At 68.8% G+C, this 56,995-nt stretch carries 46 protein-coding genes and 2 pseudogenes; 22 read left to right on the top strand and 26 right to left on the bottom strand.

What is annotated here, in order from left to right; all coding sequences use genetic code 11:
- Nucleotides 1-69: 69 nt before the first annotated feature.
- Nucleotides 70-729 (top strand): ParA family protein, encoded by a 660-nt coding sequence (locus U4Z31_RS27315; RefSeq protein WP_044849222.1) that lies wholly within the window; start codon nucleotides 70-72, stop codon nucleotides 727-729.
- A gap of 208 nt (nucleotides 730-937) precedes the next feature.
- Here U4Z31_RS27315 and panD read toward each other — a convergent pair whose 3' ends face one another.
- The 4 genes from panD to U4Z31_RS27295 form a co-directional block, all read right to left on the bottom strand.
- Entirely contained in the window at nucleotides 938-1,324 is a 387-nt protein-coding gene (gene panD / locus U4Z31_RS27310; RefSeq protein WP_006484038.1) for an aspartate 1-decarboxylase, read from the bottom strand.
- 41 nt (nucleotides 1,325-1,365) lie between these two features.
- Nucleotides 1,366-2,205: a pantoate--beta-alanine ligase gene (gene panC / locus U4Z31_RS27305; RefSeq protein WP_044849221.1), complete on the bottom strand. Its 840-nt coding sequence runs from the start codon at nucleotides 2,203-2,205 to the stop codon at nucleotides 1,366-1,368.
- 257 nt (nucleotides 2,206-2,462) lie between these two features.
- Entirely contained in the window at nucleotides 2,463-3,335 is an 873-nt protein-coding gene (locus U4Z31_RS27300) for a segregation and condensation protein A (RefSeq protein WP_044849220.1), read from the bottom strand.
- A 4-nt stretch (nucleotides 3,336-3,339) separates the two neighbouring features.
- Nucleotides 3,340-3,528, bottom strand: a complete 189-nt coding sequence (locus U4Z31_RS27295) for a DUF3460 family protein (protein ID WP_044849219.1) — start codon at nucleotides 3,526-3,528, stop codon at nucleotides 3,340-3,342.
- 254 nt (nucleotides 3,529-3,782) lie between these two features.
- On the opposite strand from U4Z31_RS27295, the gene U4Z31_RS27290 reads away from it, so the two are divergent.
- Together U4Z31_RS27290 and U4Z31_RS27285 are read left to right on the top strand one after the other, a co-directional pair.
- A complete protein-coding gene (locus tag U4Z31_RS27290; protein ID WP_321811957.1) occupies nucleotides 3,783-5,609 on the top strand; it encodes an autotransporter assembly complex family protein in 1,827 nt (608 codons plus the stop codon).
- 25 nt (nucleotides 5,610-5,634) lie between these two features.
- Nucleotides 5,635-9,720 (top strand): translocation/assembly module TamB domain-containing protein, encoded by a 4,086-nt coding sequence (locus U4Z31_RS27285; RefSeq protein WP_321811944.1) that lies wholly within the window; start codon nucleotides 5,635-5,637, stop codon nucleotides 9,718-9,720.
- Nucleotides 9,721-9,914: 194 nt separating this feature from the next.
- On the opposite strand, the gene metG is transcribed toward U4Z31_RS27285, so the two are convergent.
- Nucleotides 9,915-12,068 carry a methionine--tRNA ligase gene (gene metG / locus U4Z31_RS27280; protein ID WP_321811943.1) on the bottom strand — a complete coding sequence of 718 codons (2,154 nt, stop codon included), beginning with the start codon at nucleotides 12,066-12,068 and terminating at the stop codon, nucleotides 9,915-9,917.
- 376 nt (nucleotides 12,069-12,444) lie between these two features.
- On the bottom strand, nucleotides 12,445-13,086 hold the full coding sequence (locus U4Z31_RS27275) for an OmpA family protein (protein ID WP_044847722.1): 642 nt from the start codon (nucleotides 13,084-13,086) through the stop codon (nucleotides 12,445-12,447).
- Between the two features lie 352 nt (nucleotides 13,087-13,438).
- Here U4Z31_RS27275 and apbC point away from each other — a divergent pair, with 352 nt between their 5' ends.
- The 5 genes from apbC to U4Z31_RS27250 all read left to right on the top strand — a co-directional run bounded on the left by apbC (nucleotide 13,439) and on the right by U4Z31_RS27250 (nucleotide 19,166).
- On the top strand, nucleotides 13,439-14,530 hold the full coding sequence (gene apbC / locus U4Z31_RS27270; protein WP_044847723.1) for an iron-sulfur cluster carrier protein ApbC: 1,092 nt from the start codon (nucleotides 13,439-13,441) through the stop codon (nucleotides 14,528-14,530).
- A 133-nt stretch (nucleotides 14,531-14,663) separates the two neighbouring features.
- Nucleotides 14,664-15,200, top strand: a complete 537-nt coding sequence (gene sodC / locus U4Z31_RS27265; RefSeq protein ID WP_044847724.1) for a superoxide dismutase [Cu-Zn] — start codon at nucleotides 14,664-14,666, stop codon at nucleotides 15,198-15,200.
- A 193-nt stretch (nucleotides 15,201-15,393) separates the two neighbouring features.
- A complete protein-coding gene (gene dcd, locus U4Z31_RS27260) occupies nucleotides 15,394-15,963 on the top strand; it encodes a dCTP deaminase (RefSeq protein ID WP_006398615.1) in 570 nt (189 codons plus the stop codon).
- An 81-nt stretch (nucleotides 15,964-16,044) separates the two neighbouring features.
- The gene (locus tag U4Z31_RS27255) at nucleotides 16,045-18,324 is read left to right on the top strand and encodes an arginine/lysine/ornithine decarboxylase (protein ID WP_044847725.1); all 2,280 of its coding nucleotides are present in this window, start codon (nucleotides 16,045-16,047) and stop codon (nucleotides 18,322-18,324) included.
- Entirely contained in the window at nucleotides 18,324-19,166 is an 843-nt protein-coding gene (locus U4Z31_RS27250; RefSeq protein ID WP_321811942.1) for a lysozyme inhibitor LprI family protein, read from the top strand. Before U4Z31_RS27255 ends, U4Z31_RS27250 begins: the two co-directional genes overlap by 1 nt.
- Before the next feature lie 87 nt (nucleotides 19,167-19,253).
- Here U4Z31_RS27250 and U4Z31_RS27245 read toward each other — a convergent pair whose 3' ends face one another.
- The 5 genes from U4Z31_RS27245 to U4Z31_RS27225 all read right to left on the bottom strand — a co-directional run bounded on the left by U4Z31_RS27245 (nucleotide 19,254) and on the right by U4Z31_RS27225 (nucleotide 25,255).
- Nucleotides 19,254-19,937 (bottom strand): HAD family phosphatase, encoded by a 684-nt coding sequence (locus U4Z31_RS27245; RefSeq protein WP_321811941.1) that lies wholly within the window; start codon nucleotides 19,935-19,937, stop codon nucleotides 19,254-19,256.
- A gap of 110 nt (nucleotides 19,938-20,047) precedes the next feature.
- Nucleotides 20,048-21,457 (bottom strand): argininosuccinate lyase, encoded by a 1,410-nt coding sequence (argH, locus tag U4Z31_RS27240; RefSeq protein WP_044847728.1) that lies wholly within the window; start codon nucleotides 21,455-21,457, stop codon nucleotides 20,048-20,050.
- Between the two features lie 111 nt (nucleotides 21,458-21,568).
- Complete coding sequence (locus tag U4Z31_RS27235) at nucleotides 21,569-23,956, bottom strand: fimbria/pilus outer membrane usher protein (protein ID WP_321811940.1); 2,388 nt, start codon at nucleotides 23,954-23,956, stop codon at nucleotides 21,569-21,571.
- A gap of 24 nt (nucleotides 23,957-23,980) precedes the next feature.
- Nucleotides 23,981-24,712: a molecular chaperone gene (locus U4Z31_RS27230; RefSeq protein ID WP_321811939.1), complete on the bottom strand. Its 732-nt coding sequence runs from the start codon at nucleotides 24,710-24,712 to the stop codon at nucleotides 23,981-23,983.
- A gap of 6 nt (nucleotides 24,713-24,718) precedes the next feature.
- On the bottom strand, nucleotides 24,719-25,255 hold the full coding sequence (locus U4Z31_RS27225; RefSeq protein ID WP_124488449.1) for a spore coat U domain-containing protein: 537 nt from the start codon (nucleotides 25,253-25,255) through the stop codon (nucleotides 24,719-24,721).
- 299 nt (nucleotides 25,256-25,554) lie between these two features.
- Here U4Z31_RS27225 and U4Z31_RS27220 point away from each other — a divergent pair, with 299 nt between their 5' ends.
- Nucleotides 25,555-26,553 (top strand): spore coat U domain-containing protein, encoded by a 999-nt coding sequence (locus U4Z31_RS27220; protein ID WP_321811938.1) that lies wholly within the window; start codon nucleotides 25,555-25,557, stop codon nucleotides 26,551-26,553.
- A gap of 6 nt (nucleotides 26,554-26,559) precedes the next feature.
- On the opposite strand, the gene U4Z31_RS27215 is transcribed toward U4Z31_RS27220, so the two are convergent.
- A complete protein-coding gene (locus U4Z31_RS27215) occupies nucleotides 26,560-27,369 on the bottom strand; it encodes a helix-turn-helix transcriptional regulator (RefSeq protein WP_321811937.1) in 810 nt (269 codons plus the stop codon).
- Nucleotides 27,370-27,531: 162 nt separating this feature from the next.
- Here U4Z31_RS27215 and U4Z31_RS27210 point away from each other — a divergent pair, with 162 nt between their 5' ends.
- Nucleotides 27,532-28,284 (top strand): class I SAM-dependent methyltransferase, encoded by a 753-nt coding sequence (locus tag U4Z31_RS27210; protein WP_044847730.1) that lies wholly within the window; start codon nucleotides 27,532-27,534, stop codon nucleotides 28,282-28,284.
- Nucleotides 28,285-28,431: 147 nt separating this feature from the next.
- On the opposite strand, the gene ppc is transcribed toward U4Z31_RS27210, so the two are convergent.
- The gene (gene ppc, locus U4Z31_RS27205; RefSeq protein WP_321811936.1) at nucleotides 28,432-31,437 is read right to left on the bottom strand and encodes a phosphoenolpyruvate carboxylase; all 3,006 of its coding nucleotides are present in this window, start codon (nucleotides 31,435-31,437) and stop codon (nucleotides 28,432-28,434) included.
- A gap of 217 nt (nucleotides 31,438-31,654) precedes the next feature.
- On the opposite strand from ppc, the gene hemC reads away from it, so the two are divergent.
- The 3 genes from hemC to U4Z31_RS27190 are packed head-to-tail and all read left to right on the top strand — an operon-like array spanning nucleotide 31,655 to nucleotide 35,801.
- Complete coding sequence (hemC, locus tag U4Z31_RS27200; protein WP_044847732.1) at nucleotides 31,655-32,641, top strand: hydroxymethylbilane synthase; 987 nt, start codon at nucleotides 31,655-31,657, stop codon at nucleotides 32,639-32,641.
- Nucleotides 32,641-34,611, top strand: a complete 1,971-nt coding sequence (gene hemDX / locus U4Z31_RS27195) for a fused uroporphyrinogen-III synthase HemD/membrane protein HemX (RefSeq protein ID WP_321811935.1) — start codon at nucleotides 32,641-32,643, stop codon at nucleotides 34,609-34,611. The genes hemC and hemDX overlap by 1 nt, the downstream gene beginning before the upstream one ends.
- A gap of 2 nt (nucleotides 34,612-34,613) precedes the next feature.
- Complete coding sequence (locus tag U4Z31_RS27190) at nucleotides 34,614-35,801, top strand: heme biosynthesis protein HemY (RefSeq protein WP_257772942.1); 1,188 nt, start codon at nucleotides 34,614-34,616, stop codon at nucleotides 35,799-35,801.
- Nucleotides 35,802-35,972: 171 nt separating this feature from the next.
- On the opposite strand, the gene U4Z31_RS27185 is transcribed toward U4Z31_RS27190, so the two are convergent.
- From U4Z31_RS27185 to U4Z31_RS27175, 3 genes are all read right to left on the bottom strand, one after another.
- Nucleotides 35,973-37,277 (bottom strand): MFS transporter, encoded by a 1,305-nt coding sequence (locus U4Z31_RS27185; protein ID WP_321811934.1) that lies wholly within the window; start codon nucleotides 37,275-37,277, stop codon nucleotides 35,973-35,975.
- A gap of 134 nt (nucleotides 37,278-37,411) precedes the next feature.
- Nucleotides 37,412-38,170, bottom strand: coding sequence for an SDR family oxidoreductase (locus U4Z31_RS27180; RefSeq protein ID WP_044847736.1), 759 nt, complete (start codon nucleotides 38,168-38,170; stop codon nucleotides 37,412-37,414).
- A 76-nt stretch (nucleotides 38,171-38,246) separates the two neighbouring features.
- On the bottom strand, nucleotides 38,247-39,686 hold the full coding sequence (locus tag U4Z31_RS27175; RefSeq protein ID WP_044847737.1) for an aldehyde dehydrogenase family protein: 1,440 nt from the start codon (nucleotides 39,684-39,686) through the stop codon (nucleotides 38,247-38,249).
- Between the two features lie 322 nt (nucleotides 39,687-40,008).
- Here U4Z31_RS27175 and ppa point away from each other — a divergent pair, with 322 nt between their 5' ends.
- Together ppa and U4Z31_RS27165 are read left to right on the top strand one after the other, a co-directional pair.
- The gene (gene ppa / locus U4Z31_RS27170; protein ID WP_011885693.1) at nucleotides 40,009-40,536 is read left to right on the top strand and encodes an inorganic diphosphatase; all 528 of its coding nucleotides are present in this window, start codon (nucleotides 40,009-40,011) and stop codon (nucleotides 40,534-40,536) included.
- Nucleotides 40,537-40,584: 48 nt separating this feature from the next.
- Nucleotides 40,585-41,409: a hypothetical protein gene (locus tag U4Z31_RS27165; protein ID WP_321811933.1), complete on the top strand. Its 825-nt coding sequence runs from the start codon at nucleotides 40,585-40,587 to the stop codon at nucleotides 41,407-41,409.
- On the opposite strand, the pseudogene U4Z31_RS27160 reads toward U4Z31_RS27165, so the two are convergent.
- Together U4Z31_RS27160 and U4Z31_RS27155 are read right to left on the bottom strand one after the other, a co-directional pair.
- A pseudogene (locus U4Z31_RS27160) lies at nucleotides 41,358-41,519 on the bottom strand (GIY-YIG nuclease family protein); the annotation flags it as partial. The gene U4Z31_RS27165 and the pseudogene U4Z31_RS27160 overlap by 52 nt on opposite strands.
- Nucleotides 41,520-41,599: 80 nt before the next feature.
- Nucleotides 41,600-42,778, bottom strand: a complete 1,179-nt coding sequence (locus U4Z31_RS27155) for a GNAT family N-acetyltransferase (protein ID WP_321811932.1) — start codon at nucleotides 42,776-42,778, stop codon at nucleotides 41,600-41,602.
- Nucleotides 42,779-42,887: 109 nt separating this feature from the next.
- Between U4Z31_RS27155 and U4Z31_RS27150 the strand changes: the two genes are divergently transcribed.
- Entirely contained in the window at nucleotides 42,888-44,639 is a 1,752-nt protein-coding gene (locus U4Z31_RS27150) for an NAD+ synthase (RefSeq protein ID WP_321811931.1), read from the top strand.
- A gap of 103 nt (nucleotides 44,640-44,742) precedes the next feature.
- Nucleotides 44,743-45,081: a P-II family nitrogen regulator gene (locus U4Z31_RS27145; RefSeq protein ID WP_006398637.1), complete on the top strand. Its 339-nt coding sequence runs from the start codon at nucleotides 44,743-44,745 to the stop codon at nucleotides 45,079-45,081.
- Between the two features lie 168 nt (nucleotides 45,082-45,249).
- Here U4Z31_RS27145 and U4Z31_RS27140 read toward each other — a convergent pair whose 3' ends face one another.
- A complete protein-coding gene (locus U4Z31_RS27140) occupies nucleotides 45,250-46,329 on the bottom strand; it encodes a porin (RefSeq protein ID WP_044847749.1) in 1,080 nt (359 codons plus the stop codon).
- 569 nt (nucleotides 46,330-46,898) lie between these two features.
- Nucleotides 46,899-47,870 carry a LysR family transcriptional regulator gene (locus U4Z31_RS27135; protein WP_321811930.1) on the bottom strand — a complete coding sequence of 324 codons (972 nt, stop codon included), beginning with the start codon at nucleotides 47,868-47,870 and terminating at the stop codon, nucleotides 46,899-46,901.
- 98 nt (nucleotides 47,871-47,968) lie between these two features.
- On the opposite strand from U4Z31_RS27135, the gene U4Z31_RS27130 reads away from it, so the two are divergent.
- Complete coding sequence (locus tag U4Z31_RS27130) at nucleotides 47,969-48,466, top strand: GNAT family N-acetyltransferase (RefSeq protein WP_321811929.1); 498 nt, start codon at nucleotides 47,969-47,971, stop codon at nucleotides 48,464-48,466.
- A 58-nt stretch (nucleotides 48,467-48,524) separates the two neighbouring features.
- Here U4Z31_RS27130 and U4Z31_RS27125 read toward each other — a convergent pair whose 3' ends face one another.
- The 4 genes from U4Z31_RS27125 to U4Z31_RS27110 all read right to left on the bottom strand — a co-directional run bounded on the left by U4Z31_RS27125 (nucleotide 48,525) and on the right by U4Z31_RS27110 (nucleotide 51,728).
- Nucleotides 48,525-49,304 carry an ABC transporter ATP-binding protein gene (locus tag U4Z31_RS27125; RefSeq protein ID WP_044847741.1) on the bottom strand — a complete coding sequence of 260 codons (780 nt, stop codon included), beginning with the start codon at nucleotides 49,302-49,304 and terminating at the stop codon, nucleotides 48,525-48,527.
- Nucleotides 49,305-49,322: 18 nt separating this feature from the next.
- Complete coding sequence (locus U4Z31_RS27120) at nucleotides 49,323-50,036, bottom strand: ABC transporter permease (RefSeq protein ID WP_321811928.1); 714 nt, start codon at nucleotides 50,034-50,036, stop codon at nucleotides 49,323-49,325.
- The gene (locus tag U4Z31_RS27115) at nucleotides 50,033-50,722 is read right to left on the bottom strand and encodes an ABC transporter permease (protein WP_044847743.1); all 690 of its coding nucleotides are present in this window, start codon (nucleotides 50,720-50,722) and stop codon (nucleotides 50,033-50,035) included. The genes U4Z31_RS27120 and U4Z31_RS27115 overlap by 4 nt, the downstream gene beginning before the upstream one ends.
- A gap of 229 nt (nucleotides 50,723-50,951) precedes the next feature.
- Nucleotides 50,952-51,728: an ABC transporter substrate-binding protein gene (locus U4Z31_RS27110; protein ID WP_044847744.1), complete on the bottom strand. Its 777-nt coding sequence runs from the start codon at nucleotides 51,726-51,728 to the stop codon at nucleotides 50,952-50,954.
- Between the two features lie 368 nt (nucleotides 51,729-52,096).
- On the opposite strand from U4Z31_RS27110, the gene U4Z31_RS27105 reads away from it, so the two are divergent.
- Nucleotides 52,097-52,795: a pirin family protein gene (locus U4Z31_RS27105; protein ID WP_321811956.1), complete on the top strand. Its 699-nt coding sequence runs from the start codon at nucleotides 52,097-52,099 to the stop codon at nucleotides 52,793-52,795.
- A 70-nt stretch (nucleotides 52,796-52,865) separates the two neighbouring features.
- On the opposite strand, the gene U4Z31_RS27100 is transcribed toward U4Z31_RS27105, so the two are convergent.
- A complete protein-coding gene (locus tag U4Z31_RS27100; RefSeq protein WP_044847746.1) occupies nucleotides 52,866-53,417 on the bottom strand; it encodes a Spy/CpxP family protein refolding chaperone in 552 nt (183 codons plus the stop codon).
- Between the two features lie 226 nt (nucleotides 53,418-53,643).
- Between U4Z31_RS27100 and U4Z31_RS27095 the strand changes: the two genes are divergently transcribed.
- Complete coding sequence (locus U4Z31_RS27095) at nucleotides 53,644-54,369, top strand: response regulator (protein ID WP_006755678.1); 726 nt, start codon at nucleotides 53,644-53,646, stop codon at nucleotides 54,367-54,369.
- On the top strand, nucleotides 54,353-55,669 hold the full coding sequence (locus U4Z31_RS27090) for an ATP-binding protein (protein WP_124488435.1): 1,317 nt from the start codon (nucleotides 54,353-54,355) through the stop codon (nucleotides 55,667-55,669). The genes U4Z31_RS27095 and U4Z31_RS27090 overlap by 17 nt, the downstream gene beginning before the upstream one ends.
- A 40-nt stretch (nucleotides 55,670-55,709) precedes the next feature.
- On the opposite strand, the gene U4Z31_RS27085 is transcribed toward U4Z31_RS27090, so the two are convergent.
- Nucleotides 55,710-55,976 carry a hypothetical protein gene (locus U4Z31_RS27085; RefSeq protein WP_027786765.1) on the bottom strand — a complete coding sequence of 89 codons (267 nt, stop codon included), beginning with the start codon at nucleotides 55,974-55,976 and terminating at the stop codon, nucleotides 55,710-55,712.
- Nucleotides 55,977-56,486: 510 nt separating this feature from the next.
- On the opposite strand from U4Z31_RS27085, the pseudogene U4Z31_RS27080 reads away from it, so the two are divergent.
- A pseudogene (locus tag U4Z31_RS27080) lies at nucleotides 56,487-56,995 on the top strand (sulfonate ABC transporter permease); the annotation flags it as partial.

Genomic DNA, 56,995 nt, shown 5'->3' with positions numbered 1-56,995 from the left:
TCCCTGTATCCGCAATCGAGCGGCGCCTGCCAGGGCGGCAGGCGCCGCACGGCTTTTTCGGGGGAATTCATGACGGTCATCGTGGTGGCGAATCCGAAGGGCGGCGTGGGGAAGAGCACGCTGTCCACCAATCTTGCCGGCTATTTCGCGGCGCAGGGCGCATGGGTCGCGCTCGCCGATCTGGACCGGCAGCAGTCCGCGCATGCGTGGCTCGACCTGCGGCCGGCCGGCCTGCCGCCGATCGAGGCGTGGGAGCTCGACCCGGATGCGCCGTCGAAGCCGCCGCGCGGCCTCGAATATGCGGTGATCGACACGCCGGCCGGGCTGCACGGCAACCGGCTCAACGTCGCGCTGCAGCTCGCCGACAAGGTGATCGTGCCGCTGCAGCCGTCGATGTTCGATATTCTCGCGACCCAGCAGTTTCTGGAGCGCCTCGCCGGCGAGAAGGCCGTGCGCAAGGGCAGCGTCGAGGTCGGGATCGTCGGGATGCGGGTCGACGCGCGCACGCGCTCGTCCGACCAGCTGCACCGTTTCGTCGAAGGGCTCGGGCTGCCGGTGCTCGGCTACGTGCGCGACACGCAGAACTACGTGCAGATCGCCGCGCACGGCCTGACGCTGTGGGACGTCGCGAAGAGCCGCGTCGAGAAGGACCTCGAGCAGTGGCGGCCGATCGTCGAATGGGCCGAGCGCCGTGCACCGAAAGCGGAGAAGGTCGCGAAGGCGTCCTGAGCGCGCGAGGCGGATGCGCGAGGCGAACCCGCGCGGCGCAGCCGGTCGAATTCGGTCGGTTCCCGCTCCAATGAAGAAGGGCCTGATGCGGCAGCGTGCCGGATCAGGCCCTTCGTACGTATGCGGCTGCGCGGCTTCGGCCGCCCCCGGCGCGCGGAGCGCCGCGGCAGCGATCCGGCGCGCCGCGACACGCCGGCCGCCGCGTGAATCAGGTCCAGTTCTGCGTCGGCACGTGGTCGCGGTGGCCCTTGATCTTGTTGCCTTCGTCGATGAACACGAGCTTCGGCTTCCAGCCGGCCTGCAGCTCGGCTTCGTCGACCATCGCGAACGCCGCGATGATCACGAGGTCGCCGAGCTGCGCGCGGCGCGCGGCCGAGCCGTTCAGCGAAATCATCCCGCTGCCGCGCTCGCCCTTGATCGCGTAGGTCGAGAAGCGCTCGCCGTTGTTGATGTTCCAGATGTCGATCCGTTCGTTTTCGATCAGGCCCGCCGCTTCGAGCAGGTCTTCGTCGATCGCGCACGAGCCTTCGTAATGCAGCTCGCAGTGCGTGACGGCCGCGCGGTGGATCTTCGATTTGAGCATGTGGCGCTGCATGGTATCTCCGTGAGGCGTGTGAGGCGAGGGCGGGCGGCCCGTCAGATTTCCAGGTTGTCGATCAGGCGCGTCGCGCCGAGCTTCGCGGCCGCGAGCACGACGAGCGGCTCGCCGGCTTCGAGCTCGGCGGCGCTCGGCGCGATCAGGTTCGCGCGGCGGCGGATCGCGATGTAGTCCGGCGCCCAGCCGCGCTCGGCCAGGTGCGTGCGCGCGTGCTGCTCGAGCGTGCCGAGGTCGCGCTCGCCGCCGAGCACGCTGTCGCGCACGCGTTGCAGCGTCTTCGCGAGCTCGGGCGCTTCCTTGCGCTCGTCGGTCGTCAGGTAGCGGTTGCGCGACGACAGCGCGAGGCCGTCCTCGTCGCGCACGGTCTCGGCCGCGATGATCTCGACCGGCAGCGCGAGCTGCTGGCACATGCGGCGCACGATCATCAGCTGCTGGTAATCCTTCTTGCCGAACACGGCGACGCGCGGCTGCACGCAGGACATCAGCTTGGTGACGACCGTGCACACGCCGGCGAAGAAGCCGGGGCGGAACTCGCCCTCGAGAATCCCGCCGAGGTCGTCGGGCGGCAGCACGCGGTACTCCTGCGGCTCCGGATACATGTCGCGTTCGGTCGGCGCGAACAGCACGTAGACGTTTTCCTTCTGCAGCTTCTCGATATCGTCCTGCAGCGTGCGCGGATATTTGTCGAAATCCTCGTTCGGGCCGAACTGCAGCCGGTTGACGAAGATGCTCGCCACGACCGGGTCGCCGTGCTGGCGCGCGAGGCGCATCAGCGACAGGTGACCTTCGTGCAGGTTGCCCATCGTCGGCACGAACGCCGTGCGGTTCTGTCCGCGCAGCTGGTCGCGCAGTTCCTGGATCGAGCTGATGACTTTCATGATCGGGTAGCGGGTTCCTCGCGCAGGCGCGCGTTGGCGCCGCAACAGCGGCGTCGGGGTCGAAGCGGAGAACGCCGGCGCGCGGGCGGCGCATCGGGCGTCGGCGGATTGTAGAGGATTTGGCCGCCGGACGCATCGAAAAAAGTACGATCGTTCACTTTTTACGCGGGCGCGCCGCAGGCAGCCCGCGCGGGCGGGCCCGGCGGCGGGATGCGGCGTGTTTCGGTGTGCGGGGTGAGGCGGGGGCGGCGGGCGCCTTACGCGGGCAGGTAGGCGAGGCGCACGTAGATCGGCGCGAACGGTTCGGGCTGCGTGATCTCGACGAGCGATTCGCGCGCGAGCTCGAGCATCGCGATGAAGTTCACGACCACGACCGGCACGCCGCGCGACGTGTCGAACAGGTCGGCGAACTCCATGAAGCGTGCGTTCTGCAGCTTGCGCAGGATCAGGCTCATGTGCTCGCGCACCGACAGCTCCTCGCGGGAGATCTTGTGGTGCTGGACGAGCTTCGCGCGCTTGAGCACGTCGGCCCACGCGGCGCGCAGGTCGTCCGAGTTCACGTCGGGAAAGCGCGGCGTGATGCTCTGCTCGATGTAGACCTCGGCGCGCAGGAAGTCGCGGCCGAGCTGCGGCAACTGGTCGAGACGTTGCGCGGCGAGCTTCATCTGCTCGTATTCGAGCAGGCGGCGCACGAGTTCCGCGCGCGGATCCTCGGCTTCCTCGCCGGTGTCGGCCTTCTTGACCGGCAACAGCATCCGCGACTTGATCTCGATCAGCATCGCGGCCATCAGCAGGTATTCGGCGGCCAGCTCGAGGTTCGACGTGCGGATCTGGTCGACGTAACCCAGATATTGCGCGGTGACCTGCGCCATCGGGATGTCGAGCACGTTGAAGTTCTGCTTGCGGATCAGGTACAGCAGCAGGTCGAGCGGGCCTTCGAACGTCTCGAGGAACACCTCGAGCGCATCGGGCGGGATGTAGAGGTCCTGCGGCAGCTTGAAGAGCGGCTCGCCGTACAGGCGTGCGAACGCCGCGACACCGTCGACCGTGTCGGGCGTCGAATCGGCGCCCGCGGGCGCGGCGATCGCGTCGTCCTGCCGGGCGGCGCTGGCCTCGTCGGCGGCGCTCACGTCGTCAGAAGTTCTGGTAGTAGACGTAGGACGTTTGCTTCACGCGCGATTCCTGCTGCTCGGCACGCTCGTCGAGGTCGATCGGCTGCTTGTCCCACAGCAGGGAGCGGCCCTTGCGCTGCTCTTCTTCGAGCGTCGGCTTCTGTTGCTTGAGCTGGTTCAGGAATTGCGTGACGTCGGACTGGTACGGCATGGCTTGGCTTTCCGTTTCGGGCGGCGCACGATGCGCCGGATTCGCGATGGCGGGATTTTACCGCATCGCGGGGAACAGCCGGCGGCAATCGCGCGTCGAATCCGCTGGCCGGTGCCCGCGGCGCGACCGGCCGGGCCCGTGCGCGCGTCGTTGCGCGCAAGCGTCAAAGCGGGGCCCGCGCGGGCAGGGCCGCCGCCCTGTGGTCAAATACAGGGTTTTCCACGGAATCACGACAACCGAGGGTGAGGTCATATTTGGCGGGTCACGCGAACCAGCAAGCACATACGACGCATGAGGCGAGCCCGCGCGCGGCCCGACACCCCGGTCGTCGCGCGCGGCGCGGCGCCGGTGCGGCGGCCCGGGCAGCCCTCGTCGGCTGTCTCGCCGCGTTCGTCGTGCTGCCGGCCTACGCGAAGTACGACGTCGACATCGACGCGCCGCGCTCGATCCGCAAGCTCCTCAAGACCCATCTCGACATCGCGCGCTTCGCGAAGCGCGACGACATCAGCGACGACCAGTTCGACTTCCTCGTGACCGCGACACCGCAGCAGGTGCGCGACCTGACCGCGACGGCCGGCTATTTTTCGCCGGTCGTGCGCACCGACGTGCGCACGCGCGACGGCAAGCGTGACGTGCGCGTCGCCGTCGATCCGGGGCCGCAGACCGTCGTGTCGACGGTCGACCTGACGTTCAAGGGCCCGGTCGGCACCGAGGATCCGAAGCAGGAGGCCGCGACCCGCTTCGCGTTCTCGCTGAAGCCGGGCGACCCGTTCACGCAATCGGACTGGGACGTCGCGAAGGGCGCGGCGCTCAGGCAATTGCAGGCGCGCCGCTACCTGGGCGCGAAGATCGCGTCGTCGGAGGCGCGCATCGACCCGCGCACGCAGCGCGCGACGCTGGCCGTCACGTTCGACAGCGGCCCGACATTCACGATCGGCAAGGTCGATGTCGACGGCGTGCGCCGCTACCCGGAGAAGATCGTCACGAACGTCAATCCGCTGTCGGAAGGCGAGATCTACGACGTGCAGCGGATCACCGAGCTGCAGCGGCAACTGCAGAACACGCCGTACTACGCGAGCGTCGCGATCGACGTCGGCGACGATACGTCGAAGCCCGAGCGTACGCCCGTGCACGTGAAGGTCAGCGAGTTCCCGTACAACAACATTCGCGGCGGCGTCGGCTACGCGACCGATACGGGCCCGCACGTGCAGGGCTCCTACACGTATCTCGACACGTTCGGCGCCGCGTGGCCGTTCACCGTGTCGGGCCGGCTCGACCAGATCCAGCAGTACGGCCAGGTCCAGCTGTCGATGCCGCCCGGCGCGAAAGGGTGGACCAACAGCGTGCTCGCGTCGTACACGAACACCAACGTGTCGGACACGCGCATCTACAGCGCGCGGGTCGGCGTGCAGCGTACGCGCACCGGCCAGTTCATCGACTATGCGTACTCGCTGATGTTCTACCAGGACCGGCTCGACCAGAACGGCGCCGGCCCGACCACGAGCCGCGCGCTGGTGCCGCAGTGGGCATGGACGCGCCGCAACGTCGACGATCCGCTGTTCCCGCGCTCGGGCAACCTGATCCACGCGGAGGCCGGCTTCGCGATCAAGGGCGTGTTGACCGACCAGACCTTCATCCGCGGTTACGCGCGCGGCCAGCAGTACGTGCCGGTCGGCAAGCGCGACCTGTTCGTGTTCCGCGCGGAGCTCGGCGGCGTGTTCACGAGCGGCAGCTCGACCGGCGTGCCGGCGTCGCTGCTGTTCCGCGCGGGCGGCTCGAACTCGGTGCGCGGCTACGGTTACCAGAGCATCGGCAACAGCGTCGCCGGCTCCGTGCTGCCGACCAAGTACCTGATGACGGGCACCGCCGAATACCAGCACTGGTTCAACCGCGACTGGGGCGCCGCGACCTTCTTCGACATCGGCACCGCGACCGATGCGTGGGGCGAGCGCGTGTTCTACCCGGGCGTCGGCATCGGCGCGCGCTGGCGCAGCCCCGTCGGCCCGATCAACGTCGACGTCGCGTACGGACTGCGTAACCACAGCGTGCGCCCGTACCTGACGCTCGGCATCGCCTTCTGACCTTGTTGCACGAGCCACGAACCGCATGACGAAGGACCCGAACGACACGCCGCCGCCGAACGATCCGGACTCGCCCGAGCGCGCGCCCGGTGCGCCGCCGCGCGGGCCGCGGCGCGGGCGTGCGGGCCGGATCGTCGCGTGGACGCTCGTGACGGCCATGCTGCTCGTCGTGCTGGCGGCCGGGCTCGTGCTGGCCGCGGCGACGACCGAGCGCGGCACGCGGCTCGCGTGGCAGACGGCCGTGCGCGTACTCGGCGGCCGGCTGGCGGGCACGCTGGACGGCGGCGCGCTCGCGACCGGCGTGCGGCTGCGCGGCTTCGCATGGACGAGCCCCGGCGGCACGAGCACCGAAGTGCGGATCGACCGGCTCGACGGCCGCTGGGTGCTGACCCGCGCGCCGTGGCGGCTGTCGGTCGCTTACCTGCGCGCGGGCACGGTCGACGTGCGGATCGTGCCGGGGCCGTCGAAGCCGGCCGCGACGCCGCAGGACCTGAGCCTGCCGCTGCAGTTGCGGATCGACGACCTGCGTGTCGACCGCCTGGCGATCCACGAAGGCGCCTCGACGACGCAGCTCGACCATCTCGCGCTGAACGGCCGCAGCGACGGCCGTCACCATGAACTCGCACTCGACAGCGTCGACACGCCGTACGGCGCGCTGACCGCGCGCGCGAAGCTCGACGGCGTGAAGCCGTTCGCCCTGACGGGCAACGCGACCTACGTGGGCAAGGTGGCCAACGAAGCGGTCAACGCGAGTGCGAACGTATCGGGTTCGCTCGACGCGCTCGTCGCCGACGTGACCGCGAGCGGGATGAAGCTGAACGGGCGCGCGCACGTCGAGGCCGCGCCGTTCGGCGCGGTGCCGCTCACGCGCGCGTCGCTCGTGTTCGATCACGTGAACCCGCAGGCGCTCGCGCCGGGCGCGCCGGCCGCCGATCTCGCGGTGCGCGCGGAGCTGGCGCCCGTGACCGCGCCGGCCGGCGCTGCCCCGGCGAAGGGGTTCGCGGTGACCGGCCCCGTGTCGATCGCCAACGCGAAGCCCGGCACGCTCGGCGAGCACCTGCTGCCGGTCGTCGACGCGCATGCGATCGTCAATCTCGACGCGCACGCGCAGCGAATCGACGGCCTCGCGCTGAAACTGATCCGCGACGGCAGCGTGACCGGCAACGGCACGCTGACGGGCGGCAAGGGCCGCTTCGACCTGAAGGTTGCGAATCTCGACCTGAACGCCTTCGTTGCCGAATTGCGGCCGATGCGCCTGGGCGGGCCGCTCGGCGTGACGCTCGCCGGCGACGTGACGACCGTCGATTTCGACCTGAACGATCCGAAGCTCGCGCTCGGCGCGCGTGCGAAGGTCGCGCTGACGCCGCAGCAGACGGTGCTGACCGATGCACGCGTGACGGCGGGCAAGGGCCGTATCGACCTGACCGGCGTGTTCCGTCACGACGCGCATTCGAGCTACGACGCGAAGGCGACGCTGACCGCATTCGATCCGCTGCTGCTCGCGGCGGTGGGCGCGCCGAAGGCCGGTAGCGGCAAGCCGGCGGCAAAAGTGGCCAAAACGGCGGCCAAAACAGCGACCAAAACCGCCGCCGCGGCCAAGGCGCCGGCGAGGCGCGGCGAGACGCGCGTATCGGGCACGCTGACGGCATCCGGCGCGTTCGCGCCGCAGGTGTCGACGAAGGCGACCTTCAAGCTCGGCGACAGCCTGTACGACGGCGTGCCGCTGACCGGCGCGGGCGTCGTGCAGTTCGCCGGCTCGCGGATCCTGCCGAGCAATGCGACGCTGTCGATCGCGGGCAACCACGTCGACCTGCGCGGCAGTTTCGGCGCGCCGGGCGACCGGCTGCGCTTCGTCGTCGACGCGCCGGAACTCGACCGGCTCGGCTTCGGCGTGCAGGGGCTCGTGCAGGCGCAGGGCGAGCTGACCGGCAGCTTCGCGCATCCGAACGTGACGGCCACCTACAAGGCCCAGCACGTGGTGGTCGGCTCGAACCGGATCGGTGCCGCGCAGGGTCGTGCCGACATCCGCGACGGCGCGCACGGCGCGCTCGTATTCACGGCCGACGCGACCGACATCGCACTCGGTTCGCTGCAACTGAAATCGCTGCGCGCGAACCTCGACGGCACGCGCGCGAAGCACACGCTCGACGCGTCGGCGATGGGGACGGCCGGCGGCCGCGTGATCGACCTGACGCTCGCGGCGAACGGCGGCGTGGTCGAGAGCCGCGACGGAACGCGCTGGGACGGCACCGTCACGCGCCTCGCGAATCGCGGCACGCCGGCGGTGGCGCTGCAGGCGCCGCTTGCGGTGTCGGCCGGCGCCGGCCGCGTGACGCTCGGCGCGACGCGGCTCACGCTCGAAGGCGCGGCGATCGACCTGAAGTCGTTCGTGTTCGATCACGGCCAGATGCGCTCGGCAGGCGCGGTGCGCGATGCATCGGTCGCCCGTTTCCTCGAGATCCGCCAGGAACTGACGGGCCAGCGGCCGCCGGTGCGCACCGACGTCGTGCTCGATGCCGACTGGGATTTCTCGCTCGGCGCGAACGCGACGGGCTACGTGCAGGTGAAGCGGCGCGGCGGCGACGTGACGATCGAGACCGGGCGCGGTATCGCGTCGCTCGGGCTGACCGACCTGTCCGCACGCGCGAGCTTTGCACCCGGCAACCGGCTCAACGTGGTGGCGCTCGCGAAGGCGAACCGGGTCGGCACGCTCGACGCGAACGTCACCGTGCCGTTCGCGCTGCGCGACGGCGTGTTCGGCGTCGTCGACGACGGCCCGCTGTCGGGCCGCATCGACGCCGACATTCCGTCGCTGAAGGCGACCGGCAACCTGTTCGGGCCGAGCTACCTGCTCGGCGGGCGCGCGGCGTTGAAGCTGACGGTCGCGGGCACGCCGGTGAAGCCGAACGTGTCGGGGATGCTGACCGGCGACGACCTGTCCGCGACGCTCGTCGATCAGGGCGTACAGCTGAAGGACGGCATCGTGCGCGTGAAGCTCGCGGAGAACCTCGTCGAGTTCCAGCAGGTCGAGTTCCACGGCGGCGACGGCACGCTGCGCGCGATCGGTCGCGTGCGTCTCGACGGCGAGGCGCCCGACCTGACCGCGAGCATCGTCGCGGACAAGCTCGAGCTGTTCGCGGCGCCGGATCGCAAGCTGTCGCTGTCGGGCAAGGCGACCGTCGCGAACGACGGGCCGCGCGGCGCACTGTCGATCGACGGCAAGTTCGTCGTCGATCGCGCGCTGTTCGACCTGCCGGAGGAGTCGGCGCCGCACCTGTCCGACGACGTCGTGATCGTGCGCCCGGACGGCACGGTGCGCGGCGACGTGCAGACCGGTACGGCGGTCGCGAAGCCGCAGAAGGTCGAGGACAAGCCGGCGCCGTCGCTCGCGCCGCGCGCGAACATCGACATCGGGCTCGGCAACAACTTCCGCTTCAAGGGCCACGGCGCGGATCTCGGCCTGCGCGGCACGATCACCGTGATGAGCGCGCCGGGCGTGCCGCTGCGCGCGGTCGGCAACGTGCGCGTGACGGAAGGCTCGACGTATACGTCGTTCGGCCGCAAGCTCGCGGTCGAGAACGGCTTCTTCACGTTCAACGGTCCGGTGTCGAATCCGGGCGTGAACATCCTCGCGATGCGGCGCAACCAGGAGGTCGAGGCCGGTGTGCAGGTCACGGGCACGATCCAGTCGCCGACGGTCAAGCTCGTGTCCGAGCCGAACGTCACCGACAACGAGAAGCTGTCGTGGCTGCTGTTCGGGCACGGCACCGACCAGGGCAACAACGTCGGCCAGCAGAACGCGATGACCGCCGCGCTCGGGCTGCTCGGCAGCGCGACCGGCAAGCGCGTCGCGCAGAGCATCGGTCTCGACGAATTCTCGATCGGCCGCAGCGACGTCGGCCTGACCGATGCGCAGGTCGTGCAGATCTCGAAGGCGATCAACGAGCGCTTCGTGCTCGGTTACGAGCAAGGGCTGCAATCGGCGAGCAATGCGTTCAAGGCGACGATCAACCTGACGCGCTTCTGGTCGGTGTCCGCGTACGGCGGCACGTTCCAGGGCGTCGACCTGAACTACACGCGGCGTTTCGATCGCTGGTTCGGCCAGCGGTGACGAAGCGGGCGCCTGGCCGGTCGGCCAGGCGCGCCGGCGCCCCGGTTCGCGCGTGCGCACGCGCCGAAGCCTGCCCCGTAGCGGCGAGCGTCACGCCGACCTGCAACCACCGGCCGCGGCGCCGCTCGCTGCCGCTCATGAAAAAGCCCCGCACGTGGTGCGGGGCTTCGTGTGCAAGCAGCGGCGCGTGCGGCTTACTTCACGCGCATGCCGGGCTTCGCGCCGCTGTGCGGCTCGAGGATGTAGAGGCCCGGCTCGGCCTTCTCGTCGGCCGCCGACGCGGCGAGCACCATCCCTTCGGACAGCCCGAACTTCATCTTGCGCGGCGCGAGGTTCGCGACCATCACCGTCAGCTTGCCGACGAGCTGCTCGGGCTGGTACGCGGACTTGATGCCCGAGAACACGTTGCGGGTCTTTTCCTCGCCGACGTCGAGCGTGAGCTGCAGCAGCTTGTCGGAGCCCTCGACGGCCTGGCACGCGACGATCTTCGCGATGCGCAGGTCGATCTTCGCGAAATCGTCGATCGAGATCGGACCGTCGTCGGCGCCGTTCGCCGCAGCCACCTTCGCGTTCGCCTTCGCGTTTTTCGCGTCCTTCGCGGCGGTTGCCCCCGCGGCAGCGGCGCCGGCGGCCTCGGCCTGCAGCGAATCGCGGTTCGCGGCGAGCAGCGCGTCGATCTGCTTCGGATCGACCCGCGTCATCAGGTGCTGGTACGCCTTGATCGGCTGCGCGGACGACAGCGGCTTCGCGGCGTCGGCCCACGTGAGCGGCGCGATCCCGAAGAAGGCCTCGACGGCTTCGGCCACGCGCGGCATCACCGGCTTCAGCGCGAGCGACAGCAGGCGGAACGCCTCGAGGCTCACGCTGCAGGTTTCGTGCAGCGCGACCGCGTTGGCCGGATCCTTCGCGAGTTCCCACGGCTTCGCGCCGTCGACGTACGCGTTCACTTCGTCCGCGAGCTCCATCGTCTGGCGCAGCGCGCGGCTGTATTCGCGCGCTTCATAGTGCGCGGCGATCGCCGGAATCGCATCGCGCAGCGTCGCGACGAGCGGATGGTTCATCGCGCTGTCCTGCACGCGGCCGTCGAAACGCTTGAGCAGGAAGCCGGCCGCGCGGCTCGCGATGTTCACGTACTTGCCGACGAGGTCGCTGTTCACGCGCGCCTGGAAATCGTCGAGGTTCAGGTCGATGTCTTCCATCGTCGCGTTCAGCTTCGCGGCGAAGTAGTAGCGCAGCCATTCCGGGTTCAGGCCCGTGTCGATGTAGCTCTGCGCGGTGATGAACGTGCCGCGCGACTTCGACATCTTCGCGCCGTCGACCGTCAGGAAGCCGTGCGCGAACACGTTGGTCGGCGTGCGATGGCCCGAGAACTCGAGCATCGCCGGCCAGAACAGCGTGTGGAAATACAGGATGTCCTTGCCGATGAAGTGGTACTGCTCGGCCTTCGTGCCCGGGCGGATCCACGCATCGAAGTCGATGCCGTTGCGGTCGCACAGGTTCTTGAAGCTCGCGTAGTAGCCGACCGGCGCGTCGAGCCACACGTAGAAGTACTTGCCGGGCGCGCCCGGGATCTCGAAGCCGAAGTACGGCGCGTCGCGCGAGATGTCCCAGTCGGCGAGCTTGGCCTCGCCGGCGTCGCCGAGCCATTCGCGCATCTTGTTGGTGGCTTCGGGCTGCGCGAGGCCGCTGACCCATTCGCGCAGGAACGACTCGCAGCGCGGGTCCGACAGGCGGAAGAAGTAGTGCGTCGAGGTCTTGCGCACCGGCGTCGCACCGGACACGACCGAGTACGGGTTCAGCAGTTCGGTCGGCAGGTAGGTCGAACCGCACACTTCGCAGTTGTCGCCGTACTGGTCCTTCGCGTGGCACTTCGGGCATTCGCCCTTGATGAAGCGGTCCGGCAGGAACATTTCCTTGACCGGGTCGTACGCCTGCTCGATCTCGCGCTCGGCGATCAGGTCGTTTTCCTTCAGCGCGAGGTAGATCTTCTCGCTCAGCACGCGGTTCTCGTCCGAGTCGGTCGAGTAGAAGTTGTCGAACGACACTCCGAAGCTGTCGAAGTCGCGCTTGTGCTCGGTCCACACGCGCTCGATCAGCTGCTTCGGCGTCAGGCCTTCCTTCTCCGCGCGCAGCATGACCGGCGTGCCGTGCGTGTCGTCGGCGCCGATGTAGTAGACCTCGTGACCGTGCATTCGCAGCGTCCGCACCCAGATGTCGGTCTGGATGTACTCGACCAGGTGGCCGATGTGGATCTGGCCGTTGGCATAGGGCAGTGCGGACGTAACGAGGATCTGGCGGCTGCCTTGCGGCGCCGCAGCCTGCACGGAAGTGAGGTCGGATGCGGACATAGGGTCTGTAGAAGAACGGCGGAAACGACGGAAACTGCGATTCTATCAGGGGCGCGGGCAGGTCAGCCGGCGCGGGCGCCGTGGATCGGGCGCCGGAAGGGGCGGGGCCGCGGCGGCGGCGTGCCAGGCGGTGCGATGCTGCGATGCAGCAGGCGAATTCCGGGCAAAAAAAACCGGGGCGAATTCGGCCCCGGAGCAACAACGACAAGAGGAGAATGGTGACGCGCCGGCAGCGCCAGCCGCGTACCGTAAAGACAGACCGCGGGTCGCGACAGAAGTTCGAAATTTTTTTCGATTTGTTACGGAGCCCGCTGAAAGCCTTGTGCGGCGGGGCCGCGCGCCCGGCGCGCGACCCTGTTTCCTCTCGCGACGATGCTTACTGCTGGGCTGCGCGCAGGTAGATCTCGACGCGGCGGTTTTGTGCGCGGCCGGCTTCGGTCGCGTTGTCCGCGATCGGGTTCGACGGGCCCATGCCCTGTGCCGCCAGGCGGCCGCCGGCGACGCCACGCTGCACCAGCGCGTTGACGACGCTCTGCGCGCGGTTCTGCGACAGCGTCTGGTTCAGCTGCTGCGAACCCGTGCTGTCCGTGTAGCCGACGACCGATGCCGTCACTTGCGGGTTCTGGTTCAGCGTCGTCGCCAGGTCGTTCAGCAGCGGCGTGAAGGCCGGCGTGATTGCGTACTGGTTGGTCGCGAACGTCACCGAGCTCGGCACGTTCAGCTTCAGCGAGCCGTCCGGCTGCTCGGTCACCTGCGTGCCCGTCTTGGCTGCCGACGGCGCGAGCTTGTTCTTGATCGCCTGCCAGTTGTAACCCGTCACGCCGCCGACCAGTGCGCCGACGCCCGCGCCGATCGCCGCGCCCTTGCCGCCGCCGGCCAGCGCGCCGATGCCTGCGCCCAGCGCTGCGCCGGTGCCGGTCCCGACGGCCGTGTTGTTGCCTTGCTGCGTGGCGCAGCCTGCCAGCAGTGCGCCGGCCAAGGCGAAGACGGACAGGCGAGTCGCGATTTTCATGTTCATCTTGAATTCCTCTCTTGGTTGAACGAGTCGACAACGACGACAAACAACAGTTACGGCTCCCGGCACGGACGCCCGAAAAAGGTGGGCAGGCCCGTGCCCGCGGCAGCCGCCGAGGCGGCTGCATGCCCTGTTCGCCAGCGTGGCTGTTCCGGACAGGGTGATGCGTCAGCCTCTACAATATAGGCGGTTCGTGGCCGATTTGGCCCCATAGCATGCCGCACGCGAAGATTGCTCCGCCGCGCGCGTTCGCGCAATGGCGTGCAACAGATTCTTTCACTTTTCCCGATTTTCGCAGCGTTATTTGATATTTCTTGACGTTTGCGCGAGAGAAAAACGTTTTCACGGAGTTTCGATGAGCATTGACCGGGCACAAGTCGACGCCGCATTGGCGGCTGTCGTCGACCCCAATACGGGCCGTCCTTACGCGGCGAACAAGGGCGTGCGCAACGTCGCGATCGACGGCGACGCCGTGGCGGTCGACGTGGTGCTCGGCTATCCCGCGCGCAGCCAGCACGACGACGTGCGCGCGCGCATCGCCGCTGCGCTGAAGGCCGTGCCGGGCGTGCGCGACGCACGCGTCGCCGTGTCGCAGGAGATCGTCGCGCACACGGTGCAGCGCGGCGTGAAGCTGCTGCCGAACGTGAAGAACATCGTCGCGGTCGCGTCGGGCAAGGGCGGTGTCGGCAAGAGCACGACGGCCGTCAACCTCGCGCTCGCGCTCGCCGCGGAAGGCGCGTCGGTCGGCATTCTCGACGCCGACATCTACGGTCCGTCGCTGCCGACCATGCTCGGCATTCACGGCCAGCGGCCCGAGTCGCCCGACAACCAGTCGATGAACCCGCTGGTCGGCCACGGGCTGCAGGCGAACTCGATCGGCTTCCTGATCGAGGAAGACAACCCGATGGTGTGGCGCGGCCCGATGGCGACGTCGGCGCTCGAGCAGCTGCTGCGACAGACCAACTGGCGCGAGCTCGACTACCTGATCGTCGACATGCCGCCGGGCACGGGCGACATCCAGCTCACGCTCGCGCAGCGCGTGCCGGTGACCGGCGCCGTGATCGTCACGACCCCGCAGGACATCGCGCTGCTCGACGCGAAGAAGGGCCTGAAGATGTTCGAGAAGGTCGGGATTCCGATCCTCGGTATCGTCGAGAACATGAGCATCCACGTGTGCTCGAACTGCGGCCACGAAGAGCACATCTTCGGCGCGGGCGGTGCCGAGCGGATGGCGCAGGACTACGGCGTGACCGTGCTCGGCAGCCTGCCGCTCGACATCGCGATCCGCGAGCGCGCCGACAGCGGCACGCCGACGGTCGCGGCCGAACCGGACGGCGCGCTGGCGCGGCGCTATCGCGACATCGCGCGCGGGGTCGCGCTGGCGATCGCCGAGCGCGCACGCGACATGACGTCGAAGTTCCCGTCGATCGTTGTTCAAAATACGTAAAACCCTTGCGGGGCGGGGCCTCACGCTGTTTACGGCGCCGCGAGGCGCGGTATCATGGCGACTTTTCCCGGGTCCCTTTACCCGCCCGGCATGGCCGCCGTGTCGAACGGCCGCCAGCCGGCATGAGGATCGAATGAACCAACGACATCACGGCGTGCGCGCCGGCCGCGCGCGGCGCGCGCTGCTGGCCGCCGCCGCGCTGGGCCTGCTGGCCGGCTGTACCTCTTTTTCCTCGTCGCACGAAAAGCGTGCCGACGCGCAGTTGCAGCCGACCGTCGGCTCGCAGGCGCGCGGCGCAGTGACGTTCGTCGAACGCCCGGACGGCGTCCAGGTCACGTACAACCTGGCCGGCCTGCCGCCGAACAGCGATCACGCGCTGCAGGTGCACGAGCGCGGCGACTGCAACGCGGGCGACGGCTCGAGCGCCGGCCAGGTGTTCGCGCCGGCCGCCGACCGGCTGCGCGCGGGCGCGCGCGTCGCCGGCGATCTCGGCAACATCCACGCGGATGCGAACGGCGTCGCGGCCGGTTTCATCGTCGCGCCCGATCTGGCCCTCGACGGCGTGCGCTCCGCGCTGAACCGCGCGGCGCTGGTGCACCGCGACCCGAGCGATCCGGCGTTTCCGCAGCATGGCGCGGGGCCCGCGCTCGCCTGTGGCGTGATCCGTTGACGGCCGCCGCGTACGCGAGCCGATGATCGCGTAAAATGTGCGCCTTTCCGGGTCGCCGCGTCGCGAGCGACCCTTCCTGACTGTCACGCAGCGTTTCCTGGCGCCCCGATATGAAACGACCCCAACGCTCACTTCGTTCGCTGTCCCCCGAGGGGACGGCCAGCCTTCTTGGGACGGCCCGGCGGAGGCTGGCATGAGCATCAAGTCCGACAAGTGGATTCGGCGCATGGCCGAAGAACACAAGATGATCGAGCCGTTCGTGCCCGATCAGGTCCGCGCGTCCGAGGACGGCCGCCGGATCGTCAGCTACGGCACGTCGAGCTACGGCTACGACATCCGCTGCGCGGACGAATTCAAGATCTTCACGAACATCAACTCGACGATCGTCGATCCGAAGAACTTCGACGAGGGTTCGTTTGTCGATTTCAAGGGCGACGTGTGCATCATCCCGCCGAACTCGTTCGCGCTGGCCCGCACCGTCGAATATTTCCGCATCCCGCGCACCGTGCTCACCGTCTGCCTCGGCAAGTCGACCTACGCGCGCTGCGGGATCATCGTCAACGTGACGCCGTTCGAACCCGAGTGGGAAGGCTACGTCACGCTGGAATTCTCGAATACCACGCCGCTGCCCGCGAAGATCTACGCGAACGAAGGTGTCGCGCAGGTGCTGTTCTTCGAAAGCGACGAAGTGTGCGACGTGTCGTACGCCGATCGCGGCGGCAAGTATCAGGGTCAGCGCGGTGTCACGCTGCCGAAAACCTGATCTGGTTGCATAACGTCTCACCAGTTTCCGGGTGACCGCTGCGCGTGACGCGCCGCGGTCGTTCTTTTTGGAGAATCGCCCATGAAGTTTCGTTTCCCCGTCGTCATCATCGACGAAGATTTCCGCTCCGAGAACATCTCGGGCTCCGGCATCCGGGCGTTGGCCGAAGCGATCGAGAAGGAGGGCGTCGAAGTCCTCGGCCTCACGAGCTACGGCGATCTGACGTCGTTCGCGCAGCAATCGAGCCGCGCGTCGTGCTTCATCCTGTCGATCGACGACGACGAACTCATGCTCGGCGAAACGGGCCCGGACGGCGAACTGCCCGAGCTCGCGACCGCGATCATCGAGCTGCGCGCGTTCGTCACCGAAGTGCGCCGCCGCAACGCGGACATCCCGATCTTCCTGTACGGCGAGACGCGCACGTCGCGGCATCTGCCGAACGACATTCTGCGCGAACTGCACGGCTTCATCCACATGTTCGAGGACACGCCGGAGTTCGTCGCGCGCCACATCATCCGCGAGGCGAAGGTCTATCTCGACTCGCTCGCGCCGCCGTTCTTCAAGGAACTGGTGAAGTACGCGGACGAAGGCTCGTACTCGTGGCACTGCCCGGGCCACTCGGGCGGCGTCGCGTTCCTGAAGAACCCGCTCGGCCAGATGTTCCACCAGTTCTTCGGCGAGAACATGCTGCGCGCCGACGTCTGCAACGCGGTCGACGAGCTCGGCCAGCTGCTCGATCACACGGGCCCGGTCGCGGCGTCCGAGCGCAATGCGGCGCGCATCTTCAGCGCGGACCACCTGTTCTTCGTGACCAACGGCACGTCGACGTCGAACAAGATCGTCTGGCATGCGACGGTCGCTCCCGGCGACATCGTGCTGGTCGACCGCAACTGCCACAAGTCGATCCTGCACGCGATCACGATGACGGGCGCGATCCCCGTGTTCCTCACGCCGACGCGCAACCACTTCGGCATCATCGGGCCGATCCCGCGCGACGAATTCAAGCCGGAGAACATCCGCCGGAAGATCGAGGCGAACCCGTTCGCGCGCGAGGCGATGCGCCAGAACCCGGACATGAAGCCGCGCATCCTGACGATCACGCAGAGCACGTACGACGGTGTCGTCTACAACGTCGAGATGATCAAGGACCTGCTCGGCGACCTGCTCGACACGCTGCACTTCGACGAAGCGTGGCTGCCGCACGCGACGTTCCACGACTTCTACCGCGACATGCACGCGATCGGCGACGGCCGCCCGCGCACGGGCGCGCTCGTGTTCGCGACGCACTCGACGCACAAGCTGCTCGCCGGCATCTCGCAGGCGTCGCAGATCGTCGTGCAGGATTCCGAGAACCGCACGTTCGACAAGCACCGCTTCAACGAGGCGTACCTGATGCACACGTCGACGAGCCCGCAGTACGCGATCATCGCGTCGTGCGACGTCGCGGCCGCGATGATGGAGCCGCCGGGCGGCACCGCGCTCGTCGAGGAATCGATCGCCGAGGCGATCGACTTCCGCCGCGCGATGCGCAAGGTCGACGCCGAATACGGCGACGACTGGTTCTTCAGCGTGTGGGGGCCGGACGACCTGTCGGAAGAAGGCATCGGCTCGCGCGACGACTGGATGCTGAAGCCGAACGACCACTGGCACGGCTTCGGCCCGCTGGCGGAAGGCTTCAACATGCTCGACCCGATCAAGGCGACGATCATCACGCCGGGGCTCGACGTCGACGGCGAGTTCGGCGAGACGGGCATTCCGGCCGCGATCGTCACGAAGTACCTGGCCGAGCACGGCATCATCGTCGAGAAGACGGGCCTGTACTCGTTCTTCATCATGTTCACGATCGGCATCACGAAGGGCCGCTGGAACTCGATGGTGACCGAGCTGCAGCAGTTCAAGGACGACTACGACAACAACCAGCCGCTGTGGCGCGTGCTGCCGGAATTCGTCGCGCAGCATCCGCGCTACGAGCGCGTCGGCCTGCGCGACCTGTGCACGCAGATCCACGACGTGTACCGTGCGAACGACATCGCGCGCCTGACGACGGAGATGTACCTGTCGGACATGGAGCCGGCGATGAAGCCGTCGGACGCGTTCGCGAAGCTCGCGCACCGCAAGATCGACCGCGTGCCGCTCGACGAGCTCGAAGGCCGCGTGACGAGCATCCTGCTGACGCCGTACCCGCCGGGCATTCCGCTCCTGATCCCGGGCGAGCGCTTCAACAAGACGATCGTGAACTACCTGCGGTTCGCGCGCGACTTCAACGAACGCTTCCCGGGCTTCCACACCGACATCCACGGCCTCGTCGCGGAAGAGGTGAACGGGCGCGTCGAGTACTTCGTCGACTGCGTGCGCGACTGATGGCGACGCAGGGACGAATCCGGACGATGCGCGCGGCGCTGGCCGCGCTCGTCGCCTGGGCGAGCTGGTCGGCAGGGCCGGCGGGGCTGAACGTCGCGCATGCGGAAGTGGCGGCGGCCGACCCGATCGACGTCGCGATGCGGCAGTGTCTCGCGCGGCGCGACCGGTCGTCGACGGCCGGCCAGATCCAGTGCATGGGCGAAGCGCAGCAGCAGTGGCAGGCGGTGATGGACGGCGCGTACCAGCGCCTGTCGAACGACGCGCCGGCCGACGCGAAGCGCGGCTGGCAGGACAGCCAGCGCCGCTGGGTCACGTGGCGCAAGGATGAAATTCATCTGCTGAAGGCCGTGTACGACACGACGCGCGGCACGTCGTACGCGATGTCGAGCGCCGACATGCAGCTGCAGCCGGTGCGCGATCGCGCGTTGGCGCTGCGCGCGGCGGCCGACCGTTATGCACCGCCGCCTGCCGCCGTGCCGGTGGCGGCCACGAGCGGTGCGCAGGGCGGCACCCGCGGCGGTGCGGTCGCGGCGCCAAGCGCCGCCGCGGCAGCCGGCGGCAAGCCGGCGAACGCGCCGCGCGATCCGGCGATCCGCCGCGTGCGGCCGTGCGTGCAGGATGCCGCATGCGAGCACGCGCTGTTCGACTTGAATCGCTATTACCAGAAGCTGCGTCGCAAGATGCCTGCGCATTCGGCCGCGACGCTCGTGCGCGCGCAACGCGCGTGGGAGGCGTTCCGCGATTCGACTGCGCCGCTCGTCGGCGAGGACGGCCGCGTCGACCTGATCGGCGCGCGCATCGCGACGATGAAGCGGCTGTCGGAGACGGCCGGCAACGACTGAGGATCGCCGCGATGCCGGTCATCCGGCGCGGCAACGCAAAACGGGCACCCGCGGGTGCCCGTTTGCATGTGGCGCGCCGCGTGGCGCTTACGCGGGCTGCTGCGTGTCCAGCCGGCCGAACCACGACGGCACGAGCGCGACTGCATCGTCGAGCGACGCGAGCACGTGCAGGCTCAGCGCGACGATCTCGGGCGTCGGCGCCTTCAGGTCGGGCACGGTGACGACCGATGCGCCGGCGGCCGCGGCCGATTGCGCGCCGAAATCGCTGTCCTCGAACGCGACGCACGCGTGCGCCGGCACGCCGAGGCGTTCGGCCGCGAGCCGGTACACGGCCGGGTCGGGCTTGCCGCGCGCGACTTCGTCGCCACCCGCGATCGCGCGGAAAAACGGCAGCACGCCGACCGCGTCGAGCCGCGCACGAATCACGTCGCGCGCGGACGACGACGCGACCGCGCACGGAATGCCGGCCTGCGCGAGCGTCTCGAGCAACGCCAGCGCGCCGGACTTCAGCGGAAACTTCGGATGGGGCTCGGGCGCGGCGAGTTGCTCGCGCACGCGGATGCGCACGGCGTCGAACGTGTCGGCGTGGCCGATCAGCCGCGCGAGAATCACCTGGCCTTCGGCGAACGAGCGGCCGACGATCTGCAGGTAGTCGATCTCGGTCAGCACGACGCCGTGCGCGTTCGACACGTCGATCCACGTGTTCATGATGGTCCGCTCGGAATCGACGAGCAGGCCGTCCATGTCGAAGAGCGCGGCGGAGAAGGTCATCGGCGGTGTCCGGAAAGCGGGAAAACGGAACGGCGGGGAAGGCGTCGGGCGGCGCGACGGCCGCCCGAATGAAGAACGGACGCCGAAGGCGTCCGTCCGCGACGGCAGGCTTACTTGCCGAGCGCGGCGCGCGCGGCCTTGACCGCCGCACGCACCTGATCGGGGGCCGTGCCGCCCGGGTGGTTGCGGCTCGCGACCGACCCTTCGAGCGTCAGGTAGCCGAACACGTCGTCGCCGATCAGGTGCGCGACGTTCGGCAGTTCCTGCTTCATTTCGTCGAGCGTCAGGTCGGCGAGATCGATGCCGCGGTCGTCGCAGATCTTCACCGCGTGCGCGACGGCTTCGTGCGCATCGCGGAACGGCAGGCCGCGCTTCACCAGGTAGTCGGCGAGGTCGGTGGCGGTCGAGAAGCCCTGCAGCGCGGCCGCGCGCATCGCGTCCGGCTTCACGGTGATGCCCGCGACCATCTCGGCGAAGATCCGCAGCGTGTCGGCGACGGTGTCGACCGTGTCGAACAGCGGTTCCTTGTCTTCCTGGTTGTCCTTGTTGTACGCGAGCGGCTGGCCCTTCATCAGCGTGAGGAGCGCCATCAGGTGGCCGTTCACGCGGCCGGTCTTGCCGCGCGCGAGCTCGGGCACGTCCGGGTTCTTCTTCTGCGGCATGATCGAGCTGCCGGTGCAGAAGCGGTCGGCGATGTCGATGAAGCCGACGCGCGGGCTCATCCACAGCACGAGTTCCTCGGAGAAGCGCGACACGTGCGTCATCACGAGCGCGGATGCCGCCGTGAATTCGATCGCGAAGTCGCGATCCGACACCGCGTCGAGCGAGTTCGCGCAGATGCCGTCGAAGCCGAGCGTCTTCGCGACCGCGTGACGGTCGATCGGATAGCTGGTGCCGGCGAGCGCGGCCGCGCCGAGCGGCAGGCGGTTCACGCGGGTGCGGCAGTCGCGCATGCGCTCGGCGTCGCGCGTGAACATCTCGACGTACGCTAGCAGGTGGTGGCCGAACGTGACCGGCTGCGCGACCTGCAGGTGCGTGAAGCCCGGCATGATCGTGTCCGCGTTCTGCTCCGCGAGGTCGATCAGCGCGCCACGCAGGTCGTTCAGGAGGCCGCCGATGCGGTCGATCTCGCCACGCAGCCACAGACGGATGTCGGTCGCGACCTGGTCGTTGCGCGAGCGGCCCGTGTGCAGGCGCTTGCCGGCGTCGCCGATCAGCGCGGTGAGGCGCGCCTCGATGTTCAGGTGGACGTCCTCGAGATCCAGCTGCCATTCGAATTCGCCGCGCTCGATCTCGCCCTTGATCTGCGTCATCCCGCGTTCGATCGCGGCGAGGTCGTCGGCGCTGATGATCTTCTGCGCCGCGAGCATGCTCGCGTGCGCGAGCGAGCCGGCGATGTCGACGAGCGCGAGGCGCTTGTCGAAAAACACCGACGACGTGTAGCGCTTGACCAGCTCCGACATCGGTTCCGAGAAGCGGGCCGACCAGGCCTCGCCCTTTTTGTGCAGTTGGGACGTCATGGCGATTCTTCGAAGGGGAGTTGGGCGGCGTGCGCCGCCGAGGGAATCCCGCAATTCTAGCATTCGTGGGGCGGGCGGCCGACGCGTGCGCCGGCCGGGAACGGGCGCGGCTCACGGGGGGCTGCACGTCAGCGGTCCGATCCGCGGCAGCGTGCCGTCGTCCGGGCGCCGATACGCGAATGCGACGGCGCAGCCGCGGCCGTCGCCGGAGATTTCGAGGTGATTGTTCGCGACGAGGCCGTCGACGAAGGTCAGGCCGTCATAGCCGACGATCGTGCGCTGGCCGCTTTCGACGTGGCGAACCTCGAGCCCGGGCGGTAGCGGCGTGCCGTCCGGCGCGCGCAGCGCGATCGACGCGGCGCTGTAGCGGGTCACCGCGAAGTGCGCGAGCACGCCGGAGCGCGCCTGCGGCACGACGTCGAGCGTCGTGTCGGCGATCCGTGCGTCGGCGGGCAGCGCGGTGCCGTCGATCGCGACGCGATTGCTCTGATAGGCATTCAGGTCGGGCACGAGCAGGTAGCCGGCCCGGTCCGTCTCGCCGATCAGCCGGTTCTGGTGCAGCACGGGGACGTGCCCGGTGTCGGTCGAGACGAGCGCGAAACCGTCGTCGACGCGGCGCGCCGTCATCAGCCGGCCGTCCATCAGCACGAGCGCGCCCGTGACGTCGACCGACGCGTTGCCGCGCCCGTCGAACGATTGCGCGAGCAGCGCGACCTGGCCGGCGCGGCCGAGATACTGCAGTTGCCCCTGCGCGTAGCGGATGCCCGCGTTGGCGCCCGCCTGCACGTTCCAGCCGACGCCGCCGCCGTAGTCGGGAGGCCGTGTCGCGTTCAGCGTGTAGGTGGAGTCGCCGTTCTGCCGTCCGGCGTTCGCCGAGACCGACGTGTTGCCGCCGAGCCCGACGCTCAGGCTCACGAAGAAGCCGCGTGCGTCGTGCTGCCGGAAGTCCTGGAAGCCGCTGAACGTGATCGACGTCAGCCCGCCGAGATTGACCAGGTATGCGATCGAGCCGATGCGCGACGCGGCGACGCCCGGATACTTGAGGGCGAGATAGCTGAACGACAGGGTCTGCGCGCGCAGGAACGGGAACGAGATCGTGACGCGGTCGGTGGCACGCGAGACCGGCACGCCTTCGCGGCTGCCGAGGTCGCTGTAGTCGCCGAAGGCGCGCAGCGTCTGCGCATCGATCGAGAAGCGCGGCGTCACGTACTGGTAGCCGACGCCGGCCTGCACGCCCGCGCGGCCCGGGGCGCTGACCGCGAGCGACGCATTCGCCACGCCGCGTTCGCCGAGGCGCGCGAGCGCGCCGGCACCTGCGTTGTAGACGCCGGCCGTCGCTTCCGCATGCGCCTCGACGGTCAGCCGCTCGCTGATGCCGTAGCGCAGCGAGCCGCTCGCCGCCGGTGTGCGCGCATAGTCGAACGAATCGTCGCCATAGGCGCGGCGCAGGAACCCGGCTTCCGCCGAATAGCTGGCGAGGCCGGGCGCGAGCAGGCGCGTATCGACGTACAGCGGAATGGACGTCGCGATCGAGCGGCCGAGCGCGTCGCGCGTGACGACCGTCGCGTTGCCTGCGCCGGTGATCCCGGGCACGCTGTTGATCACGAACGGCCCGCTCGGCACGTCGCCGCTGAACTGGCGCACGTTGTTCACGTACAGGTCGACCGAGGTCGGCACGACCGCGCTGCTGGACAGCGCGGGCACCGGAAACGTGACCAGGTCGGGGCGCAGGCCGAAGTTGCTGCGCCACTGCACGCCGCCGAGGCGCAGCGAGCGTGTCCATGACAACGACGACGAAATCGTGTCGCCGATCTGGGTCGTCGTGAGCGTGCCGGGGTTCGAGTGGCTCCACGACGTGTCGTAGCGCACGTAGCGCCGGCGGTCGTCGTACAGGTACGCGATGCCGGTGCTGCTGAATACGCCGGACGGATCGAAATAGCGCGCCTCGCTCCAGACCGCGAGCGGCGCATGGGCGACGGTCTGCGCGTAGGCGTCGTAGTTCAGCACGAAGCCGCGGCCGGAAGTGGCGGGCGGCGCGGCCGCGAGCGCGCGCGTATCGAACGTGTGCGGGATGCGCAGCGCGTCGGGCACGCGCAGGTCGAGCGTCTGCCGGCCCGCGTCGTAGTCGTAGCGCAGCCCCGCGAGCGTGTCGAGCGCGACGGGCGTGTTCGACGGCGCGGTCGCCCGGTCGCCGGTCGCGATGCCCAGGTCGTTCAGGTCGGCGGACGCCGCGTACAGCCGGCCGTCGATTTGCTGGAAGCGTGCGATCCGGTGCGTCGGTTCACCGTTGAGCGACACGTCGAGAAACAGTGTGTCCTGAGCAGGCGCAGGCGCGGCTGCCGCTGCCGCCTGCGGCGCCGTCTGTGCGCATCCGGCGCCTGCGTGCACGGCCAGCGCGAGTGCCAGTGAAAACGCCAGCGAAAGCGCAGCAGCGGCGGGCCGGGCATGTCGCGCGGGGCAGGCAGCCCGGAGGGCCGTGCTCGTCGTCGGAACGGGCAACGTCGTGCGATCCTCCGGCGTGGATCAGGGCGATGTCAGCCGGGCCTCGACCGGCTGCGCGTTGACGGTCGCCTGGATCCTGACGAATCCCGCCGCGCCCGCATCCAGCTTGAGCGGCCAGCGTCGCGTGCTGCCCGCGAGCGCGTAGCCGAGCAGGCCGCGCGTGACGTCGTGCACGGTGCCGCGCGCGTCGACGAGCCGAACTGCGGCAATCTGCGCACGGCGTTCGCCGCGGTTGGCGACCGCGAGCCGCGTGCCGGACCCGTCGCGCTCGACGCGCCAGTCGAGGCGCGGCGCTGCCCGGGTGCCTTCGGGCTCGACGAATACGGGCACCGAATAGCGCAGCCGGATCGTGATGCCGTTCTCGACCGGCGTACCGGGCGACGGCAGTTCGTCGATCAATACGCGATAGCTTTCCTCGGCGGCCGGCGCGCCGCGCCCCGTGCGCACGAGCCGGATCAACTGCTCGGCGTTCGCGCCGATCTGCAGCAGCGGCGGCGAGGCGGCGAGCGCATCGGTCGGCGTCATCACGTCGTCGCCGTTTTCCTGCGTCCAGCGATAGGCGCGGACCTGGCCGTAGATCGGCTGTCCGCCCGGATTGCTGAGCGTCATGCTCGCGGCGGCGGCCGACGGCGGCAGCTCGATCGTCACGGGCATGATCTGCAGCGTGGCGGCGGATGCGGCCGCGCACGCCGACGCGACGCACAGCGCGACCAGGGCGACCAGGGCGACCAGGGCGCGCGGGAACGATGCCACGGCGCGTCAGAAGTAGACGGTGGCGGTGACGGCGGCCTGATAGGTGTCCGGCTTCGGCGTCGCTTGCGTCGGTACCTGGCCGTACACGTTCAGCAGTTGCGCGGAACCGGTGCCGGTGCCGCCGACCGTATCGGTGCCCTGCGTGTTGCCCCAGATCGTCGTGTGGCCCGAGTCCTGGTAGAGCTGGTAGCCGACCGTCGTGCCGGTATTGCCGCTCGTCGTCCCGCCCATCAGCCGGCTGGCGACCGTCGAGCCGCTGACCGAGCCGGCGTCGAGTCCGATGTTGTATGGCGTCGAGTTCGAGCAGGTGACGGAGACCGTGGTCTGCTGGTTGAGTGCCGACGTGAGCACGCCGGACGTGCCGAATGCAAGCGGGTTCGCGGAGATCGCGCAGTTGGCCTGGATCGTGAGCGTGACGTTGAACTGGGCGGTGGCGGTGCCGTTCGAATAGACTGCGGCAACGGTGACGGGCTGCAGCGCGGGCGCGAATGCGAAGGTGGCCGCGAGCATGGCTGAAAGAACACGACGTCGGGAATCGTTCATTATGATTGTCTCCTGCCGTTTAATGGGGTCGCCCGGCCGCGGAGTGCCTGCCGCGTGGTCTGTCGCCGGTCGCCGTTACCGCTCTGTCGTTGGTGCAAGACTACTCCACGGACTCGGTCGCGCGCATTGGAGAAAACGCCGATCCGGAGCGCATTGTCCGCGGTTCCTCGCGGAATGCCATCGGCGCTTTTGACATGGATCAAGCAACAATGCGAATGATCGCTGCGCGGACGGATACCATGGGGGCGCTGCCCGGGCTGGAAGCCGGGTCGAACGGGCGGGCAATTTCGGGGGAATGCATGGCGGATCAAGGAGTCGACACGGCGCGCCGCTGGATGCGCGCGCTATCGTGCCTGTTGCTGGCCGCGCTGCTCGGCATGCCGTGGCTGCCGGCCCGCGCGGACACGTGTTCGGTGACGCCGCCGGTGCCGAGCTTCGGCTCGGTCAGCCCGATCACGCAGCAGGCCTATACGACCAACAGCACGATGACCGTGAGTTGCACGTGGGACGCGCTGAGCGTGAACACCGGCGTGCTCGTTTGCGTGAATCTCGGCGGCACGAGCCCGCGCTACCTGAGCAACGGGGCGAACCAGATGCAGTACGACCTGTATCAGGACGCGGGCTATTCGCAGCCCTGGGGCGCCGTCAGCACCGGCACGACGCCGATATCCGTCTCGTTGACGAAGCCGCTGCTCGGCACGTCCGCGAGTACGAACGTGACCATCTACGGCCGCATTGCGTCGAACCAGCCCACCGTGCCGACCGTGAACAATGCCAGCACGGTCTATTCGCAGACTTTCAGCGGCAACCAGGCCGCTTACAGCTATAGTTTTTCGCTGCTCGGCGTCGTGTCGCCGACGCCGTGCGCGTCGCAATCGACGGCCGGCACGATGACCGTTACGGCCACGGCCACCGTCATCAACAACTGCATCATCAGCGCGACCGGCGTTGCGTTTCCGGCGTCGGGCGTGCTGGCGTCGGCGCTGACCGCGAGCGGCTCGATCAGTGCGCGATGCACGAACGGCGATGCATTCCAGATCGCGTTGAACGGCGGCGCCAGCGGCAGTGTCGCCGCTCGCACGATGCAGCGCACGGGCGGCGGCTCGGTCGCCTATCAGCTCTATCAGGACAGCGGCCACACGCAGCCGTGGGGCGACGGCACCGGCGGCACGACGATGGCGACCGGAACCGGCAGCGGATTCGCGCAGGCGATCGCGATATACGGCCGCGTACCTGCACAGGCGACACCGGCACCCGGCAACTACAGCGACACCATCACCGCGACGATCAGCTTCTGAGCCGCGTCAATCGCGCACGAGCATGACCAGCTTCAGGTCCTCGCGGTGCGCGGGTTTCAGCGTGATCTGCTGGTACACGAGGCGGCCGTCGGCCGGATGGTCGAATTCGCGCAGGCCGCCTTCGCGCTCGAACACGTCCTGCGACGCCCAGTACTGCGCGAAGGCATCGCTGCCGGCCATCAGCGCGTCGATCAGCGCGCGGGTCGGCGCGTCGGCGAGGTGGCGGATCGAGTCGGCGCGGAATTCGGCCGCGAGCCGGCGCGCGCGGGTTTCCCAGTCGACGATCAGCGTGCGCGCGGCCGGCGCCATGAACGTGAAGCGCAGCAGGTTGCGGTCGTGCTCGCCGTCGAGCCAGCCCGTGAACAGCGCGGCGGCCGGCGCGTTCCATGCGAGCGCGTTCCATTGCCGGTCGAGCACGTACGCCGGCGTGGCGATCGCGGCGACGGTGGCGGCGAGCGTCGGCGGCAGGTCGCCGGCCGCGACGTCGGGCTCGGCCGGATCGCGCTGTGCGGCCAGTTCGAACAGGTACGCGCGTTCGGCCTTCGACAATTGCAGCGCGACGGCGATCCGCGCGAGCGCATCGGCCGATGCCGACACCGGGCGGCCCTGCTCGATCCACGTGTACCAGGTCGGGCTGACGCCGCACAGCTGCGCGACTTCCTCGCGCCGCAGCCCCGGCGTGCGGCGGCGCGGGCCGGGCGGCAGGCCGACGGCCTGCGGCGACAGCCGCTCGCGGTGTGCGCGGATGAATTCGCCGAGCGCGCGGGCGGGCGTCGCATCGAGGGGCGGGGTGGGGGCGGACGACGGCTGGTTCATGCGGAAACGGCTGAAAAGGGGCGCTGAGTGCGCGGCAAGGATCAGGCAGGTGTAACAAATACCAGAATAACTGCTTAACTTGTACCGGTACAAGCGCGGCCCTATTGTAGCGATTCGCGCGCTGACAGGCAGCGAGCACCCCACCCAAGGAAGGAGCGAACGATGAAACACCACGACCAGGTCGCCGACGCATTCGGCACGACGGCCGCCGCCTACCTGACGAGCACGGTCCACGCGACGGGTGCCGATCTGCAGGCGCTGGCCGACGCCGTGCGCGCGACGCCCGAAGCCGCGGTGCTCGATCTCGGCTGCGGCGCCGGCCACGCGAGCTTCGCGGTTGCTCCGCACGTGCGCGACGTGGTCGCGTACGATCTCGCCGCGCCGATGCTCGCGACCGTCGATGCCGCCGCGCGCACGCGCGGGCTCGCGAACATCCGCACGCAGCAGGGCCCCGCCGAGCAACTGCCGTTCGACGCGGGCACCTTCGACTGGGTGGTCAGCCGGATGAGCGCGCACCACTGGCACGACGTGCGCGCGGCGCTTGCCGAGGTGCGCCGCGTGCTGAAGCCCGGCGGCCGCGTGCTGATGATCGACATCGCGGGCAACGACCATCCGCTGCTCGACACGTATCTGCAGGCCGCGGAAGTGCTGCGCGATGCGTCGCACGTGCGCGACTACCGTGCCGACGAATGGCTCGCGATGTTCCGCGACGCCGGGTTCGACGCGCACGTGCAGAGCCGCTGGCGCCTGCCGATCGATTTCGCTACGTGGGTCGAGCGGATCCGCACGCCGGCCGACAGCGTCGCGGGCATTCGTGCGCTGTGGGCGCATGCGCCCGACGAGGTGCACGGCTACTACGCGGTGCAGCCGGACGGCTCGTTCGAGCACGACGCGTTGCTGATCGACGCGCAATGAGCGCGAGGGACGGCACGGCGGCCGGTGCCGTCGCGCCGTTCGATGAAAAAAGCCGCGATACGCGTGGTCGCGTATCGCGGCTTTCGTTTTGCGGCTTTCGTTTCGCGATGACGGCGCGGCGCGGGGCAGGCCCGCACCGCGCTCGGATCAGCCCGTGTTGCGCAGGCCGGCCGCGATCCCGTTGATGGTCAGGTGAATCCCGCGGCGCAGCCGCGCGTTCGAGTCGCCCGCGCGGTGACGCTTGATCAGCTCGACCTGCAGGTGGTTCAGCGGATCGAGATACGGGAAGCGGTTCTTGATCGAGCGCGCAAGCAGCGGGTTGGTCGCGAGGCGGCCTTCGTGCCCGGTGATTTCCGCGAGCGCCTGCGACGTGCGCTCCCATTCCGCGACGATCCGCTCGAACACGTGCTTGCGCAGCTTGCGGTCGGCGACCAGCTGCGCGTAGCGCGACGCGACCGCGAGATCGGTCTTCGCGAGCACCATGTCCATGTTCGACAGCAGGTTCGCGAAGAACGGCCAGGTCTTGTTCATCTTCCTGAGCAGCGCGACGCGCTTCGTGCGCTCGGCCGCGTCCTGCGCGCCGTCGAGATACGCGCTCACCGCGCTGCCGAAGCCGTACCAGCCCGTCAGCAGCAGCCGGCACTGGCCCCACGAGAAGCCCCACGGAATCGCGCGGAGATCCTCGATCCTGCGGTTCTTCGGATCCTGCAGCTTGCGCGAGGCCGGGCGGCTGCCGATGTTCAGCTCGGCGATCTCGGTGATCGGCGTCGACGAGAAGAAGTAGTCGGTGAAGCCGGGCGTTTCATAGACGAGCGCGCGATACGACGCCATCGCGGCGTCGGACAGCGTCTGCATCACGGCTTCGAACGCGGGCAGTTGCGCGGGCGCGTTCGATTGCGGCAGCAGCGACGCCTCGAGCGTCGCGGCGACCACCGTCTCGAGGTTGCGCCGGCCGATCTCGGGGTTCGCGAACTTGCTCGCGATCACCTCGCCCTGTTCGGTCAGGCGGATCTGGCCGTTCACGGTGCCCGGCGGCTGCGACAGGATTGCCTGGTAGGTCGGGCCGCCCCCGCGGCCGACCGTGCCGCCGCGGCCGTGGAACAGGCGCAGCGTGATCTTGCGTTCGCGGAACAAGTCGACGAGCGCGAGTTCCGCGCGATACAGCTCCCAGTTCGACGTCAGGAAGCCGCCGTCCTTGTTGCTGTCCGAGTAGCCGAGCATCACTTCCTGTTCGGCGCCCTGGTGCGCGATCAGCGCGTCGATGCCCGGCAGTGCGAAGTATTCGCGCATGATGCGCGCGGCGTCGCGCAGGTCGGGAATCGTCTCGAACAGCGGAATCACCATCAGGCCGTTCTTCGCATGGTGGCCGAGCGTGCCTTCGAGCAGGCCCGTTTCCTTCTGCAGCAGCAGCACCTCGACGAGGTCGCTGACGGTTTCCGTGTGCGAGATGATGTAGTTGCGCACCGCACGCGCGCCGAATTGCGCGCGTACCTCGCGGGCTTTCTCGAACACGCCGAGCTCGCTCTGCGCGAGCGCCGAGTATTCGAGGTACTGCGAGCGCAGCGGGCGGGGATCGGCAAGCGCGGCCAGCAGCACGCGCAGCTTGTCTTCCTCGGCGAGCGCCGCGTAGTCGGCTTCGACGCCGGCGCGCGCGAACAGCTCGGCGACCACGGCTTCGTGGATGTCGGAGCTCTGGCGCAGGTCGATGCTCGCGAGATGGAAGCCGAACACTTCGGCCGCGCGCACGAGCGGCGCAAGGCGCGGTGCGGCGAGCGACGCGCCGTGATGCTCGTCGAGCGAGGCGGTCAGCACCTTCAGGTCGGCGACGAAGGCTTCGGAATCGGCGTACGGCACCGCGCGCACCGGCGGCGCACCGCGGCCGGCGCTGCGTACCGGCACCGTGCCTTCGCCGAGCCGCACGCGCGCGCTTGCGGCGAGCCGCGTGTAGATGCCGATCAGCGCACGGCGATACGGCTCGTCGACGCGATGCGGCGACTGGTCGGGCGACGCGGCCGCGAGCGCCTTCACCGCGTCGTTCGCGCCGACCAGCAGGTTCGATACCGACAGCTCGGCGCCGAGCTTGTGCACCTGTTCCAGATAGTGTTCGAGGATCACCGCGGACTGGCGGTTGATCGCTTCTTCGAGCGTCGGGGCGGTCACGTTCGGGTTGCCGTCGCGATCGCCGCCGATCCAGCTGCCCATCTGGAAGAACGCCGGCACGCGCGCGGACAGGCCGTGCTCGGCGAGCGCGGCCTCGATGTCGCCGTACAGCGCGGGCAGTTCGTCGAGGAACGTCGCGCGGTAGTACGACAGCGCGTTCTCGATCTCGTCGCCGACCGTCAGGCGCGCGTCGCGCAGCATGCGGGTCTGCCACAGCGCGGTCACGCGCGCGCGCAGCATCGATTCGTTGTACTGGCGCTCGCGCGCGGTCAGCTCCTGGTCGCGCTCGGCGAGCAGGCGCGCGATGTCGTGCTGCGCGTCGAGGATGCTCTTGCGCTGCACTTCGGTCGGGTGCGCGGTCAGCACCGGCACGATCAGCGCATCGTCGAAGAAGCGCTGCAGCAGGCGCTTCGACGCGTTGCCGGTCGTCTTCAGCTGCTCGAGCGCGTATGCGACGGTGCCGGGCTGCGGCGCGGAGCCGGCCAGCGCGTGGATGCGGCGGCGGCGGTTGTGGTGGCGGTCTTCCGCGATGTTCGCGAGGTGCGAGAAATAGCTGAACGCGCGCACGACGCTCACCGTCTGCTCAGGCGTCAGCTTGCGCAGCTTCTTCTCCAGCGTTTGCGCGGCCTCGCTGTCGTCCTCGCGGCGAAACTTCACCGCCGTCTGGCGAATGGTCTCGACGACGTCGAACACGGTGTCGCCTTCCTGTTCGCGCACCACGTCGCCGAGCAGGCGGCCGAGGTAGCGGATGTCCTCGAACAGCGGACCGTCCTTGTCCTCGCGCGTGCGGGCGCCGGGCTTCGCCGCGCCGGCCTTGCGGGCGGCCGGGGCGGCGGATTTGATCGCGCGTTTTGTCTGACGTATCGGGTCTTTCGGTTTCGTTGCCGTTTTCGCACGGCCGTTCGCGGCGGTGGCGATGGTGCCCGTCGGGGCATCGGAGGAGGGCAGGGCAGCATTGCGGCGCGCCGTACGCGCCGATCCGGAAGACTTCACGATGGGTTTCCTTGGGAAAGCTCGAGTCAAAAGGGACTGCGGGGACTGCGGAAACTACGGGAACTGCGGTCAAGCAACCAGCTACGTGCGGCACATCCGCGCATCGGTGTCGCCGCCCGCGCCGAAGCGCGGCGGGCGCAGGCTCCGGGCCCGGGCGGGCCGGGGCGTGCGTGCTACCATTGTTCGATCTTCAATCCCGTCCTTCGATGTTCCAGCAATGAATTCCGAGACTCTTGCGGCACAAGCTCCCGCGACGCTGACGATCGCTTCGCGCGAGAGCCGCCTCGCGATGTGGCAAGCCGAACATGTGCGTGATGCGCTGCGCAAATTATATCCAGCTTGTGACGTGAAAATCCTCGGGATGACGACCCGTGGCGATCAGATTCTCGATCGCACGCTGTCGAAGGTCGGCGGCAAGGGCCTGTTCGTGAAGGAGCTGGAGAATGCGCTCGCCGACGGCCGTGCCGACCTCGCCGTGCATTCGCTGAAGGACGTGCCGATGGCGCTGCCCGACGGTTTCGCGCTGACCGCGATCATGGAGCGCGAGGATCCGCGCGACGCGTTCGTGTCGAACGACTACGCGTCGCTCGACGCGCTGCCGGCCGGCGCCGTCGTCGGCACGTCGAGCCTGCGCCGCGAGGCGATGCTGCGCGCGCGCTATCCGCACCTCGACGTGCTGCCGCTGCGCGGCAACCTCGACACGCGCCTGTCGAAGCTCGATCGCGGCGATTACGCGGCGATCATCCTCGCGGCCGCGGGCCTGAAGCGTCTCGGCCTCGAAGCGCGGATCCGCGCGCTGATCGACGTCGAGGACAGCCCGCCGGCCGCCGGCCAGGGCGCGCTCGGCATCGAAATCGCCGCGCACCGCACGGACGTCGCCGGATGGCTCGCGCCGCTGCACGACCCGCAGACCGCGCTCGCGGTCGAGGCCGAGCGGATGGTGTCGCGCGCGCTCGGCGGCAGCTGCGAGGTGCCGCTTGCCGCGCACGCGGTGTGGCGCGCGGGCGAGCTGTACCTGACGGGCCGCGTGTCGACGACCGACGGCCGGCGCGTGCTGACCGCCGAGGAGTGCGGCGCCGTGATGACCGTCGCCGATGCGCTCGCGCTCGGCCGCGCGGTGTCCGACGAACTCGAGGCGCAGGGCGCGCTCGACATCGTCAACGCACTGCTCGCCGGCTCGCAGGCCGGCAAGGGCGACGCCTGATGGCGGGCGGCGCGCGCGCGTTCACCGCCGTCCTGACACGCCCGGACGGCCAGTCGGCCGCGCTGGCGGCCCAACTGGCCGAGGCCGGTTGCGACGTGCTCGAATTCCCGCTGATCGACATCGCGCCGGTCGACGATCCGGCGCCGCTCGACGCCGCGTTCGCGGCGCTCGCGGACTACGCGCTCGTGATCTTCGTATCGCCGAACGCGATCGACCGCGCACTCGCGCAGTACGCCGCGATCTGGCCGAATGCGCTGCCGGTCGGCGTCGTCGGGCCCGGCAGCGTCGCGGCGCTCGAGCGCCACGGCATCGCGGCGCCCGCGCATCGCGTGATCGCGCCGCAGGCGCCCGCCGACGGCGGCGTCCCGCATTACGATTCGGAAAGCCTGTTCGCGAGCATCGAGGCCGCGTTCGGCGGCGCGCAGGCGCTGGCGGGCAAGCGCGTGCTGATCGTGCGCGGCGACGGCGGGCGCGAATGGCTCGCCGAGCGGCTGCGCGAAGCCGGCGCGGACGTCACGCTGGTGGCCGCGTACCGGCGCGTCGTGCCCGAGCCGCGCGTCGGCGCGTGGGAGCGCGTGCATGCGCTGCTCGCCGGCGCGCCGCACGGGTGGCTCGTCACGAGCTCGGAGGGCGTGCGCAACCTGCACGAACTCGCGCGCACGCACCTGAACGACGCCGAGATCGAGGCGCTGAAGCACGCGCCGCTCGTGACGCCGCACCCGCGCATCGAGCAGACCGCGCGCGCACTGGGTTTTGATAGGATTACGCTGACCGGCGCGGGCGATGAGCGCATCGTCCGCGCGTTTCGAACGATGGCCGACGAGGCCGTCCAACCGGCGACAGCCGCACCGGTGACTAAACGCATGACAGATACCAACGATTCCAAAAGCGTCGCTTCCCAGCCGGCCGCTGCTTCCGCACCGCCGTCCCGTCCCGCCTATATGGCGTCCGAACCGCCTGCGCGCCGCGGCGGCAGCGCGGTGCTGTGGTTCGTCGTCGTCGTGCTCGGCTGCGCGGCGGGCGCTGGCGGCTATGCGCTGAACCGCAAGGTCGACCGGCTCGACGATTCGTTCGTCGCACGCCAGAAAGCGCTCGATGCGCAGACGGCCGAGATCCGCATGAAGACCGAGCAGGCGCTCGCGGGCACGCACCAGGTCGACACGCAGCTCGCGCAGCTCGACGGCAAGCTCGCCGACGCGCAGAGCGCGCAGCAGGCGCTGCAGCAGCAATACCAGGACCTGTCGCGCAACCGCGACGCGTGGATGCTCGAGGAAGTCGACCAGATGCTGTCGAGCGCGAGCCAGCAACTGCAGCTCACCGGCAACACGCAGCTCGCGCTGATCGCGCTGCAGAATGCCGATGCGCGCCTCGCGACGTCGCAGAGCGCGCAGGCCGTCACGGTGCGCAAGGCGCTCGCGCAGGACATCGAGAAGCTGAAGGCCGCGCCGTCGGCCGACCTCACGGGCCTCGCAATCAAGCTCGACGACGCGATCGCGAAGATCGACGCGCTGCCGCTGTCGGGCGAGGCGATGGTTCCGCACGCGTCGCCGAAGGCCGCGCCGGCCGAGGCCGCGTCGCCGGTGGCAGCCGACACGCCGCGCTGGAAGGTGTGGTGGCATGACTTCTCGGCCGGGCTCGGCGAGCAGCTGAAGGGCCTCGTGCAGGTGCGCCGGATCGACAATGCCGACGCGATGCTCGCGTCGCCCGACCAGGGCTACTTCGTGCGCGAGAACGTGAAGCTGCGCCTGCTCACCGCGCGGCTGTCGCTGCTCGCGCGCAACGACGGCGCGATGAAGGCCGACCTGCACGCCGCGCAGGCGTCGCTCGGCAAGTATTTCGACCAGGCATCGAAGGACACGCAGACCGTCGAGGATCTGCTCAAGCAGGTCGACGGTGCATCGCTGACGGTTGCGGTGCCGAACCTGAACACGAGCCTGAACGCCGTTCAGCAGTTCAAGAGCCGGGGGTAACGATGACGCTTCGAGGAATCGTCTGGCTCGCGATCCTGTTCGCGATCGCCGCGGCACTCGCCACCGTCGGCCATTTCGACGCGGGGCAGGTGCTGCTCGTCTATCCGCCGTACCGGGTCGACGTGTCGCTGAACCTGTTCGTGATCTCCATCGTCGTGCTGTTCATCGTCGTGTACGCGCTGCTGCGCATCGTGCGCAACATCTGGCGCATGCCGCAGCGGGTCGCCGCGTATCGTGCGCGTTCGCGCAACGAGAAGGCGCAGGCGTCGCTGCGCGACGCGATCGCGAACCTGTACGCAGGCCGCTTCTCGCGCGCCGAAAAGGCCGCGCGCGACGCGCTCGCGGTCGATGCGAACCAGGGCGCCGCGAGTCTCGTCGGGGCCACCGCCGCGCACCGGATGCACGAGTACACGCGCCGCGACGACTGGCTGTCGAAGGTCGACGCGCCGGAATGGCAGGACGCACGGCTGCTCGCCGCGGCCGACATGCGCGCGGATGCGCGCGATGCCGACGGCGCGCTCGCCGCGCTGGCCGACCTGCAGGCGGGCGGCAAGCGCATCCATGCGCAGCAGGTCGCGCTGCGCGCGCAGCAGCAGTTGAAGAACTGGGCCGAGGTGCTGAAGCTCGCAAAGGCGCTCGAGAAGCGCGAGGCGCTGCATCCGGCCGCGGCCGTGCGGCTGCGCCAGCAGGCGGCTGAGAACCTGCTGCGCGAACGCCGGCACGACCCGGACGCGCTGCTCGAGGTGTGGCAGTCGCTGTCGCCGCTCGAGCGCCAGTCACCGCGCCTGGCCGATCTCGCGGCCGACCTGCTGGTGACGCTCGAGCGCCGCACCGAAGCGCGCCGCATCGTCGAGGACGCGCTCGCGCACAACTGGGATGCGCGCCTGCTGCGCCGCTATCCGGACACGGCCGGCGGCGATGCGCTGCCGCTGATCCAGAAGGCCGAAGGCTGGAAGAAGGATCACCCGGACGATGCCGACCTGCTGTTCGCGCTCGGCCGTCTCTGCCAGCAGCAGCAGCTGTGGGGCAAGGCGCAGTCGTTCCTCGAAGCCGCGCTGAAGCAGGCCGACAACGAGGCGCTGAAGGTGCGTGCGCACCGTGCGCTCGCCCGCCTGTTCGAGCACCTCGGCGAAACCGACAAGGCGGCGAAGCACTACCGCGAAAGCGCGCTCGCGATCACCGTGGTCTGACGCGGCGGCGCTCGCCCGCCGCGCGTAAAAAGCCCCGAACGCCGGATGGCCTTCGGGGCTTTTCTTATGTGCTCCCGGCTCGCCGGACCGGACCGGACGCGCTATGCGCGGAGCCGGCGCGGCAAGTCGTCCTCGCTCGCGACGAACCGCATCGCGGCGCGCCGCGCCACGTCACTTGTCGACGAGCCGCTTCGGCACCGACAGCGCGAGCAACCCGCCAAGCACGAGGAACCCGGCGAGCATGTACATGCCCGCGTCGTTGGCGCCCGTCGCCTGCTTGAGCCAGCCCATCATGTACGGGCTCAGGAAGCCCGCGAGGTTGCCGATCGAGTTGATCATCGCGATGCCCGCCGCGGCCGCCGCGCCGCCGAGGAACGCGGTCGGCAGGCTCCAGAACAGCGGCAGCGTCGTCAGGATGCCCATCGTCGCGAGCGTGAGGCCGAGCATCGCGAGCGCCGTCTGGTGCGCCCAGATCACCGACAGCACGAGCCCGAGCGCGCCGAATGCGGCCGGAATCGCGAGGTGCCAGCGTCGTTCGCGGCGCTTGTCCGCGCTGCGCGCGATCAGGATCATCGCGACCACCGCCGCCGCATACGGAACCGCCGACAGCAGCCCGATCATGAACGTGTCGGTCACGCCGGTCGCCTTGATGATCGTCGGCAGCCAGAAGCCGACGCCGTACAGCCCCATCACGAACGAGAAGTAGATGAGCGCCATCAGCCACACGCGCGGGCTCGCCATCACCGCGCCGAGCGGCACGTCCTCCTTGGTCGCTTCCTCCGCGTCGACGTTGCGCGTGAGCAGCGCCTTTTCGTCGTCGGTGAGCCATTTGGCCTTCGCGATCCGGTCGTCGAGCGCGAAGAACACCAGCACGCCGGCCAGCACCGACGGGATCCCTTCGAGCAGGAACAGCCATTGCCAGCCGTGCCAGCCGCTCACGCCGTTGAACGCCTTCAGGATGAAGCCGGAGATCGGCCCGCCGATCACCCCGGACAAGGCGACCGCCGTCATGAAGAATGTCGTCATCCGGCCGCGCCGGTGCGCGGGATACCAGTAGGTAAGGTACAGGATCACGCCGGGGAAGAAGCCGGCCTCGGCGACGCCGAGCAGGAAGCGCATCACGTAGAACATCGCGGGCGTCGTGACGAACATCGTCAGGATCGAGATCACGCCCCACGTCGCCATGATGCGCGCGATCCAGACGCGCGCGCCGACCTTGTGCAGGATGATGTTGCTCGGCACTTCGAACAGGAAGTAGCCGAAGAAGAAGATCCCGGCGCCGAGCCCGTAGACGGTGTCGCTGAGATTCAGGTCGCTCGCCATCTGCAGCTTCGCGAAGCCGACGTTCACGCGGTCGAGATACGCGACCACGTAGCACAGCAGCAGGAGCGGCGTGAGCCGCCACGACACCTTGCGGTAGGTTGCTTCCTCGAATGCGCCGGACGAGCCCGGCAGCGACTGCGTCGATGTTGCCATGTTGTCTCCTGTCCTTTCTTGTGGTGGCCGGAGCCGGCGCGGCGGCGCCCGATCCGGTGTCGTGCGAAGCAATGACGATGCGTGGATGCGGCGCCGGCCGGCGCTGCCGGCGCGGCGCCATCACGGCCGTGCGGCTAGATGCAGCGCCCGCCGTCGACTTCGAGACAGACGCCGGTGATGAACTCGGCTTCGTCGGATGCGAGGTACAGGGCCGCGTTCGCGATGTCCTGCGGCGTCGAGAAGCGGCCGAGCGGAATCGTCGCGAGGAACCGGCGGCGATTCTCCGGCGTGTCCTCGCAGCCCATGAACTCGGTCATTAGGCCCGTCTCGCCGAGCACCGGGTTGATGCAGTTCACGCGGATCCGGTCGGCGCCGAGCTCGGCCGCGAGCGACTTGCTCGCGGTGATCATCGCGCCCTTCGTGCTGTTGTACCAGACGAGGCCCGGGCGCGGCCGCACGCCGGCCGTCGACGCGACGTTCACGAACACGCCGCCGCCCTGCGTGCGGAAATACGGGACGAAGGTCTGCACGCTCCAGAACAGGCTCTTCATGTTGACGGCGTACACGCGGTCGAACTCGGCTTCCGTCACGTCGAGCACCGGCTTGTTGCGATGGGTGGTGCCGGCGTTGTTCACGACGATCTGCACCGAATGGAAATCGTCGAGCGCGGCCTGCAGCAGCGCGCGCCAGTCGGCGTCCTTCGACACGTCGCCCGCGACCGCGATCGCCTTGCCGCCCGCCAGCGCGATCTCGCTCGCGACGCGCTCGGCCGCCGCGCCGTTCAGGTCGTTGACGACGACGTTCGCGCCTTCGCGCGCATAGGTCTTCGCGATGCCTTCGCCGAAGCCCGAACCGCCGCCCGTGACGAGGGCCGTCTTGCCGCTCAACCGCATGGTGTGTCTCCTGTGCTGGATGCGTGCAGGGTGCTGCGGGACACGGCCGGTCCGTTGCCGGCCGCGTTCGTCTGGTTCAGCCGTGCCGGATCGCGATCGTCTTCAGCGTCGTGAAACCGTACAGCGCCTCGAAGCCTTTCTCGCGGCCGTGGCCCGAGTGGCCGACGCCGCCGAACGGCAACTCGACGCCGCCGCCCGCGCCGTAGTTGTTGATGAACACCTGGCCGGCACGCAGGCGGCGCGCGAGACGCAGCTGGCGTGCACCGTCGCGGGTCCAGATGCCCGCGACGAGGCCATACGGCGTGCCGTTCGCGAGCGCGACCGCTTCGTCTTCGTCGACGAAGCGCATCGCGGCGAGCACCGGGCCGAATACTTCCTCCTGCGCGAGTCGGTGCGACGCCGGCACGTCGCGCAGCAGCGCGGGGGCCTGGTAGAAGCCGCTTTCGGGCGCGTCGGCGACGACCTGGCCGTGCCCGGCCATCGGAATGCCGTCGTGCTGCGCGTCGGACAGGAAGTCCCACACGCGCTGCTGCTGTTTCGCGTTGATCAGCGGGCCACAGTCGAGATCCGCGCGGCTCGGGCCGACCCGCAGCCCGTTGAACGCGGTGGCGAGCCGTTCGACGAGCGGCTCGTAGACCGCGCGCTCGATCAGCACGCGGCTGCCGGCCGAGCAGGTCTGCCCGCCGTTCTGTACGATCGCCGACACGAGCACGGGCAGTGCCGCTTCGAGATCGGCGTCGGCGAATACGATCTGCGGCGACTTGCCGCCGAGTTCGAGCGTGACGGGCACGTGGTTTTCGGCGGCCATCTGCGTGACCAGCTTGCCGGTCGCGGGCGAGCCGGTGAACGAGATGTGATCGATGCCGGGATGGCGCGCGAGTGCCGCGCCCGCTTCATGGCCGTAGCCGGTGACCACGTTCAGCGCACCGGCCGGCAGCCCGGCTTCGGCGGCGAGTTCGGCCACGCGCAGCACCGACAGGCACGCATCCTCGGCCGGTTTCACGACGCATGCGTTGCCGGCCGCGAGCGCCGCGCCGACGCTGCGCCCGAAGATCTGCATCGGGTAGTTCCACGGCACGATGTGGCCGGTGACGCCGTGCGGCTCGCGCACCGTCAGTACCGTGTAGCCGGCCTGATAGGGGAGGGTTTCGCCGTGCAGCTTGTCGGCGGCGCCCGCGTAGAACTCGAAGTAGCGGGCGAGCGCGGCGGCGTCGGCACGCGCCTGCTTCAGCGGCTTGCCGGTGTCGCGTGCCTCGATCGCGGCGAGTTCCTCGAGATGGTCGGCGACGCGCGCGGACAGCCGCATTAGCACCCGCCCGCGCTCTGCGGCGCTCGCCGCGCCCCACGGGCCCGCGAATGCGTCGCGGGCGGCGGCGACCGCGCGTTCGATGTCGGGCGCCGTGCCGCGCGCGATCGTCGCGAACGGCTGGCCGTCGGACGGGTCGACGACGGGAATCGTCTCCAGTTGCGCGGGCAACGTCCATTCGCCTGCGATGAAGTGCTTCGCTTCTTCCATGCGTGCTCCTGTCGACCCGAGTTGGCGCTTCAGCGCCTACTCGGGTCCCATGCTTCGCGGTCGACCTGAGTTGGCGCTTCAGCGCCTACTCGGGTCCCATGCTTCGCGGTCGACCCGGGTTGACGCTTCAGCGCCTACTCGGCTTCCATGCAACATCACCCGGGGTTCGATGGCCGGACATCCGGAACGATTATCGCGCCGATCGTCATCCGGACGCCACCGGTCGATTGGCTATAATGGCGCATTCCCTGCGGGGACGCCCGCGGCGGTGCAACGGCCGCGGCGCCCCTGTCCCGAATTCCATCGACCAACAGAGAGCGCTATGAGCTTCAATCATGTTCCGGCCGGCAAGGACCTGCCGCACGATTTCAACGTGATCATCGAGATCCCCGCGCAAAGCGATCCGGTGAAGTACGAGGCGGACAAGGAGCTGGGCCTCCTCGTCGTCGACCGCTTCATCGGTACCGGCATGCGCTATCCGGTGAACTACGGCTACATCCCGCAGACGCTGTCGGGCGACGGCGATCCGGTCGACGTGCTGGTGATCACGCCGTTCCCGCTGCTGGCCGGCTCGATCGTGCGTTCGCGCGTGCTCGGCATGCTGCAGATGACCGACGAGTCGGGTGTCGACGCGAAGCTCGTCGCCGTGCCGCACGACAAGGTCTGCCCGATGACGGCGAACCTGAAGTCGATCGACGACGTGCCCGAGTACCTGAAGGACCAGATCAAGCACTTCTTCGAGCAATACAAGGCGCTCGAGAAGGGCAAGTGGGTGAAGGTCGAAGGCTGGGCCGGCATCGACGCCGCGCACAAGGAAATCGCCGACGGCGCCGCGAACTACAAGAAGTAAGCCGGCTGGCCGGCCTCGCGGCCGGCTCGTTCGGAACGCAAACCGCGCGTGTCTCCTCAGGAGGCCGCGCGGTTTTGTTTTGTGCGCGGTTTGGCGCCCGTGGTGGTGTTCTTTCGCGTGCGGGCGGGCGCGGGCTGGGAGCCGGCGTTCGGCGAGGTTTTCGTACGCTTCGCTCGTGTTGAGGTGGTTGATCGAGTTGAGCCGCTTGAGCGAATTGCGCCCGTTGCGCCGCGCTCGGTGGTGGCCGGAGCAGCGGCTTCGACGGCTTCGGTTCTGGCCATTCCGGCCGCCGACGCACCGCTGCGCGCCGGCGATGTCGAAGCGCTGCCGGCGCGTGCCTTCGCGACGGACTTGCCGCCGGCCGCCGGCGCTTTCCGTTTCGGCGTCGAGTTGACGGCAGGCTTGTCCTGCTTTGCCGCCGTGCTGCGCGACGCGGCCTTTTTTGCTTCGGCAGCGTCGCCGTTCGTCGCACGCTTGCTGGCTGCCTTCGTCTTCGCACGAGCCTGCGCGCTTTGCCCGGACTTCGAGGTCTTGCCGGACCGCGATGCTTTCCCGTCACTACCGGCCTTCGCGGCTTTCCTGACGGGTCGTTCCGTTTCGACCGCCTGCATCGCGATTTCGGCGGGCTGCGGCGCCTTCTTCATCACCTTCTTCCGACGCCGCGTGCCGGCCTTCAAACCGTCCGCGTCGACTTCCCCGCCGATCGTCACCACAGCCGGCAGCACCGATTCCAGCGTTCGCAATCCTGCCGCCAGTTCGCGCTTCTGCGCGGCGGTCAGCCGCTTCACCCAGTACTCGGCGCGCGACGCGATCGACCGGTCGGGCAGCGGGAACGACGCGAGCACCGCGCGCGGCTTGCGCGAGCGCGTATAGCGCGCGCCCTTGCCGGCTGCGTGCTCGTCGAAGCGCGCAGCGACGTCGGTCGTGATGCCGGTGTAGACGCTGTCGTCGGCACACTCGATCAGATACAGAAACCAGGACATGGGGAGGCGGCGGGATGCGAAGCCGTCAGTGTCTCAGAATTGGCGCGTGCCGCCGCAAGCGACATGATTCGCGCCCGCCGTCACGGCCCCCGCCGGAACGGATCGTGCTCGCGCAGCTCGTCGACGTACGCGTGGATATGCTCGGTCTCGCGTTCGAGAAAGCGCGCGACCGCATCGGAGAACGCCGGGTGCGCGAGCCAGTGCGCGGAATGCGTGACGGTCGGCAGGAAGCCGCGCGCGAGCTTGTGCTCGCCCTGCGCGCCGCCCTCGAACGTGTCGAGCCCGGCCTCGATGCAGAATTCGAGCAACTGGTAGTAGGCCGTTTCGAAATGCAGGCAGGGCACGTGTTCGAGCGCGCCCCAGTAGCGGCCGTACAGCGTGCCGCCGCGGCCGTTCGCGCCGCGCCGGTAGACGGCGAGCGAGCTCGCGATCGGTTTGCCGTCGGCTTCGGCGATCACGAGCAGCAGGTTCTCCGGCATCGTCGCGCCGATCGCGCGGAAGAAGTCGAGATTCAGGTACGGGCTCGAATAGTGCTCGCGATAGGTCTGCCGGTAGCAGCGCGAGAAGAAGCGCCAGTCGGCGTCGGTGATCTGCTCGGCGGCGAGCCGCCGGAACGTGACGCCGGCATCGCGCACCTTGCGACGTTCCGCGCGGATGTTCTTGCGCTTCTTCTGCTCGAGCGTGCCGAGGAAGTCGTCGAAGTCGCGGTAGCCGTCGTTGAGCCAGTGGAACTGCACGCCTTCGCGCAGCATCATCCCCATCGACTCGAGCAGCCGCGCCTCGTCGCCGGTCGGGAACAGCACGTGCAGCGACGACACGTCGCTTTGCTCGGCGAACGCGAGCAGCGTGGCCGCGAGCCGGCGGCGCGCGTCGTCGTCGGCCGCGAGCAGGCGCGTGCCCTGCACGGGCGTGAACGGCACCGCGCACAGCAGCTTCGGGTAGTAGGACAGCCCGTTGCGCTGGTACGCGTCGGCCCACGCCCAGTCGAACACGTATTCGCCGTACGAATGCTGTTTCGCGTAGACGGGCGCGGCCGCCGCGAGCCGGCCGGTGCGCGCGTCGGTCAGCGTGACGAAGTGCGGCGACCAGCCGGTGTCGTCGACCGCGCAGCGCGCGACGTGCAGTGCGTCGAGGAATTCGTGGCGCAGGAACGGCGTCGGCTGCGCGTCGCGCTCGAGCAGCGCGTTCCATTCGTCGGCCGGCACCTCGGCGGGGGACGACAGGATGCCCGTGCGATAATCGATGCGTTCGTGTTTCAAGCGTGAATCCGTACAGTTGGATGCCGCCGGATGCGTGCCGCCGTGGCCCGCTTCCGAGGCGTTTTCGTCAGCCGTTCAGGGCGCGCCGCCGGGCTGCGCCGATCCCGTCATGAAGACCCGACTCGCTCTCGCCCAGATCAACGTCACCGTCGGCGATTTCGCCGGCAACGTCGCGCGGATCATTGCCGCCGCCCGCGCCGCGCACAACGATGGTGCGCGCCTCATGATCGCGCCCGAACTCGCGCTGTCCGGCTATCCGCCGGAAGACCTGCTGCTGCGGCCCGCGTTCTACACGGCGGCGGCCGCCGCGCTCGACGCGCTCGCCGATGCGCTGCGTGCGTTCGACGGGCTCGCGGTGCTGGTCGGCCATCCGTTGCGCAGCGCGGGCGGCGATCCGTCGGGCGGCGATCCGTCGGGCGGCGGTCCGTCGGGCGGTGCTCCGCACGCGCCAGCCGTCGATGGTAATGCAAACCGCCCGATCGAGCGCGGCGTGCCGCCGGCCGACACCTACAACGCGGTGTCGCTGATCGTCGGCGGCGAGATCGTCGGCACCTACCGCAAGCAGGATCTGCCGAACGCCGACGTGTTCGACGAGAAGCGCTACTTCGCGACCGACACCGAGCCGCTCGTGTTCGAGCTCGACGGCGTCAGATACGGCGTGATCATCTGCGAGGACGCATGGCATGCGTCGGCCGCGCAGATCGCGAAGGCCGCCGGCGCGCAGGTGCTGCTGATCCCGAACGGTTCGCCGTACCACATGAACAAGGAAGCGCTGCGCATCGACATCCTGCGCGCGCGGATCCGCGAAACCGGGCTGCCGATGGTGTACGTGAACCTCGTCGGCGGCCAGGACGAGCTCGTGTTCGACGGCGGCTCGTTCGTGCTCGACGGCGAGGGCGCGCTCGTCGCGAAGATGCCGCAGTTCGACGAAGGGCACGCGATCGTCGAATTCGACGGCGCGCGCCCGCTGCCGGGTGCGATCGCGCCCGAGCTGCCGGTCGACGCGCAGGTCTATCGCGCGCTCGTGACCGGCGTGCGCGACTATATCGGCAAGAACGGTTTCCCCGGCGTGCTGATCGGGCTGTCGGGCGGCGTCGATTCGGCGCTGGTGCTCGCGGTCGCCTGCGACGCGCTCGGGCCCGAGCGCGTGCGCGCGGTGATGATGCCGTCGCGCTACACGGCCGACATCTCGACCACCGACGCGGCGGAGATGGCGCGGCGCGTCGGCGTGCGCTATGACGAGATCGCGATCGCGCCGATGTTCGACGCGTTCCGCGCGGCGCTCGCGGGCGAATTCGCGGGCCGCGCGGAGGACGCGACGGAAGAGAACATCCAGGCGCGCATCCGCGGCACGCTGCTGATGGCGCTGTCGAACAAGTTCGGCTCGATCGTGCTGACGACCGGCAACAAGAGCGAGATGGCGGTCGGCTACTGCACGCTGTACGGCGACATGGCCGGCGGCTTCGCGGTGATCAAGGATATCGCGAAGACGCTGGTCTACCGGCTGTGCCGCTATCGCAACGCCACTGCGGACTACGGACTGCGCGACGTGATCCCCGAGCGGATCCTGACGCGCGCGCCGTCGGCCGAGCTGCGCGAGAACCAGACGGACCAGGACAGCCTGCCGCCGTACGACGTGCTCGACGCGATCATGCGGATGTACATGGAGGAGGACCGGCCGCTCGCGGAGATCGTCGCGGCCGGCTATGCGGAGGCCGACGTCGCGCGCGTGACGCGGCTCATCAAGATCAACGAATACAAGCGCCGCCAGGCGCCGATCGGCATTCGCGTCACGCATCGCGCGTTCGGACGCGACTGGCGCTATCCGATCACGTCACGCTTTACCGAACGTCTCGACTGAGCCGTGCCGCGCCGTGCGCGGCCGGCCGGCTTACGGCTTACACTTACGGCTTAAAATCGGGATTGCGATTTTTCATCCAAACGAGCATTGAGGGACAACCATCATGAAACGCATCACCGCCATCATCAAGCCGTTCAAGCTGGACGAAGTCCGCGAAGCGCTCGCCGAAGTGGGCCTCACCGGCCTGACCGTGACGGAAGTGAAGGGCTTCGGCCGCCAGAAGGGGCACACCGAGCTGTATCGCGGCGCCGAATACGTGGTCGACTTCCTGCCGAAGATGAAGATCGAGGTGGTCGTCGCGGAAGCGCAGGTCGACCAGGTGATCGACGCGGTGATCGGCGCGGCGCGCACGGGCAAGATCGGCGACGGCAAGATCTTCGTGTCGGACGTCGAGCGCGTGATCCGCATCCGCACCGGCGAAGAGAACGAAGCGGCGGTCTGAGCGCCGCATCCGGCCCGTTCGGCAGATCGGGCAGATCGGGCCGCGGATCGCACGATCCCGGCCCGCCAATAAAAAACGGTGCGGATACCCGGGAGGGTACCGCACCGATACGCGCCTCTCGCAGCAGCGTGGAAAGTGTTGTCGAATCGTTCTCTGGACGGCGCCTGATCAGAACAGGTGCTGGATGCCGGCGTAGACGCCGGTCTGGCTGCCGCCCGGATGCGGGTTGCCCGTCGACACGGCGGTGCCTGCACCGTTCGCGTTCAGGCCGAAGTTGGCCGTCGAGCTGTTGCGCACCGTCGCGACCTGCACGTCGAACAGCGTGCGCTTCGAGATGTTGTACGAACCGCCGACCGTGTAGATGTTCGCGTTGCCGCCGCCGTGGTTGGCATTCACGTGGTACACGGCCGCGATCAGCGCTGCCGCCGGCGTGGCCTGCCACGTCACGCCGCCCCAGACCTGCTGGGTGCCGGTGATGCCGTTGTTGACGGCCGGGCCGCCGCTGCCGTCCGCGTGCGACGACTGGTAAGCCGCCTGCAGCTTGAACTGGCCGAGGAACACGTTCAGGCCCGCGAAGTATTCACGCGAGTAGTTGAACACGTCCGAGAAGCGGCCGTTGCTGTCGCGCGTTTCGTCGTAGATGCCGCGCAACTGGAACAGCGAGTTCGTGTACGTGACCTGTGCGCCGGCTGCACGACCCGGCTGGCCGGCCGTCGTGTTGCCGTTGAAGCTGGTCGAGTTCGAGAACGCGAACTGGCCGTAGAAGTCGAGGCCGTAGAACTGCGGCGACTGGTACGACACGTTGTTGCTGGTCTTGTTCCAGTTGCGGCCGCGCACGAGCGATGCCGACGACCAGCTCGACTGGCCCAGCGGATCGAAGTCCCACACGCCGTTCGCGATCGCGAGTTCGCGACCCAGCAGCAGCGTACCGTAGCGGTCGTTGGAGATGCCGACGGTCGCGAAACGATCCCAGATCGAGCCGCTGAAGCCGCCCGTCATCGTGTTGAACGCGCCTTCGAGGTGGAACAGGACCTTGTTGCCGCCGCCGATGTCCTCGCTGCCCTTCAAGCCCCACAGGCTCGTGCCCCAGTCGCCGCTTTCCGCGCGCACTTGGTGGCCGTTCTGCAGGCCGTTCAGGTACTCGAGGCCGGCATCCAGGCGACCATACAGCGTGACGCTGCTCTGCGCGTGCGCCGTAACCACCCCAGCAGCCATCAGCGCGGCCGCGACCAAAGCTTTCTTCATCATCTCCTCCATACCCTGTCAAAAAGTCAACCCAGACTGCACGAGATGCCCGGAGCAGCGAGCGCCGGGCAAAAGCGAAAAGCGGGATAACCAGGGAGACCTCGTGCAGGGCCGGTAAGCGCGGCACGCGGGCAAGCGGACGGAAAACCGTTGAGCGGTCCCGCGCGGCCGGGTCGGCTTGCGGGGTCTCCTTGTTGTGTCGTGAAGCTAAACTACATTTCACGAACTTCGTTTTGCTACTTTGGTTACTAATTTAGCAAAAATACAATTTTGTGGCGATGGAAATCGTTGTTTGACTAACACGTGTCGCCAATTTGCCATGCAACACAGTGCGCAGCGGGTGCCCAAGGGGCCATCGATTCCCGGAAAACCTTTGTGAGACAAGGGAGACACGGATTCGGCGCCGGTGGGTCAAGGATTGTCACTATTGACGTTGCCGGAGCGCGAGCGTAAGAGCGGGACGCGCGGAATTGGTAAGTATTTCGTAATGAATTGGCAGTGGTCCGCCGCCGCCCGGGCGCCGGAAACGCTGGCGCGGCGGGCGCTCCGCGCGCCGCACCGCAGCGTCGAACTCAACCGCCCGTCGGCCGGACGTCTAGCAGTTGCGCGCGCAGCCACCGGTGCGCGTCGGTGCGCGCATGCTTCGCGTGCGAGTAGACCTTCACCGTGTAGCGCGGGATCTCGAACGGCGCGGGGAAGATGCGGATCGGCGCCGCGTGGCGCAGCGCCTGTGCGGCACGGTTCGGCACCGTCATCAGGAGTGCCGATTCCGCGATCACGAACGGTGCGGCCAGCACGCTCGGCAACTGCACGGCGACCTGCCGCGCGAGGCCGAGCCGGTCGAGCACGTAGTCGACGACGCCGCGCGACTCGTTCCACGGCGTGACGACGACGTGGCGTGCCGCGAGGTACTGGTCGAGCGTCAGCCGCCGGCGGATGTCCGGATGCGTGGCGCTCGCGATCACCACGTAGTCGTCCGAAAACCAGTCGAAATCCTCGATGCCCGGCGCGTCGGCGGCCGACTCCTCGTGATAGCCGAGCGCGAAGTCGATGCGGCCGGCCGCGAGTTCGTCGATCGAGATCTTCCGGTCGGAGTGGACGACGCGGATCCGCAGCCGCGGCGCGACCTGCTCGATACGCGCGAGCAACGCCGGCAGCACCGCGAACGCCGTGTAGTCGCTCGCGGCGAACACGAACGTGCGGTCGCTTTGCGCGGGATCGAAGCGGCGTGCGCGGGCGAGCCCCTTCGACATCGTGTCGAGCGCATCACCGGCCCAGGCGGCGATGTCGTCGGCGCGCACGGTCGGCTGCATCTCGTTGCCGAGCCGCACGAAGAGCGCGTCGCCGATCGCTTCGCGCAGCCGGGCGAGCGCGTGGCTGAGCGCGGACGGGCTCATCGCCAGCTCGTGCGCGGCCGCGGCGACCGAGCGGTGGCGGTACAGCGCGTCGAACGCGAGCAGCAGGTTCAGGTCGAGACGGCGCAGCTCTGGATGCATCATGTTCATGTCAGGATGAAGAAACTGCACTTCCTGCAGTTGTCTCATGAACGTAGCATGTCGATCCGGGCGGCGTCACGCGCGATTGCGCGAGCGAGCGCCGCCGCATTCCGTTTTCAGTCCGGGCCGAAGGAGGGCTCCCCACCGTGCAAATCGACATCCGTTGGGCCACCGTCGCCGACGTGCCGCAGATCCTGCGTTTCATCACCGAGCTGGCCATCTACGAGAAGGCGGAGCATGAAGTGGTCGCGACGCCTGCATCGCTCGAGCGCAGCCTGTTCGGCGAAGGTTCGCCCGCGCGTGCGCTGATCTGCGAGGTCGACGGCGAGCCGGCCGGCTTCGCCGTGTATTTCTTCTCGTATTCGACGTGGCTCGGCCGCCAGGGCCTGTATCTCGAGGATCTGTACGTGTCGCCGCGCTTTCGCGGCGCGGGCGCCGGGCTGCGGCTGCTGAAGGCGCTCGCGCGCGTCGCGGTGGAAACCGGCTGCGGGCGTTTCGAATGGAGCGTGCTCGACTGGAACGAGCCGGCGATCCGCTTCTACGAAAGCGTCGGCGCCGCGCCGCAGAGTGAATGGGTGCGTTACCGGCTCGCGGGCGACGCGTTGCGCGCGTTCGCCGACGGCACGCCGGTGGACGCCGCGTAAACGCAAGACGGGCGCCGCATGGCGCCCGTTCGTGCAGTGCGGCGCGGAGGAGCGCGCGTTACTTGAGGCTGCCCGACAGGAACCCGCGCAGGCGTTCGCTCTTCGGGTTCGCGAACACCTCGGACGGCACGCCTTCTTCCTCGACGCGCCCCTGGTGCAGGAACATCACGTGGTTCGAAACGTTGCGCGCGAAGCCCATCTCGTGCGTGACGACGATCATCGTGCGGCCTTCCTCGGCCAGCTTCTGCATCACCTTCAGCACTTCGCCGACCAGTTCCGGGTCGAGCGCCGACGTCGGCTCGTCGAACAGCATCACGTCCGGATGCATCGCCAGCGCCCGCGCGATCGCGACACGTTGCTGCTGGCCGCCCGACAAGTGCGACGGATACTGCTTCTCGACGCGCGGCGCGAGACCGACCTTCTCGAGGTACTCGCGCGCGCGGTCTTCGGCTTCCTTCTTCGGGATGCCGAGCACGTTGACGGGCGCTTCCATCACGTTCTCGATCACGTTCATGTGCGACCAGAGATTGAAGTGCTGGAACACCATCGACAGCTTGGTGCGCACGCGCTGCAGCTGCTTCGAATCCGCGGCGCGCAGCGCGCCCGTCTTGTCGAGCGCGGTGCGCACTTCCTCGCCGTCGACGAAGATGCGGCCGGAGTTGGGCTGTTCGAGGAAGTTGATGCAGCGGAGCATCGTGCTCTTGCCGGAACCGGACGAGCCGATCACGCTGATCACGTCGCCCGAGTTCGCCTTCAGCGATACGCCCTTGAGCACCTCGTTGTCGCCGTACCGCTTGTGCAGATCGTCGACGAAAAGCTTCTGAGTCTGGGAATTCATGAATAGTCCTGCGGAAACTTACTTGCCTTGCGGGCGCAGATACGCGAGCCAGCGACGCTCGGCCTGGCGGAACAGCCACACGAGCGCGAACGAGATCACGAGATAGAGCAGGGCGGCGATGCCGAACGCGTGGAACGACATGTAGGTCGCCGAGTTCACGTCGCGCGCGATCTTCAGGATGTCCGGCACGGTCGCGGTGAACGCGACGGTGGTCGCGTGCAGCATCAGGATCACTTCGTTGCTGTAGAGCGGCAGCGCGCGGCGCAGCGCGGACGGCAGGATCACGCGGCGATACATCGTGAAGGTGGACATCCCGTACGCGCGCGCGGCCTCGATCTCGCCGTACGACGTCGCCTTGATCGCGCCCGCGAAGATCTCGGTGGTGTACGCGCAGGTGTTCAGCGTGAACGCGAGCAGCGTGCAGTGCATGCCGTCGCGGAAGAACGCGTCGAGCAGCGCGTGCCTGCGCACGACCTGCAGGCTGTAGAGGCCGGTGTAGCAGAGCAGCAGCTGCACGTAGAGCGGCGTGCCGCGGAACACGTACGTATAGAGCCACACGGCGCTCGACAGCCACTTCCTCTTCGACACGCGGGCCACCGCGAGCGGCACCGACAGGCAGAAGCCGAGGCCGATCGACACGACCAGCAGCCACAGCGTGATCGCGACGCCGGTGATCCGGAAGCCGTCGGTGTAGAGGTAGTTGCGCCAGTATTCTTGGATGAGTTCGATCATAGGTCAGCCTTGCGGACACCGGTCGAGTAGCGTTTTTCGAGCCACATCAGCACGAAGTTCGAGATCGTCGTGATGGCGAGGTAGACCGCACCGGCGATCAGCGTGAAGAAGAAGAACCGCAGCGTGCCCTTGCCGGCGTCCTGCGACGCCTTCACGACGTCCGCGAGGCCGATGATCGACACCAGCGCGGTCGACTTCACGAGCACCTGCCAGTTGTTGCCGATGCCGGGCAGCGCGAAGCGCATCATCTGCGGGAACATGATCCGCGTGAACACCTGCCAGTTGGTCATCCCGTACGCGCTGCCGGCCTCGAGCTGGCCGCGCGGCACCGACAGGAACGCGCCGCGGAACGTCTCGGTGAAGTACGCGCCGTAGATGAAGCCGAGCACGAGCACGCCGGCGAGGAACGGGTCGATGTCGATCTGGTCCCAGCCGAGCGCGTCGGTCGCCATGTTCAGCCAGATCTGCAGGCTGTAGAACAGCAGCAGCATCAGCACGAGGTCGGGCACGCCGCGGATCAGCGTCGTGTAGACGGTGCCGGCGCCGTTCGTGAAGCGGTTGCGCGACAGCTTCGCGCCCGCGCCGAGCAGGCCCAGCAGGAACGACAGCGCGAGCGAAAGCACCGCCAGCTTGACGGTTTGCCAGGTGCCGGCGAGGATCAGCGGGCCGTAGCCTTGTAGAAACATATGTGGTCCCTGGTGTGGTCCCGGACGGCGCACGCGGTGCGCCGCGAAAGACGCGCCCGCCAAGCTGCGCGGAACGCCCCGTACGTATCATGACCGTCCGCCCCGGCAACGGTGCCGGGCCAGCCCGTCGCGCGAGCGGCGGGCGAGGGGGCGGGCGGCGCGTGGTTGACTGCCTGTCGTGCCGGACGCGGGGGCCGCCCCCGCATCCGCTTCCCGGTATTGTCGGCGCTCAGCGCGCCGAGTAGACGCTGAACGAGAAATACTTGTGCGACAGCCGGTCGTACGTGCCGTCCTTGTGCATGTCGGCCAGCGCCTTGTTGATCTTGAGCTTCAGGTCCGTGTCGTCCTTGCGCAGGCCGATCGCGGTGCCGTCGCCGATCGTCTTCGGATCCTTCACCTCCGGGCCGGCGAACGCGAAGCCCTTGCCGCGCGGCGTGCGCAGGAAGCCGTAGTCGGCCTGCAGTTCATCCTGCAGCGTCGCGTCGAGGCGGCCCGAGCCGAGATCGGCATAGACCTGGTCCTGGTTCTGGTAAGGAACGATCGTCACGCCCTGCGGTTCCCAGTACGCCTTCGCGTAGGATTCCTGCGTCGAGCCCTGCTCGACGCCGACGTGCTTGCCCTTGAGCGACGCGACCGTCGGCAGCAGCGGCGAGCCGGCCTTCGCGATCATCCGCGCGGGCGCGTCGTACACCTTGTCGGAGAAGTCGATCTGCTCGCGACGCTTGTCCGTGACGGTCAGCGACGACACGATGACGTCGTACTTCTTCGCCTTCAGTGCGGGAATGATTCCGTCGAGATCCTGCGCGACCCACACGCATTTCACGTTGATCCGCTTGCAGATTTCCTTGGTGAGATCGACGTCGAAACCGACGATCTCGCCGCTCGGCGCGGTCGACTCGAACGGCGGGTAGCTGGCATCGACACCGATCCGCACGGTCTTCCACTCTTTCGCGAAGGCGCTGCCCGCCACGAGGGCGAGGGCGGCGCACAGGGCGGCCTTCTTCATTTCCATCCTTTTGTCGCTCACTTCCGGGGAGGCGCTCGCGGCCGGTCGGGCCGGGCGCCGCGGCGTATTCTAGACGGCCAAAATTCGTGTTTCGGCGCGCAGGCAACGGCGCTCGCCGGACGGGCGAACGCCAAAAGGGCGGTATTTTACCCGAACGCGATACCCGGAAAACGGCAATCCGGCGCGACCGATCGATTCTTCGATTCGGGCGTTGCGGCAATCGCGGTATTCGCGACGGGCATCACGCCGATTGGGTTCGCGGGTGCAACGATGCGGTGCGCGGGCGGCGGATTGTGGCGCGCCCGGCACGCCCCTACAGTGCAGGTAAACCCGAAGAAAGAATATCTGCCTGCCGGAGTGCCCGCCCCATGTTCCAGATCCGCCGCGCCGCCGACCGCTGCCACACGCGCCAAGGCTGGCTCGAATCGAGCCACAGCTTTGCGCTTGCCGGCGACGCCGGGGCCGCGCATCCGCCGTTCGGCGCGCTGCGCGCGCTGAGCGAGGACCGGATCGCGCCGACGCGCGGCTTCGGGATGCAGCCGCGCCGCGACCTCGAAATCGTCACCTGCGTGCTCGACGGCGCGCTCGCGCATCGCGACAGCCTCGGCAACGGCGCCATCGTGCGGGCCGGCGGCGTCCAGCGGATGAGCGCCGGCACGGGGCTGATGCACAGCGAAACCAATGCGTCGCGCGAGCGGGTGCTGCATCTGCTGCAGATCTGGCTGCAGCCGGCGGAGCGGGGCGGACGGCCCGGCTACGCGGAGCGGCATTTCGCCGACGACGAGAAGCGCGGCCGCCTGCGGCTCGTCGCGTCGCCGGACGGCGACGACGGTGCGCTGTCGATCCGTGCGGATGCGCGGATCTTCGCGGGGCTGATCGATGGCGACGAGGCGGCGGCATTCGCCGTGCCGGCCGGGCGCAGCACCTATGTGCACGTGGTGCGCGGCGACGTGGAGGTCAACGGCCACGCGCTGGCCGCGGGCGACGGCGCGCGGATCGCCGGGGTAGAAGCGGTCGCGTTCGCACGCGGCCGGGCGGCCGAGGTGCTGCTGTTCGACGTCGCCTGAAATGAAACGGGGGACGCGGGCCGGGTGCCCGCGTCCCCCGCGATGCCGCCCGGGGAGGCGGCCCGCCGGCTTACTGCGCCGGTGCCGACGCGCCCTTGGCCGCGCGGTGCTGCTCCCAGCGTTCCTTCATCTTCTCGTGACGCTGCTCCATCCGCGCGAACTGCTGCTTCAGCGCGGTGCTGACCGTCGTCTTCTGCTGGTCGTTCAGCCCGTTGTAGAACGCGAGCCAGGCGGCCGAGCTCTGCTCGCGCAGCTGCGCGTTCTGCTGCTCGGCCTGCTGGCGGGCGGCGTGCATCGCGTTCAGGTCGAGGATCGGCTGGTTCTGCTGCGCCTTGAACTGCTCGCGCATCTGCTCGTGGCTCTTGCGCATCGCTTCATGGTTCTGCTTCATCGTGTTGACGGCCGTCTGCCACTGCTGTTCCTGCGACGCGTTGAGCTTGAGCTGGTCGTGCAGCTTCATGATCACGCCGAACGGGCCGCCGTCATGGCCGCCGTGCATCTGGTGCATGCCGGGGCCGCCCGGCGGCGGCATGTCGTTGGGCTGCGCGGCATGCGCGGTGCCGAATGCGAGAGCGAGCACGGTGGCGGCCGCAATGGCCACGCGGGAAGTGTTCTTATACATTTCAGAAACTCCTTGTATCCAAAGGGTCCGGCGATGCGGCGCGCGGGGTGAGCCGGGTGCCGCATCCGGTAAGACGCAGGTTAGCGGCGCGTGCTCGGGCCGGTGTTACGCGGGATGGCTGCCGGGTTACGGCGCATTACAGTTCCCTTGCGTCGTAACCCGCAGTAACCCTTTCGCCCCTTTGTTTCGTTCTTCGACTCCGCGCTCGCGCGCTAAACTTCGAGCCATGACTACCCAGATCCTCATCGTCGACGACGACCAAGAACTCCGAGACCTGCTGCGCGACTATCTCGTGCGCCAGGGGATGGAAGTGTCCGTGCTGCACGACGCGGCGACGCTCGAGAAGCGCCTCGAGCGCGAGCGGCCCGACCTGATCGTGCTGGACCTGATGATGCCGGGCGTGGACGGCCTGACCGCGCTGCGCCAGCTGCGCGCGGCCGGCGACGACATCCCCGTGATCATGCTGACCGCGCGCGCGGACGACGTCGATCGCATCGTCGGGCTCGAGCTCGGCGCGGACGACTACCTCGGCAAGCCGTTCAACCCGCGCGAGCTGCTCGCGCGCGTGCAGGCCGTGCTGCGCCGCCGCCGCGCGACGCCGTCGGCGGCGGCGCCCGAGCAGCGCGAGCCGTTCGCGTTCGGCCGTTTCGTGCTCGATTTCCAGGCGCGCACGCTGTCGGTCGACGGCAAGCCGGCGACGCTGTCGAGCAGCGAATTCGCGCTGCTGAAGATCTTCGTGAATCACGCGCTGCGCACACTCACGCGCGAACGGCTGCTCGAGCTGCTGCACGGGCCCGAGTACGACGGCACCGACCGCGGCATCGACGTCCAGGTATGGCGCCTGCGCCGCATCCTGGAAACGGATCCGTCGACGCCGCGCTTCATCCAGACGGTCCGCGGGCGCGGCTACGTGTTCGTGCCCGACGGCGAGGCCCATGCGCAAGCCCATTGATTCGCTGTTCGGGCGGCTGGCGCTGCTGGTCGTCGGCGTGTTGCTCCTGTCGCACTTCGCGTGGTTCTTCGCGATGCGCCTCGAGCGCAACCAGATGCAGACGCGTTATGCCGTCGAGGAGGCCGCGTTCCTCGTCGACGCCGTGCGCCAGCACGTCGAGCGCACGCCCGACCAGCCGCTGCCGTCGCGGGTGCGGCTGGTGTCGCCGGACAGTCCCGATGTGCCGAAAGACGCCGATTCGAACCTGGCGGCGCCGCTCAAGCGTTTCCGTGACGACGTGAGCGAGCGGATGCCGCCCGGCACGCTGGTCGAGATCGGCGCGCCGGGCCATCCGCCGGTGCTGTGGGTCAAGGAGCCGAGCGACCGCAACTGGATCGTGGTGCCGGTGCAGCCGTTGCGCCCGCCGCGCTCGCTCGACCGGATGCTGTTGTGGCTCGGCACGATTTTCTCGGCCGGCGTGATCGCCGCGCTGTTCGCGGCCTGGCAGCTGCAGCAGCCGCTGCGCTCGCTGGCGCGCGCGGTCGCGCGCTTCGGCCGCGGCCAGCCGGTGCCGCCGTTGCGCGAGCGCGGCCCGCGCGAGCTGCGCCAGCTCACGCACGGCTTCAACCAGATGGTGGAACAGGTGTCGCAGGCCGAGAGCGACCGCGCGGTGATGCTGGCCGGCGTCGCGCACGACCTGCGCACGCCGCTCGCCCGGATGCGCCTGCGCGCGGAAATGATGGACGACGCGCGGCTGCGCGACGGCGTGGTGCGCGATGTCGACTCGATGTCGCACATCGTCGACCAGTTCCTCGTGTTCGCGCACGGCGGGGCGGACCGCAGCGAGCCCGTGCCGGTCGACCAGACCTGCGAGCGGATCGCCCGCAGCTATCGCGCGGTCGCACCGAACGCGCCGGCGGTCCAGACGCATCTGGCCGCCGACGAAGGCTTCCGCCTGCCGACCGCGACGCTCGACCGGATCCTGTCGAACCTGCTGGACAATGCGCATGCGTACGGCGCGCCGCCCGTGCTCATCGAGACGGCGCGTACGCCGGCGGGTTACGTGCTGTCGGTCAGCGACAGCGGCGGCGGGATTGCGCCGCGCGATCTGGCGGCCGCGACGCGTCCGTTCGTGCGGCTCGACCCCGCGCGCGGCGGGAACGGCCACAGCGGGCTCGGGCTGGCGATCGTCGAGCGGCTGGTGCTGCGGCTGGGCGGGGCGTGCGAGATCGGCAATCGTCCCGAGGGCGGCCTGCGCGTGGCGATGACGTTCCCGTTCGACGTGGTGCCGAAGGACGAACTTCACGCCCAGGCCGCGTAAGCGGCGCATGCGGCGCCTGCCGGGCAGGCGCCGCGCGGCATCATTCGCCGAACAGCGTGCCGAGCGTCTCGGCGGCGTTGCTGTCGATGGTGTTGTAGGTCACGCTCGTGGCCTCGAAGATATAGACGGTCGTATAGCGGCCGAGGCGCTCCAGGATCTCCTCCTGCAGCGATTCCGGCACGACGTTCATGTTCAGGTACCACGCCGTCGACGACAGCCGGGTCTGGAACGACCCGTACTCCTGCATCAGCTCGTAGAACGCATCGGCGTCCTGATCGCGGCAGACGATCACCAAGTTTCCTGCCATTCGCTTCCTCCCGCTGGTCGGTCGATCCCTGGCGGCTATGGGGCTAGCGACGCCAGGGGCTAGCCCCGATCATACCTGCTTCGCCGCAATCGTCCGCTGACGTCCTGCATGGTTTGTGTCCGTGTGCGGCGGGCGGGTTCCCGGCCGGCCCGGATCACGGCATAATTCGGGGCCTGCATGCCGGCCGCACGACCGCGGCCGGGCTGCTCCGCACCGCACGCCTGCCGTTCGCCCGCGTGCCGGGCACGATCCGTGCGCCGCCCGCCCGCGCGCCGCGCCGAGCCGAGCCGGCCCCGGACGGTTGAACCTGAAATACAGGTTGGTGTAGTGTCGTGCCGTCGCGGCCCGACTCGCCGCGCCCGGAGGGCGCAGCTTGCACGCACGGCGCCCCGCGCCGGCGTGAGATCGTGAATCAATCGAATTACCGCGTCGAATTACCGCGCCCGTGCGCTTTGCCATGAATCAACATCGTCTGCCGGCTTCGTTCGGCCTTACCGGGGAGGGCGCCTGATGGACGTCGGATTCTTCAATCCGAACCGGACCGCCAACGCGTCCGCGTGGCGCGTCCTGCCGAACCGGTGGGACTTCATCGCGTTTCCGCTGATCATCTGCCTGATCGCGATGGCGGTCGTCGGCTTTCATGAAACGATGGCGCCGATCGGGACCCTTCAGACCCAGAAGATCTCGCTCGACCCGTCGAACCTGCCCGAATACGCGTTGCGCACCACGCTGCGGATGCTCGCCGCGATGGTCGCGTCGCTCGCGTTCACGCTGGTGTACGGCACGCTCGCCGCGAAAAGCCGCCGGGCCGGCATGGTGCTGATCCCGATCCTCGACATCCTGCAGTCGGTGCCGGTGCTCGGCTTCATCTCGTTTACGGTCACGTTCTTCCTCGCGCTGTTCCCGAGCCGCGTGCTCGGCGCCGAGCTCGCGGCGATCTTCGCGATCTTCACGAGCCAGGCGTGGAACATGACGTTCAGCTTCTACCAGTCGCTGCGCACGGTGCCGCGCGACCTGGA

The sequence above is a fragment of the Burkholderia sp. BCC1985 genome (assembly GCF_905339915.1).
GTDB lineage: Bacteria > Pseudomonadota > Gammaproteobacteria > Burkholderiales > Burkholderiaceae > Burkholderia.
This window is presented reverse-complemented; position numbering and strand designations above follow the sequence as displayed.

Bases quoted from the DNA above. Each gene is read 5' to 3' on its own strand.
- U4Z31_RS27315 (WP_044849222.1), top strand. From the start codon at position 70: ATGACGGTCATCGTGGTGGCGAATCCGAAGGGCGGCGTGGGGAAGAGC.
- panD (WP_006484038.1), bottom strand. From the start codon at position 1,324: ATGCAGCGCCACATGCTCAAATCGAAGATCCACCGCGCGGCCGTCACG.
- panC (WP_044849221.1), bottom strand. From the start codon at position 2,205: ATGAAAGTCATCAGCTCGATCCAGGAACTGCGCGACCAGCTGCGCGGA.
- U4Z31_RS27295 (WP_044849219.1), bottom strand. From the start codon at position 3,528: ATGCCGTACCAGTCCGACGTCACGCAATTCCTGAACCAGCTCAAGCAA.
- U4Z31_RS27285 (WP_321811944.1), top strand. From the start codon at position 5,635: ATGACGAAGGACCCGAACGACACGCCGCCGCCGAACGATCCGGACTCG.
- metG (WP_321811943.1), bottom strand. From the start codon at position 12,068: ATGTCCGCATCCGACCTCACTTCCGTGCAGGCTGCGGCGCCGCAAGGC.
- U4Z31_RS27275 (WP_044847722.1), bottom strand. From the start codon at position 13,086: ATGAACATGAAAATCGCGACTCGCCTGTCCGTCTTCGCCTTGGCCGGC.
- apbC (WP_044847723.1), top strand. From the start codon at position 13,439: ATGAGCATTGACCGGGCACAAGTCGACGCCGCATTGGCGGCTGTCGTC.
- sodC (WP_044847724.1), top strand. From the start codon at position 14,664: ATGAACCAACGACATCACGGCGTGCGCGCCGGCCGCGCGCGGCGCGCG.
- dcd (WP_006398615.1), top strand. From the start codon at position 15,394: ATGAGCATCAAGTCCGACAAGTGGATTCGGCGCATGGCCGAAGAACAC.
- U4Z31_RS27255 (WP_044847725.1), top strand. From the start codon at position 16,045: ATGAAGTTTCGTTTCCCCGTCGTCATCATCGACGAAGATTTCCGCTCC.
- U4Z31_RS27250 (WP_321811942.1), top strand. From the start codon at position 18,324: ATGGCGACGCAGGGACGAATCCGGACGATGCGCGCGGCGCTGGCCGCG.
- U4Z31_RS27245 (WP_321811941.1), bottom strand. From the start codon at position 19,937: ATGACCTTCTCCGCCGCGCTCTTCGACATGGACGGCCTGCTCGTCGAT.
- argH (WP_044847728.1), bottom strand. From the start codon at position 21,457: ATGACGTCCCAACTGCACAAAAAGGGCGAGGCCTGGTCGGCCCGCTTC.
- U4Z31_RS27225 (WP_124488449.1), bottom strand. From the start codon at position 25,255: ATGAACGATTCCCGACGTCGTGTTCTTTCAGCCATGCTCGCGGCCACC.
- U4Z31_RS27220 (WP_321811938.1), top strand. From the start codon at position 25,555: ATGGCGGATCAAGGAGTCGACACGGCGCGCCGCTGGATGCGCGCGCTA.
- U4Z31_RS27215 (WP_321811937.1), bottom strand. From the start codon at position 27,369: ATGAACCAGCCGTCGTCCGCCCCCACCCCGCCCCTCGATGCGACGCCC.
- U4Z31_RS27210 (WP_044847730.1), top strand. From the start codon at position 27,532: ATGAAACACCACGACCAGGTCGCCGACGCATTCGGCACGACGGCCGCC.
- hemC (WP_044847732.1), top strand. From the start codon at position 31,655: ATGAATTCCGAGACTCTTGCGGCACAAGCTCCCGCGACGCTGACGATC.
- hemDX (WP_321811935.1), top strand. From the start codon at position 32,641: ATGGCGGGCGGCGCGCGCGCGTTCACCGCCGTCCTGACACGCCCGGAC.
- U4Z31_RS27190 (WP_257772942.1), top strand. From the start codon at position 34,614: ATGACGCTTCGAGGAATCGTCTGGCTCGCGATCCTGTTCGCGATCGCC.
- U4Z31_RS27185 (WP_321811934.1), bottom strand. From the start codon at position 37,277: ATGGCAACATCGACGCAGTCGCTGCCGGGCTCGTCCGGCGCATTCGAG.
- U4Z31_RS27180 (WP_044847736.1), bottom strand. From the start codon at position 38,170: ATGCGGTTGAGCGGCAAGACGGCCCTCGTCACGGGCGGCGGTTCGGGC.
- U4Z31_RS27175 (WP_044847737.1), bottom strand. From the start codon at position 39,686: ATGGAAGAAGCGAAGCACTTCATCGCAGGCGAATGGACGTTGCCCGCG.
- ppa (WP_011885693.1), top strand. From the start codon at position 40,009: ATGAGCTTCAATCATGTTCCGGCCGGCAAGGACCTGCCGCACGATTTC.
- U4Z31_RS27150 (WP_321811931.1), top strand. From the start codon at position 42,888: ATGAAGACCCGACTCGCTCTCGCCCAGATCAACGTCACCGTCGGCGAT.
- U4Z31_RS27145 (WP_006398637.1), top strand. From the start codon at position 44,743: ATGAAACGCATCACCGCCATCATCAAGCCGTTCAAGCTGGACGAAGTC.
- U4Z31_RS27140 (WP_044847749.1), bottom strand. From the start codon at position 46,329: ATGATGAAGAAAGCTTTGGTCGCGGCCGCGCTGATGGCTGCTGGGGTG.
- U4Z31_RS27135 (WP_321811930.1), bottom strand. From the start codon at position 47,870: ATGAGACAACTGCAGGAAGTGCAGTTTCTTCATCCTGACATGAACATG.
- U4Z31_RS27125 (WP_044847741.1), bottom strand. From the start codon at position 49,304: ATGAATTCCCAGACTCAGAAGCTTTTCGTCGACGATCTGCACAAGCGG.
- U4Z31_RS27120 (WP_321811928.1), bottom strand. From the start codon at position 50,036: ATGATCGAACTCATCCAAGAATACTGGCGCAACTACCTCTACACCGAC.
- U4Z31_RS27115 (WP_044847743.1), bottom strand. From the start codon at position 50,722: ATGTTTCTACAAGGCTACGGCCCGCTGATCCTCGCCGGCACCTGGCAA.
- U4Z31_RS27110 (WP_044847744.1), bottom strand. From the start codon at position 51,728: ATGAAGAAGGCCGCCCTGTGCGCCGCCCTCGCCCTCGTGGCGGGCAGC.
- U4Z31_RS27105 (WP_321811956.1), top strand. From the start codon at position 52,097: ATGTTCCAGATCCGCCGCGCCGCCGACCGCTGCCACACGCGCCAAGGC.
- U4Z31_RS27100 (WP_044847746.1), bottom strand. From the start codon at position 53,417: ATGTATAAGAACACTTCCCGCGTGGCCATTGCGGCCGCCACCGTGCTC.
- U4Z31_RS27095 (WP_006755678.1), top strand. From the start codon at position 53,644: ATGACTACCCAGATCCTCATCGTCGACGACGACCAAGAACTCCGAGAC.
- U4Z31_RS27090 (WP_124488435.1), top strand. From the start codon at position 54,353: ATGCGCAAGCCCATTGATTCGCTGTTCGGGCGGCTGGCGCTGCTGGTC.
- U4Z31_RS27085 (WP_027786765.1), bottom strand. From the start codon at position 55,976: ATGGCAGGAAACTTGGTGATCGTCTGCCGCGATCAGGACGCCGATGCG.